General features: G+C 70.9%; 50 protein-coding genes and 1 other RNA gene (2 of these 51 running past the window's edge). 12 read left to right on the top strand and 39 right to left on the bottom strand.

Going from position 1 to position 57,142, the window contains the following annotated elements; translation table 11 throughout:
* The 3 genes from ABIC70_RS22910 to ABIC70_RS22920 form a co-directional block, all read left to right on the top strand.
* A protein-coding gene (locus ABIC70_RS22910) for a GNAT family N-acetyltransferase (RefSeq protein ID WP_053608375.1) crosses the window boundary here: on the top strand, positions 1–1,044 show its 3' portion. It extends 234 nt beyond the left edge of the window; only the last 1,044 of its 1,278 coding nucleotides appear in the window; its start codon lies off the left edge, out of view; it ends in the stop codon at positions 1,042–1,044.
* A 3-nt stretch (positions 1,045–1,047) separates the two neighbouring features.
* Positions 1,048–2,208, top strand: a complete 1,161-nt coding sequence (locus tag ABIC70_RS22915) for a M20 aminoacylase family protein (protein ID WP_043384193.1) — start codon at positions 1,048–1,050, stop codon at positions 2,206–2,208.
* A 465-nt stretch (positions 2,209–2,673) separates the two neighbouring features.
* The gene (locus ABIC70_RS22920; RefSeq protein WP_354441272.1) at positions 2,674–3,264 is read left to right on the top strand and encodes a PAS domain-containing protein; all 591 of its coding nucleotides are present in this window, start codon (positions 2,674–2,676) and stop codon (positions 3,262–3,264) included.
* A gap of 16 nt (positions 3,265–3,280) precedes the next feature.
* Here the strand turns inward: ABIC70_RS22920 and ABIC70_RS22925 are convergent, their stop codons facing one another.
* The 3 genes from ABIC70_RS22925 to modC all read right to left on the bottom strand — a co-directional run bounded on the left by ABIC70_RS22925 (position 3,281) and on the right by modC (position 6,664).
* Positions 3,281–4,924 (bottom strand): TadG family pilus assembly protein, encoded by a 1,644-nt coding sequence (locus ABIC70_RS22925; protein WP_053608377.1) that lies wholly within the window; start codon positions 4,922–4,924, stop codon positions 3,281–3,283.
* On the bottom strand, positions 4,921–5,298 hold the full coding sequence (locus ABIC70_RS22930; protein WP_236961402.1) for a TadE/TadG family type IV pilus assembly protein: 378 nt from the start codon (positions 5,296–5,298) through the stop codon (positions 4,921–4,923). Before ABIC70_RS22930 ends, ABIC70_RS22925 begins: the two co-directional genes overlap by 4 nt.
* Before the next feature lie 262 nt (positions 5,299–5,560).
* Positions 5,561–6,664, bottom strand: a complete 1,104-nt coding sequence (gene modC / locus ABIC70_RS22935) for a molybdenum ABC transporter ATP-binding protein (RefSeq protein WP_354441275.1) — start codon at positions 6,662–6,664, stop codon at positions 5,561–5,563.
* 62 nt (positions 6,665–6,726) lie between these two features.
* Between modC and ABIC70_RS22940 the strand changes: the two genes are divergently transcribed.
* Positions 6,727–7,383 carry a glutathione S-transferase gene (locus ABIC70_RS22940; RefSeq protein WP_354441277.1) on the top strand — a complete coding sequence of 219 codons (657 nt, stop codon included), beginning with the start codon at positions 6,727–6,729 and terminating at the stop codon, positions 7,381–7,383.
* Positions 7,384–7,413: 30 nt separating this feature from the next.
* On the opposite strand, the gene modB is transcribed toward ABIC70_RS22940, so the two are convergent.
* The 4 genes from modB to ABIC70_RS22960 form a co-directional block, all read right to left on the bottom strand.
* Positions 7,414–8,106, bottom strand: coding sequence for a molybdate ABC transporter permease subunit (modB, locus tag ABIC70_RS22945; protein WP_043345507.1), 693 nt, complete (start codon positions 8,104–8,106; stop codon positions 7,414–7,416).
* A 15-nt stretch (positions 8,107–8,121) separates the two neighbouring features.
* Entirely contained in the window at positions 8,122–8,937 is an 816-nt protein-coding gene (modA, locus tag ABIC70_RS22950; protein WP_354441279.1) for a molybdate ABC transporter substrate-binding protein, read from the bottom strand.
* Positions 8,938–9,055: 118 nt separating this feature from the next.
* Positions 9,056–9,253, bottom strand: a complete 198-nt coding sequence (locus ABIC70_RS22955; protein ID WP_043345513.1) for a hypothetical protein — start codon at positions 9,251–9,253, stop codon at positions 9,056–9,058.
* Between the two features lie 156 nt (positions 9,254–9,409).
* Complete coding sequence (locus tag ABIC70_RS22960; RefSeq protein WP_167380412.1) at positions 9,410–9,553, bottom strand: hypothetical protein; 144 nt, start codon at positions 9,551–9,553, stop codon at positions 9,410–9,412.
* Positions 9,554–9,851: 298 nt separating this feature from the next.
* On the opposite strand from ABIC70_RS22960, the gene ABIC70_RS22965 reads away from it, so the two are divergent.
* Together ABIC70_RS22965 and ABIC70_RS22970 are read left to right on the top strand one after the other, a co-directional pair.
* Complete coding sequence (locus tag ABIC70_RS22965; protein ID WP_354441282.1) at positions 9,852–10,772, top strand: 50S ribosomal protein L11 methyltransferase; 921 nt, start codon at positions 9,852–9,854, stop codon at positions 10,770–10,772.
* A gap of 40 nt (positions 10,773–10,812) precedes the next feature.
* Positions 10,813–11,001 carry a ribosome modulation factor gene (locus tag ABIC70_RS22970; RefSeq protein ID WP_043384211.1) on the top strand — a complete coding sequence of 63 codons (189 nt, stop codon included), beginning with the start codon at positions 10,813–10,815 and terminating at the stop codon, positions 10,999–11,001.
* On the opposite strand, the gene ABIC70_RS22975 is transcribed toward ABIC70_RS22970, so the two are convergent.
* Entirely contained in the window at positions 11,002–11,265 is a 264-nt protein-coding gene (locus ABIC70_RS22975; protein ID WP_043345518.1) for a hypothetical protein, read from the bottom strand.
* A 127-nt stretch (positions 11,266–11,392) separates the two neighbouring features.
* Between ABIC70_RS22975 and ABIC70_RS22980 the strand changes: the two genes are divergently transcribed.
* Together ABIC70_RS22980 and ABIC70_RS22985 are read left to right on the top strand one after the other, a co-directional pair.
* On the top strand, positions 11,393–13,231 hold the full coding sequence (locus tag ABIC70_RS22980) for an aminopeptidase P family protein (protein WP_354441284.1): 1,839 nt from the start codon (positions 11,393–11,395) through the stop codon (positions 13,229–13,231).
* A 119-nt stretch (positions 13,232–13,350) separates the two neighbouring features.
* Positions 13,351–15,522 (top strand): protein-disulfide reductase DsbD family protein, encoded by a 2,172-nt coding sequence (locus ABIC70_RS22985; protein WP_354441286.1) that lies wholly within the window; start codon positions 13,351–13,353, stop codon positions 15,520–15,522.
* Between the two features lie 147 nt (positions 15,523–15,669).
* Here the strand turns inward: ABIC70_RS22985 and phoB are convergent, their stop codons facing one another.
* From phoB to pstS, 6 genes are all read right to left on the bottom strand, one after another.
* On the bottom strand, positions 15,670–16,365 hold the full coding sequence (gene phoB, locus ABIC70_RS22990; protein WP_043345521.1) for a phosphate regulon transcriptional regulator PhoB: 696 nt from the start codon (positions 16,363–16,365) through the stop codon (positions 15,670–15,672).
* 188 nt (positions 16,366–16,553) lie between these two features.
* A complete protein-coding gene (phoU, locus tag ABIC70_RS22995) occupies positions 16,554–17,273 on the bottom strand; it encodes a phosphate signaling complex protein PhoU (protein WP_043345524.1) in 720 nt (239 codons plus the stop codon).
* Positions 17,274–17,391: 118 nt separating this feature from the next.
* Positions 17,392–18,207, bottom strand: coding sequence for a phosphate ABC transporter ATP-binding protein PstB (gene pstB / locus ABIC70_RS23000; RefSeq protein ID WP_043345526.1), 816 nt, complete (start codon positions 18,205–18,207; stop codon positions 17,392–17,394).
* A gap of 20 nt (positions 18,208–18,227) precedes the next feature.
* Positions 18,228–19,118, bottom strand: a complete 891-nt coding sequence (gene pstA / locus ABIC70_RS23005; RefSeq protein ID WP_075380270.1) for a phosphate ABC transporter permease PstA — start codon at positions 19,116–19,118, stop codon at positions 18,228–18,230.
* 12 nt (positions 19,119–19,130) lie between these two features.
* Positions 19,131–20,108: a phosphate ABC transporter permease subunit PstC gene (pstC, locus tag ABIC70_RS23010; protein ID WP_043345529.1), complete on the bottom strand. Its 978-nt coding sequence runs from the start codon at positions 20,106–20,108 to the stop codon at positions 19,131–19,133.
* Positions 20,109–20,192: 84 nt separating this feature from the next.
* Positions 20,193–21,233: a phosphate ABC transporter substrate-binding protein PstS gene (gene pstS / locus ABIC70_RS23015; RefSeq protein ID WP_043345532.1), complete on the bottom strand. Its 1,041-nt coding sequence runs from the start codon at positions 21,231–21,233 to the stop codon at positions 20,193–20,195.
* Positions 21,234–21,500: 267 nt separating this feature from the next.
* Between pstS and ABIC70_RS23020 the strand changes: the two genes are divergently transcribed.
* Positions 21,501–21,746 (top strand): hypothetical protein, encoded by a 246-nt coding sequence (locus ABIC70_RS23020; protein ID WP_043345535.1) that lies wholly within the window; start codon positions 21,501–21,503, stop codon positions 21,744–21,746.
* Between the two features lie 15 nt (positions 21,747–21,761).
* On the opposite strand, the gene ABIC70_RS23025 is transcribed toward ABIC70_RS23020, so the two are convergent.
* The 13 genes from ABIC70_RS23025 to ABIC70_RS23085 form a co-directional block, all read right to left on the bottom strand.
* Positions 21,762–21,962 carry a hypothetical protein gene (locus ABIC70_RS23025; RefSeq protein ID WP_043345537.1) on the bottom strand — a complete coding sequence of 67 codons (201 nt, stop codon included), beginning with the start codon at positions 21,960–21,962 and terminating at the stop codon, positions 21,762–21,764.
* A 116-nt stretch (positions 21,963–22,078) separates the two neighbouring features.
* Entirely contained in the window at positions 22,079–23,752 is a 1,674-nt protein-coding gene (gene recN / locus ABIC70_RS23030; protein ID WP_043384223.1) for a DNA repair protein RecN, read from the bottom strand.
* Between the two features lie 172 nt (positions 23,753–23,924).
* Positions 23,925–24,806: an outer membrane protein assembly factor BamD gene (locus tag ABIC70_RS23035; protein ID WP_043345570.1), complete on the bottom strand. Its 882-nt coding sequence runs from the start codon at positions 24,804–24,806 to the stop codon at positions 23,925–23,927.
* Between the two features lie 191 nt (positions 24,807–24,997).
* Positions 24,998–25,945, bottom strand: coding sequence for a UDP-3-O-acyl-N-acetylglucosamine deacetylase (gene lpxC, locus ABIC70_RS23040; RefSeq protein ID WP_043345543.1), 948 nt, complete (start codon positions 25,943–25,945; stop codon positions 24,998–25,000).
* Between the two features lie 438 nt (positions 25,946–26,383).
* Positions 26,384–28,141, bottom strand: coding sequence for a cell division protein FtsZ (ftsZ, locus tag ABIC70_RS23045; protein WP_354441291.1), 1,758 nt, complete (start codon positions 28,139–28,141; stop codon positions 26,384–26,386).
* Between the two features lie 93 nt (positions 28,142–28,234).
* A complete protein-coding gene (ftsA, locus tag ABIC70_RS23050; protein WP_043384227.1) occupies positions 28,235–29,557 on the bottom strand; it encodes a cell division protein FtsA in 1,323 nt (440 codons plus the stop codon).
* Between the two features lie 52 nt (positions 29,558–29,609).
* Positions 29,610–30,563, bottom strand: coding sequence for a cell division protein FtsQ/DivIB (locus ABIC70_RS23055; protein WP_342143847.1), 954 nt, complete (start codon positions 30,561–30,563; stop codon positions 29,610–29,612).
* Positions 30,530–31,453, bottom strand: coding sequence for a D-alanine--D-alanine ligase (locus ABIC70_RS23060; protein ID WP_354441293.1), 924 nt, complete (start codon positions 31,451–31,453; stop codon positions 30,530–30,532). Before ABIC70_RS23060 ends, ABIC70_RS23055 begins: the two co-directional genes overlap by 34 nt.
* A gap of 111 nt (positions 31,454–31,564) precedes the next feature.
* On the bottom strand, positions 31,565–32,491 hold the full coding sequence (murB, locus tag ABIC70_RS23065) for a UDP-N-acetylmuramate dehydrogenase (RefSeq protein ID WP_053608386.1): 927 nt from the start codon (positions 32,489–32,491) through the stop codon (positions 31,565–31,567).
* Positions 32,488–33,021 carry a DUF559 domain-containing protein gene (locus tag ABIC70_RS23070; protein ID WP_354441295.1) on the bottom strand — a complete coding sequence of 178 codons (534 nt, stop codon included), beginning with the start codon at positions 33,019–33,021 and terminating at the stop codon, positions 32,488–32,490. Before ABIC70_RS23070 ends, murB begins: the two co-directional genes overlap by 4 nt.
* A 4-nt stretch (positions 33,022–33,025) precedes the next feature.
* Positions 33,026–34,432 (bottom strand): UDP-N-acetylmuramate--L-alanine ligase, encoded by a 1,407-nt coding sequence (murC, locus tag ABIC70_RS23075; protein ID WP_043356325.1) that lies wholly within the window; start codon positions 34,430–34,432, stop codon positions 33,026–33,028.
* Positions 34,433–34,481: 49 nt separating this feature from the next.
* Positions 34,482–35,591, bottom strand: a complete 1,110-nt coding sequence (gene murG / locus ABIC70_RS23080) for an undecaprenyldiphospho-muramoylpentapeptide beta-N-acetylglucosaminyltransferase (protein ID WP_053608388.1) — start codon at positions 35,589–35,591, stop codon at positions 34,482–34,484.
* The gene (locus ABIC70_RS23085; protein ID WP_043356321.1) at positions 35,588–36,754 is read right to left on the bottom strand and encodes an FtsW/RodA/SpoVE family cell cycle protein; all 1,167 of its coding nucleotides are present in this window, start codon (positions 36,752–36,754) and stop codon (positions 35,588–35,590) included. Before ABIC70_RS23085 ends, murG begins: the two co-directional genes overlap by 4 nt.
* A 263-nt stretch (positions 36,755–37,017) precedes the next feature.
* Between ABIC70_RS23085 and ABIC70_RS23090 the strand changes: the two genes are divergently transcribed.
* Positions 37,018–38,493: a methyl-accepting chemotaxis protein gene (locus ABIC70_RS23090; protein ID WP_043384241.1), complete on the top strand. Its 1,476-nt coding sequence runs from the start codon at positions 37,018–37,020 to the stop codon at positions 38,491–38,493.
* Between the two features lie 13 nt (positions 38,494–38,506).
* Here ABIC70_RS23090 and murD read toward each other — a convergent pair whose 3' ends face one another.
* From murD to ABIC70_RS23135, 9 genes are all read right to left on the bottom strand, one after another.
* Positions 38,507–39,871, bottom strand: a complete 1,365-nt coding sequence (gene murD / locus ABIC70_RS23095; protein WP_043384245.1) for a UDP-N-acetylmuramoyl-L-alanine--D-glutamate ligase — start codon at positions 39,869–39,871, stop codon at positions 38,507–38,509.
* A gap of 201 nt (positions 39,872–40,072) precedes the next feature.
* Entirely contained in the window at positions 40,073–41,158 is a 1,086-nt protein-coding gene (gene mraY / locus ABIC70_RS23100; RefSeq protein ID WP_043356717.1) for a phospho-N-acetylmuramoyl-pentapeptide-transferase, read from the bottom strand.
* 77 nt (positions 41,159–41,235) lie between these two features.
* A complete protein-coding gene (locus tag ABIC70_RS23105) occupies positions 41,236–42,684 on the bottom strand; it encodes a UDP-N-acetylmuramoylalanyl-D-glutamyl-2,6-diaminopimelate--D-alanyl-D-alanine ligase (RefSeq protein WP_274927252.1) in 1,449 nt (482 codons plus the stop codon).
* Positions 42,685–42,704: 20 nt separating this feature from the next.
* Complete coding sequence (locus tag ABIC70_RS23110; protein ID WP_354441299.1) at positions 42,705–44,162, bottom strand: UDP-N-acetylmuramoyl-L-alanyl-D-glutamate--2,6-diaminopimelate ligase; 1,458 nt, start codon at positions 44,160–44,162, stop codon at positions 42,705–42,707.
* A gap of 10 nt (positions 44,163–44,172) precedes the next feature.
* Positions 44,173–46,014, bottom strand: a complete 1,842-nt coding sequence (locus ABIC70_RS23115; RefSeq protein WP_403091639.1) for a peptidoglycan D,D-transpeptidase FtsI family protein — start codon at positions 46,012–46,014, stop codon at positions 44,173–44,175.
* 54 nt (positions 46,015–46,068) lie between these two features.
* The gene (ftsL, locus tag ABIC70_RS23120; RefSeq protein ID WP_043384256.1) at positions 46,069–46,482 is read right to left on the bottom strand and encodes a cell division protein FtsL; all 414 of its coding nucleotides are present in this window, start codon (positions 46,480–46,482) and stop codon (positions 46,069–46,071) included.
* Positions 46,479–47,471 (bottom strand): 16S rRNA (cytosine(1402)-N(4))-methyltransferase RsmH, encoded by a 993-nt coding sequence (rsmH, locus tag ABIC70_RS23125; RefSeq protein ID WP_043757603.1) that lies wholly within the window; start codon positions 47,469–47,471, stop codon positions 46,479–46,481. The genes ftsL and rsmH overlap by 4 nt, the downstream gene beginning before the upstream one ends.
* Before the next feature lie 499 nt (positions 47,472–47,970).
* An RNA gene (rnpB, locus tag ABIC70_RS23130) (RNase P RNA component class A) lies at positions 47,971–48,369 on the bottom strand.
* 53 nt (positions 48,370–48,422) lie between these two features.
* Positions 48,423–48,863: a VOC family protein gene (locus ABIC70_RS23135; protein ID WP_043350719.1), complete on the bottom strand. Its 441-nt coding sequence runs from the start codon at positions 48,861–48,863 to the stop codon at positions 48,423–48,425.
* Positions 48,864–49,262: 399 nt separating this feature from the next.
* On the opposite strand from ABIC70_RS23135, the gene pepN reads away from it, so the two are divergent.
* Both pepN and ABIC70_RS23145 read left to right on the top strand, forming a co-directional pair.
* The gene (gene pepN, locus ABIC70_RS23140; RefSeq protein ID WP_354441302.1) at positions 49,263–51,884 is read left to right on the top strand and encodes an aminopeptidase N; all 2,622 of its coding nucleotides are present in this window, start codon (positions 49,263–49,265) and stop codon (positions 51,882–51,884) included.
* Positions 51,885–52,071: 187 nt separating this feature from the next.
* Positions 52,072–54,441, top strand: a complete 2,370-nt coding sequence (locus tag ABIC70_RS23145; protein WP_043384266.1) for a PAS domain-containing sensor histidine kinase — start codon at positions 52,072–52,074, stop codon at positions 54,439–54,441.
* 10 nt (positions 54,442–54,451) lie between these two features.
* Here the strand turns inward: ABIC70_RS23145 and ABIC70_RS23150 are convergent, their stop codons facing one another.
* The 3 genes from ABIC70_RS23150 to ABIC70_RS23160 form a co-directional block, all read right to left on the bottom strand.
* Positions 54,452–54,706: a hypothetical protein gene (locus ABIC70_RS23150; protein WP_043757611.1), complete on the bottom strand. Its 255-nt coding sequence runs from the start codon at positions 54,704–54,706 to the stop codon at positions 54,452–54,454.
* Positions 54,707–55,046: 340 nt separating this feature from the next.
* Positions 55,047–56,186, bottom strand: coding sequence for a GNAT family N-acetyltransferase (locus ABIC70_RS23155; protein WP_354441305.1), 1,140 nt, complete (start codon positions 56,184–56,186; stop codon positions 55,047–55,049).
* On the bottom strand, positions 56,183–57,142 hold the 3' portion of the coding sequence (locus ABIC70_RS23160) for a lipopolysaccharide biosynthesis protein (protein WP_179696690.1). 381 nt of this gene lie beyond the right edge of the window; only the last 960 of its 1,341 coding nucleotides appear in the window; its start codon lies beyond the right edge, outside the window; it ends in the stop codon at positions 56,183–56,185. The genes ABIC70_RS23155 and ABIC70_RS23160 overlap by 4 nt, the downstream gene beginning before the upstream one ends.

Genomic DNA, 57,142 nt, shown 5'->3' on the forward strand with positions numbered 1-57,142 from the left:
GAGCGCGACGGCGAGCGCCTCGGCGTGGCGCCCTGCTACCTGAAATCCCACAGCCAGGGCGAGTACGTGTTCGATCACGGCTGGGCCGACGCCTATGAGCGGGCCGGCGGCGCCTACTACCCGAAGCTGCAAGTCAGCGTGCCGTTCACGCCGGTGACCGGCCCCCGCTTCCTGATCGCGCCGGGCGCCGATCCCGACGAGGCCACCGCCGGCCTCGTCGCGGGCCTGCGGGCGCTGCGGAGCGAGACCAAGGCCTCCTCGATCCACGTCACCTTCATGCGCGAGGCCGAGTGGGAGCGGGCCGGCGCCGCCGGCTTCCTGCAGCGCACCGACCAGCAGTTCCACTGGCAGAACGACGGCTACGCCACCTTCGACGATTTCCTGGCCGCCCTCGCCTCGCGCAAGCGCAAGACCATCCGCAAGGAGCGCCGCGACGCCCTCGCGCCCGGGATCACCGTGGAGCACCTCACCGGCGCGGACATCACCGAGGCCCATTGGGACGCGTTCTACGCCTTCTACATGGACACGGGCTCCCGGAAATGGGGACGGCCCTACCTCAACCGCCGCTTCTTCTCGCTCCTGTCCGAGCGCATGGCCGACCGGGTGCTCCTCGTGATGGCCAAGCGCGCGGGCACCTACATCGCCGGGGCCATCAACCTCATCGGCGACACGGCGCTCTACGGGCGCAACTGGGGCTGCATCGAGGACCACCCCTTCCTGCATTTCGAGATCTGCTACTATCAGGCGATCGACTTCGCGATTGCCCGAGGCCTGAAGCGGGTCGAGGCGGGCGCCCAGGGCGAGCACAAGCTCGCCCGCGGCTACCGGCCGGTCCTGATGCATTCGGCCCACGACATCGCCGACCCGGCCCTGCGCCGCGCGGTGGCCGATTACTTGCAGCGGGAGCGCGCCCATGTCGCCGAGGCGGTGGACGTCCTCGACACGTTGACGCCGTTCCGGCGCACGGACGAGGGCGGTGCCTGCGACGGCGCTGCGCTTTCCGAAACCTCGCCCTCCAAGACGTCAGCCCCCGAGAGTCCGTAAGACATGAGCCCGATCGACCGTATCCAGACCTATGCCGACGAGCTGACGGCCCTGCGCCGCGACCTGCACGCCCATCCGGAGCTCGGCTTCGAGGAGGTGCGCACCGCCGGCATCGTCGCCGACCTCCTCGAGACCTTCGGCTGCGAGGTGCATCGCGGCGTTGGCGGCACCGGCGTGGTGGGACTGCTCAAGGGCCGCACCGACAACGGCCGCCGGATCGGCCTGCGCGCCGACATGGACGCCCTGCCCATCGAGGAGGAGACCAACCTCCCCTATCGCTCGACCTATGCCGGCAAGATGCACGCCTGCGGCCATGACGGCCACACCACGATGCTGCTGGGCGCGGCGCGCTACCTCGCCGAGACCCGCGACTTCGACGGCACCGCGGTGTTCGTGTTCCAACCGGCCGAGGAGGGCCGCGGCGGCGCCCGGGCCATGCTGAAGGACGGGCTGTTCGAGCGCTTCCCCTGCGACGAGATCTACGGCCTGCACAACCAGCCGGGCGGCGGCCACGGCATGATCAAGCTGCGGCCGGGGCCGATCATGGCGGCGGCGGACTTCTTCGACATCCACATCCGCGGCAAGGGCATCCACGCGGCCCAGCCGCACCGGGGCGTCGACCCGATCATCATCGCCACCGGCCTCGCCCAGGCCTTGCAGTCGATCGTGTCGCGCAACGCCGATCCGCTGAAATCCATCGTGCTGTCGATCACCCGGATCGAGGCGGGCTCCGCCTACAACGTCATCCCGGAGACGGCCCATCTCGCCGGCACGATCCGCACCTTCGACAAGGAGATCCGGGCCCTCGCCGGCGCCCGCATGCGCGAGCTGGCGGCGGGCTTCGGCGCGGCCTACGGCGCCGAGGTCACGGTCGACCTGCAGGACGTGTTCTCCGTGTTGGAGAACGCCCCCGAGCAGGCGGCCGCCGCCACGGAGGTCGCCACCGAGCTGCTGGGCGCCGACAAGGTCGAGGCGAACGTCGTGCCGAAGATGGGCAGCGAGGACTTCGCCGACATGACCATGGCGGTGCCCGGCGCCTATGTCTGGCTCGGCGCCAATCCGGGTCCCGGCCTGCACAATGCCGGCTACAACTTCGACGACTCGATCATCCCGATCGGCAGCGCCTTCCTCGCCCGGATGGTGGAGCGGCGCACCGCCGCCTGACGCCCGGCGGTCCCCGCCGTCCGGAGCTGTCCGGATGGCGGGCGATGATGGGTCTGGGCGCAGGCGACCGTCGACAGACCGACCGATCGGTGCGATTCTCGACGCAACCAGCCCGCGAACCAACACGGGCCGTGATGGGAGGGCGCCATGTCACCGGAGATACGGGAATCCCGCGCGGCGCTGATCCTGCTCGCCGCCTCGGTGGGAGCGGTTCTGATTTTCGGCGCGTTCACGCTGCTCACGCAACTCGGGTGACGTGCTGCCGGGATTGCAACTTGGGCGGGTCGTTAGGCGAGCGCAACGAAGTGGACCCGCTGCCGGAAAAAGAGAATCGTGATGGAGGCTCAGTCGCGTACCGGGATAGATGCCTCGCTATGGGTTGAGTTAACTGCTCATTAATTCTATCAAAGGTTGTATGTCTCCGGCGAATGCGTGCATGCGGCACGCCGGAATCGGAGATCGCCCATGATTGCCGACGCGATCCAAGATCCCCGTCCTCGGCCCGTCGATCTCGCGGCCGCGCTGAACGCGTCCGGGATCATCGGCGCGTGGTCCTGGTCGCCGCGGGACGAGCGGTGCATCCTCGATGCCGGCGCCGCCGACGTTCTGGCCGGGGATTCCGGGCTCGCCGGACGTCCGCTCCCGCTCTCGGTCGCCAAGGCCTGCGTTCATCCCGAGGACCGGCCGGCCGTGGTGCGGCAGTTCAAGGCGGTGCGCGCGCGCGGCGGCCTGTTCGTGGCCGAGTACCGGACGCTGTCGCCCTCCGGCCAGGTCCGCCGGATCCTCGATCGCGGTCGCATTCCGGCGGGCGCGTCGAGCCGGCGCCTCGGACACGGCATCATCATCGACGTGACCGATGCGTCGCCGCCCGCGGCTGCGGCGGCGGAGCCCGCAGATGCGCTCACGCAGGCGGTGGATCGGGCCCTCGAATGCCGCGAAGCCCTGGAAGGGGTGGCGGATACCGAGCTTCAGCTCCTCGTCGACATGCTGCTGCTGCACCTGGGCCGGCACATCGCCAAGGCTTCCACGACCGGTGCGCGCGGTCGCGGCCACTGAACCGGGCCGGCCCGGCTCACTGCACCAGAACGGCCTGGCTGCAGAGGGTGCCGTCGACATCGAGATCGGCGTAGCCGAGGCGCAGTCCGAGGCTGCGCAGCACGTTGTCGAGCACGAGGTCGATCGCGGGCGCCACGGCGCCCAGGGTCGTCGTCAGGGCCGACTGGAGCAGCGGAGCCACGCCGATCCCGTTGATGTTCAGCGTGAGGTTGCGCAGCAGGCTGCCGGTCAGCGACTGAGTCAGGTTGCCCGACGCGACCGAGCGCACGGTGTGGTTGGCGATGTCCGCCTCCGAGAAGGTCAGGGTCTGGGCGCCCGTACCCAGTGTCACCAGCGCGCGGCCGGAGACGGTGATCAGCGGCAGGGCGATCAGGGGGGCCGGTTGCGAGAGGTCCGGACCTGTGCTGCCGCCGTTGATCGCCGTGCGCGGCACGCCGGCGATCGCGAGGGTCGCCAGCCCGGTCTGCGCGTCGAGGGTGACCTGACGTCCGCTGGGCCCCGCGCAGGTGAGCGACCGCAGGGTCGCCTGGGCGGGCGCCACCTCGGCGTAGACCGGCAGGGTGAGGCTCCCGAGTCCGAGGGGCGCCGTGACCGTGGCCTCGATCAGCAGCCGGGTCTGCGCGGTCTGCACGGTGGCGTTCGGGCTGCCCGGGCGGACCCAGCCCGAGCTGCGCTTGCGCTCGCCGATCGCCAGGGTCAGGCGGGTCGCGAGCAGGCCCGGAATGGTCGCCCCGAGATCGACCGCCACCTGGTTCTGGCCGTTCGCCAGCGCGGCCGCGGCACCCAGAAGGTTTAGCACGTTGAGGGAGGGGCCGGCGAAGCCCCGGGGCGGCGCCAGCGCCGCGGCATCGCCCAGCCCGTCCACCTGGCCGATCGCGATGAGGTTGCCGGCATTCGGCAGGGCGTTGAGGATTCCCGAGAGGGCCGAGACGACGCTGCCATTGTCCTGCGCGGCGACCCGGAGCGCCATCAACATCTGCCCGACGCTGGCCTGCGCCTGGACGATGTCGGTGTAGTTCGCCGCCTGCATGTTGAGGCTCGCCCCGAGCGCGTCGAGCACCCGCAGGCCGTCCACGCGGGCGCTCGCCAGGGCGTCGTAGTCGCTGACGCTGAGCGACAGCTTGGCGCCCAGAAGCGCGCCGAGCAGGGCGTTGGCGATGCCGCCCTGGAGTTGCAGGGTGCCGGATCCGATCGTGAAGGCGGCGAACTGCGCGCTCGCCGCGGTGCCCGTGACCCGCAGCGGCACCGCGGCCGGAAGGCCGATCGCCCGGCCGAAGGTCACAGGGACCGAAGTCGAGAGACCGACCCGCACGGCGTTGGCCGGGCTGCCGCCGGCCTTGAACCGGCTGCCGGGCGCGGTTCCCGGCGCGCTGGCGTCGTAGCTGCCCGGGCTGACCGTGGCGGTCGCCGTGGCGTAGCCGTTGTCGCCGAGGGAGCGCCGCGCCGCCGTGTCCGCCTGGGCCGGATCGACGGCCGCCAGCATGGCGGCGATGTCCACCGCCCCCTGTGCCTTGCGCCGCGCCTGGAAGACCATGCCGAGGTCGATCCCGACCGCGCCCGCTCCCATCAGCATCGCGCTGCCGAGGGCGACCAGGATCGCGACGTTGCCGCCCCGGGCCGCCCGGAAGCGCCGTGCCCGGCCTGCGCGCGGCGCGGTCACAGGCCGCCCTTTCGAACGCTGACGGTGCTGCGCAGCACGCTCGGCAGCATCGGCAGCAGACGGGAAAAGACGTTGATGCCCAGCGTCGTGGCGTCGAGGGTGACGGTGACCGTGTACACCGTGGCGTCGCTGGGATCCGGCCCGACCTGCACGACGATGCTGCCCGGCCGGAACATCGCGCCGGCGTTCAGGCTCTGGTTCACCATTTTCTGGGCGAGGCTGGCGCGCTCGGAATCGGTGACGCCCGCCACGGAGGCGCGTGCCGCCTCCGCGGCGATCTGGCGGAGGTTGTGGGCCGCGCCGAGACAGATCCCGAACACCGCGATCCCGGCGAACAGCAGGAGCAGCATGGGCGCCACGAGGGCGAACTCCACCGCGGAGCTGCCCCGCCGGCAGGTCCACCCCTTCGGCGCGCCACGCCGGCGCAAGCGCCGCAAGTCCATCGCATCGCCCTCCACGGGTCGCGCAGCCCGATGACTGCACGACCTATGGTGGCGCCGATCTTCTAACCAATGGTTGTTTTAATCGTCGATTATACAACCTTTGAGCGAAAAAAGCCGCTCCGGTGCGGCGCAGGCAGGAGGGACCGCGCTGCGCCATCGCATGCGGCGCCGACGCCGTCGCGCCGGGGCGGCCTCAGATGGCCGTCGGCGGCCGCAGCAGACCGATGCCGGCAGGATCGAAGGCCGCGCTCTTGATAATGGCATGAACGTCGCGCCCCGGCACCAGCCCGAGTTCGCGGACGGCAGCGGCGGTGACGCGCGCTACGAGGCGCGCGCCGTTGCAATCGATCTCCACCGCCGTCTCGGCTCCCGCCGGGGCGAGCCCGTAGATCCGGCCCGCCAGCACGTTGCGGGCGCTGAGCCCGCGAGGGCGCTCTGTGGCGACGAGCACGTCGCGGGCGGGAATCCGGACGCGCAGCCGCGTTCCGGGCGGGCGCGACAGCCCCGGCACCAGCAGGCGCCCGGCGGCGCCCGTCAGACGCGTGAGCCCGGTGGCGTCATCGACGGCCTCGACGACCATGTCGAGCAGCGCGCCGGCTTCGGCCTCGTGGATCGGGACGAGATCGGCCCGGCGCAGGATCGTTTCCGCGGGGCCGGCGGCGGCCACGCGCCCGGATTCCAGCACGATCACCGTGGTGGCGAGCCGTGCCACCTCGGACACCGCGTGGCTGACATAGATGATCGGGATGCCGGCCTCGTCGCGCAGGCGCTCGATGTAGGGGAGGATCTCGGCCTTGCGGGCCTCGTCCAGGGCCGCGAGGGGCTCGTCCATCAGCAGGAGGCGCGGTCTGGCCAGGAGGGCCCGGCCGATCGCCACCCGCTGGCGCTCACCCCCCGAGAGCCCGGCAGGCCGCCGGTCGAGGAGATGGTCGATCCCGAGCATGCCCGTCACCGCCGCGAAGGCCACCGGGTCGGCACGGTGCCGGGCGAAGACGCGGCCGTAGCCGAGGTTGGTCCGGACGCTGAGATGCGGGAACAGCCGCGCATCCTGGAACACCACGCCGACCTGTCGCCGATGCGGCGGCAGGATCAGTCCCGCCGCGGTATCGACCCATGGGGCCCCCCCGACCGTGATCCGGCCCCGATCCGGGCGGGCGAGGCCGGCGATCAGGTCGATCAACGTGGTCTTCCCCGAGCCCGATCGCCCGAACAGGGCGGTGAGCCCCGGCCCGGCCTCGAAGGCGGCCTCGAGCGCGAAGGCGCCGCGCCGGATCTGGACGTCGACCTGGATGCTCACGCGGCGGGACTCGGGTAACAGGGGCCGCGGCGCGTTCCGGCGCCGGCCCGGACTCGCCCGCGATGATTACGGTCCATCACCTTGAGAACAGCCGGTCGCAGCGCGTGCTCTGGCTGCTGGAGGAACTCGGCCTGCCCTATCGCGTGACGCGTTATGCCCGCGATCCCCGGACCCTGCGCGCGCCCCCCGAGCTCGTGGCCGTGCACCCGCTCGGCAAGGCGCCGGTGATCACCGACGGCGAGACGGTGGTCGCCGAGACCGGCGCCATCGTCGCCTATCTCACGGAGCTGGCCGGCGCGAGGCTCGTGCCCGAACCAGGGACGGAGGCGCGGCGGCGCTACGTCTACTGGTCGCATTACGCCGAAGGGTCGGCGATGCCGCCGCTGCTGCTGAAACTGGTTTTCGGTCGGCTGGCGCCGAGCAGCCCTTGGCTGCTGCGACCCTTCGTGCGCCGGATCGCCGACACGGTGCTGCGGGGCTTCGTCGATCCGGATCTGCGCCGGCATGCGGCCTTCTGGGAGTCGGAGCTCGCGGACCGGCCGTATTTCTGCGGCACCGATTTCTCCGCGGCCGACATCCTGATGAGCTTCCCGCTGGAGGCTTTCGCGGCGCGCGGCACGGGAACGGGCCCGCAGGTCACGGATTGGCTCGCACGCATCCATACCCGCCCGGCCTATCAGAGGGCGCTGCAGCAGGGCGGCCCCTACGCCTATGCCTGAGCGGGTCTCCCCCTTAGAGGCGGCGGCCATTCAGCCCGCCCCCAGCCGTCGACCGGCCCGCGTGGCGAGGACTTCCGAGATCAGAAGGGCCGAGACCGACAGCGCGATCGAGATCAGGGTGAGGCGCAGGGCAGGCCCCTCCCCGCCGGGCACCTGCGTCAGCGTGTAGATCGCCGACGGCAGCGTCTGGGTCTCGCCGGGGATGTTCGACACGAACGTGATGGTCGCGCCGAACTCGCCCATCGCCTTGGCGAAGGCCAGCACGGCCCCGGCGAGGCAGCCGGGCAGGCTGAGCGGCAGCGTGATGGTCAGGAACACCGCGAAGGGATTCGCCCCCAGCGTCCCGGCCGCCTGCTCCAGCCGCCGGTCGACCGCCTCGATCGACAGCCGCATCGCCCGCACCATGAGCGGGAACCCCATCACCGCGCAGGCGAGCGCCGCTCCGGTCCAGCGAAAGGAGAGCACCACGCCGATCTCGGCGAGGGGCGCGCCGAGCAGACCGCGCCGGCCGAAGGCCAGCAGCAGCAGGTAGCCGGTGACCACCGGGGGGAGGATCAGCGGCAGGTGGACCAGCCCGTCGAGCAGGGCGCGGCCGGGAAAGCGGCGCCGCGCCAGCAGCCACGCCACGGCGAGGCCGGGCACGAGGCTCGCAAGCGTCGCCACCGTCGCCACCCGAAGGCTCAGGCCGACGGCGGTCCACTCCTCCGGGGTCAGACCGAACACGGGGCCGGCGCGCCGCTACTGGCTGGCGCCGGGCTGCGCAACCACCGTGAAGCCCTGGCGCTCGAAGAAGCCCCGGGCCTCCGGGCCGCGCAGGTAGCCGAGCAGGGCTCCGGCATCCGGGTTGCGCGAAACCTTTGTCACGGCCGCCGGATAGATGATCGGCGGGTGGCTGTCGGCCGGGAAGGTCGCCAGCACGTGGACGCTCGGGTCCGCGGCGGCGTCGGTGGCATAGACGATGCCGAGGGGCGCCTCGCCCCGCGCGACGAGCAGCAGGGCGGCGCGCACGTTCTCCGCCTGCGCCACCTGCCCCTTCACGGCGTCCCAGGCGCCGAGCTTCTCCAGGGCCGCCTTCCCGTACTTGCCGGCCGGGACGGCGTCGATCGTCGCCATGGCCAGCCGGCCGCCGCCGAGAATCCGCGTCAGCGTGGTGCCGAGGTCCGGCGCCAGGGCGATCTGCGGGTCCGCGGCGCCGTTCTTCGGACCCGGCGCGATCAGCACCAGGGCATTGCGCAGGAAATCGATCCGCGATCCGGTCTTCAGGAGCCCGGCCCGGTCCACGTAGTCCATCCAGGCGAGGTCGGCCGAGATGAACAGGTCCGCAGGCGCCCCCGCCTCGATCTGCTTGGCGAGGGCGTTCGAGCCCGCATAGGAGACCCGCGCGGTCTTGCCCGTCGCCCTGGTCCAGGCGGCCGAAGCGTCGTCGAGGGCGTTCTTGAGGCTGGCGGCCGCGAACACCACGACGGGCTCCTCCGCCCGCGCCGCCCGATCCGCGGGGGCGAGCGCCAGCGTTGCGAGGGCCAGCGTGGCCAGGATCCGTCGGGTCAGGCGCATGGATGGGGTCTCCCCGGTCGCGACCCGCTATATCCGGCGGGGAACGACGGGGATCATAGGGACGCCGTGGCCGCCGGCCAAGGCCGGCGGCCACGCCGGGAAGGACGCCCTCGTCGGATCACCCCAGATTGGCGTCGCGGCGATCCTTGGGCTCGGCCTCGGCGCGGTGCAGGCGGCTCAGCAGAACCAAGAGGTGGCCCGGGAGGGGCCCGTCCGGTGCGGGCCCCCCGAAGATCCGCTCACGCGGTCGGGACTGCACGGCCGTGCCGGTGACGACCACGGGCCCACGGGGGCCGGAACGCCGGGACTTGGTCACGCTGTACGCACCCTGCTCAATCGTGATTCACGTAAAAAGCCGGCAAAAACGCCGCCCGAAGCGGCTGGTTCCACGGCCCCGGTGGATCATGTGATTAACGCGCGACCATCGTGCCGCATTCCTGGGCAGTCGCGCACACGAATCGAAAGGCGGGGCTCACCAGGTCCGGATGTCGCGGCCTTCCACCGGCTGACTCTCCGGCGCGCCGCTCATGCCGTCCGCAACCAGCAGCGCCCACAGCGTGGCCGCGGCCGTGGTCACAACCGCGAAGGCGACGCTGATAAGGAGAGGCGATGTCATGGCAGCACGATCGTCTGTCAAAACCGGCGCGCCGCTCCACGAAGTGCGGCGCGCCTGAGTCGAGGGTCTGGCCTTGGGGAAGCCGAGATTGTTTAAGCACGCGCGATGCCCCTGGACACTGATTTAGATCGCTGAGATCACAAGTATTGACCCTTGTGTCTGTCCGGCAACAAAGGGCGGGACCGCGCGTCGGCCGCGCGTCGGCCGCGTCTCCCGGGCCTCCCTGCGCCGGCGGGGACCGTATTTTTTCGCGCCAGCCCCTGGGCTGCGGCGCGCCCCGGCGTTACAGCCCGGCATCATGCTCGAAGGCCTGCCGCCCCACCGCCCGTCTCACGTCCTGCGCCTGCTGACCGATGAACGGTCGGCCCGGGCGATGACCGACCTCCTGGGTGAGATGTTCGATCCCATGGACACGGCCGTCGCCGCCTTCGAGGACGAGGACGGCCGCACGTGGCGCCTCGAAGCCTATTTCGCCGACGCGCCCGACGAGGATTACGTCCGGGACCTGATCCGGCCCGTCATCGGCGATGCGGCGGATGCGGCCGAGTTTCGCACCATCGCGCAGCAGGATTGGGTGCGCGCGTCGCTCGAGGGGCTGAAGCCGGTCCGGGCGGGACGCTTTCTCGTCCACGGCTCGCATGACCGCGACGCCGTGCGGGGCAACGATCTGCCCATCGAGATCGAGGCGGCCCTCGCCTTCGGTACCGGCCACCATGGGACCACTCTGGGCTGTCTGCGCGCGCTGGTCTCGGAGCTGAAGCGCCGGCGCCCGGCCCATGTCCTCGATGTCGGTACGGGAACCGGGATCCTCGCCTTCGCGGCCGCCAAGGCCCTGCGGCAACCCGTTGTGGCCGGCGACCTCGACGCGGAGGCCGTGCGCACGGCCCGCGAGAACGCCCGGGCCAACGGGCTCGGGCCCTATCTCAAGCTCTACGAGGGGCCGGGGGTGCGCCACCGCCTCGCCGACCGGCCGCGCCATTTCGATCTCGTCTTCGCCAACATCCTGGCCCGGCCCCTGCGGCTCCTCGCGCCGACGCTGACGCGCGTGGTCGCCTCCGGGGGCGTTCTGGTCCTGTCCGGCCTGATCGCGCGCGACGTGCCCGGCGTCCTCTCGGCCTACCGCCTCCAGGGCTTCTCCCTCGTCCGCCGCGGCATGATCGAGGGCTGGGTCGCCCTGGTCCTGATGCGCGGCGGCGCCGCCCGCCGCCCGCGGCGCTGAGGCGCCCCGAACCGGCGGCGCGCCGGCGCGTTGATTGGCCATGAGCCAGACGTCGCTCCATGATCCGCCCGCGGACCCCATCGCCGAGGGCGCCCGCGCCCGGGCTCAGGGCCGTCCCAAGGACGCCTGCCCCTATCCGGCGAATTCGCCCGCACGCGTTGCGTGGTTCGAAGGCTATGACGGCGCGCCCATCGAGCGCATGCCGGACCTGCCGGTCGCGAAGCGCTGATCAGCGCGCAGTGCGAAGCCGGCCCGACGGCGTCGAACCATCCGACGTGGGGGCGGTTTCGGCTGCTGTTTCCGCCCCGTCTGCCCGCGACACGGGAGCGCCGAGCGCCGCCATCAGCACGCGCAGACCGTCCACCCATTCCTCGAGTTCGGCGAGCGAATCGAATCCGTCCCGGCGAACCACCGTGTCGGGTTCGATCGTCACGATGGCGTCGAAGCGGCCATCGGGTCTGTCGCTGATCCGGTAGTAGACGCGGCGTGGCATGTCTGAGGAATAGGCCAAATCCGGCGGCGTGATAAGATTGTTAGCGATCTTTTAGGCACCGCACCCGGGCGCCTCCTCTGAGGACGGGGTGTTGCGGCGTGGGAGCGGCGGGCGCTAGGCTCGCCTCATGACTGAGCCCCGTCCGCCCCAGCCGCGTCAGCGCTTCCAGAGCTTCGACGACCCGAGCCACCGGAAGGGCGCCGAGCGGATCGAGGCCTTGCGGGCCGCCCTCCGCGAGCACGGGATCGACGGTTTCGTCGTGCCCCGGGCGGACGAGCACCAGTCCGAATACGTTCCGGCCGATGCCGAACGGCTGGCTTGGCTCACCGGCTTCACCGGCTCTGCGGGGACGGCCGTGATCCTGATGGAATCCGCGGCGCTGGTCGTCGACGGCCGCTACACCCTGCAGGCGCCCGAACAGGTCGATACCGGCATCCTCACGGTGGTGCCGCTGGTCGAGTCGACGCCGGAAGCCTGGATCGGCGTCAACCTCAAGAGGGATCAGGTTCTGGGCTACGATCCCTGGCTGCATACACCCGACGGTCTCGCACGCCTGGAGCGGGCCGCCACCCGAGCCGGCGGCGCGGTGCGGGCCGTGCCGAACCTCGTCGACGCCGTCTGGGCGGGCCGCCCGAGGCCCCCCGCCGGGCCGGTGGTGCTCCATCCGGATGCCCTGTGCGGCGAGGCCTGCACCGACAAAATCGCCCGGATCCGGGCGGCCCTCGCCGAGGGCGGCTGCGATGCCCTGGTCATCTCGGATCCGCACAATCTCGCCTGGGCCTTCAACCTGCGCGGCTCCGATGTCGGTCACACGCCCCTGGCCCTCGGCTACGCCATCCTGCCGCGCGAGGGGTTGGCGCGGCTGTTCCTGGTCTCGCCCGAGGTCGATCCGGCACTGCGCGCGGTGCTGGCCCCGATCGCCGAGATCTTGCCCCGGGCGGAACTGGACGACGGGCTGGGATCCCTCGCCGGCGTGCGTGTCCGCCTCGACGCGGCGACCGGCGCCGTCGCCCTGAAGGAGAAGATCGAGGCTGCCGGCGGCACCGCCGATGTCGGCAAGGATCCGATCACCGGCATGAAGGCGGTCAAGAACGCCGCCGAGATCGCCGGTGCGCGCGCCGCCCATGTCCGCGACGGGGCGAGTGTCGTGCGGTTTCTTGCCTGGCTCGACGGTGCGGCCGCGGCCGGAGGCCTCACCGAGATCGCCGCCGTCGAGGCCCTTGAGGATTTCCGCGCGGCGGGCGGCGATCTGCGCGAGGTCTCGTTCCCGACGATCTCGGGATCCGGGCCGAACGGCGCGATCGTCCATTACCGGGTGAGCCGCGCCACCGACCGGACGGTCCGGACCGGCGAGTTGTTCCTGATCGATTCCGGTGCGCAGTATCCGGACGGCACCACCGACATCACCCGCACGGTCGCGGTGGGCACGCCGAGCGCCGAGATGCGCGACCGTTACACTCGGGTTCTGAAGGGCCACGTCGCGATTGCCCGGGCGGTGTTTCCTGTCGGCACGACCGGCGCTCAGATCGACGCCTTCGCCCGGGCGCCGCTCTGGCAGGCGGGGCTCGACTTCGATCACGGCACCGGCCACGGCGTCGGCGCCTTCCTGTCGGTGCACGAGGGACCGCAGCGGATCGCCAAGACCGGCACGGTGGCGCTGGAGCCCGGCATGATCCTGTCGAACGAGCCGGGCTATTACGCCCGCGGCGCCTACGGAATCCGGATCGAGAACCTCGTGCTGGTCGAGCCCCGCACGATCGCGGGCGGCGAGCGCCCGATGTTGGGCTTCGAGACCCTGACGCTCGCCCCCTATGATCGGCGGCTGATCCAGCCGGACCTGCTCGAACCGGAGGAGCGCGCCTGGATCGATGCCTATCACGCCCGGGTGCGCGAGACCCTGGCGCCCCGGGTCGATGCCGGGACGCGCGACTGGCTGGAGCGTGCGACCGTGCCGCTCGCGGACTGAGCGATCGGCGTGGGATCCCGGGCGCGGCCCGTGGTAAGACCCACCGCCATCGAAACGCCCGCGCTGGCCCGGATACACCGCGCGTGAAACCGCGCCCGCCCTGCGCGCGAAGGGACAGCATGATCCGCCGCCTCGCCATTCTGATCCTGGCCTTCGCCGCGAGCCTCTCGGCCGCCGCAGCCCAAGGGGTCCCGCAGGGCTTCCGCACGCCGGCCGACCTCGTGCGGGCGAGCCTCGTGGCCGAGCCCGCCGCGGTCGCCGGCGCACAGCCGTTCACGCTGGCGGTGCGGATGCAGATCAAGCCCGGCTGGCACGTCTACTGGCGCAACCCGGGCGATTCCGGACTGCCTCCGGAGGTGACCTGGACCCTGCCGGCCGGCTTCAACGCCAGCGCGATCCGGTGGCCGGCGCCGGAGCGCATCCCGATCGCGACCCTCATGAATTACGGCTACGAGGGTGAGGTCACGCTCCTCGTGCCCGTGACGCCGCCGCCGAGCCTCGACCCGGCCAATCCCGTTCAGATCCAGGCGAAGCTGACCTATCTCGTCTGCGAGACCGAGTGCGTCCCCGGTTCGGCCGATCTCGCCCTCACCCTGCCGGTGGGCAAGGCCGAGCCGGACCCGGCCAACGCCGCGCTTTTCGCGCGCGCCCGGGCTGCCCTGCCCGCGCCGGCGCTCTGGCCCCTGCGCCTGTCGAGCCAGGGCGACACGCTGCAGCTCGATTTCGCCGCGACCGGCCTGAAACCGGAATCCATCCGGAACGCCGCCTATTTCCCCTATGCCGAGACGGCGATCGACAACGCCGCCGCGCAGGTGATGACCGTCGACGAGACCGGTCTGCATCTGACCATCGCGCGCAGCAGCCCGACCGATCCTTTGCCCGCCGCCCTGCCCGGCGTCCTGACGATCGACGAGGTCGGCACGGACGGCACCCGCCGCCTCGCCTTCGCGTATGGTGACGAGCCGGTGCTTCCTGCCGTCGCGGCCGCGTCGAGCGCGCCGAATCCGGCCGGAGCCCCGCCGGCCGTCGCCGAGTTCGACGCGCTGACCCTCGCAACCGCCGCGGCCTTCGCCTTTCTGGGCGGCCTGATCCTCAACCTGATGCCCTGCGTCTTCCCGGTGCTGTCCATCAAGGTGCTGAGCCTCGTGCGGCATGCCGGCGAGGGCCCGGCGCGGCTGCGGCTGCACGGCCTCGCCTACACGGCCGGCGTGCTGGCGAGCTTCCTCGGCCTCGCATCCCTGCTGATCGCCCTGAAGGGTGGCGGGGCCGCGATCGGCTGGGGCTTCCAGCTGCAATCGCCCGCCATGGTCGCAGCCCTCGCCTATCTGCTGTTCGCGATGGGCCTGAGCCTGTCCGGGGTGGTCCATGTCGGCGGCCGGCTCGCCGGCCTCGGAGACGGCCTGACCCGGCGTGCCGGCCTGAGCGGCTCGTTCTTCACGGGCGTGCTGGCGACCCTGGTGGCGACCCCCTGCACGGCGCCGTTCATGGGCTCGGCGGTGGGCTTCGCGCTGACGCAGAGTGCCGGTGTCGCGCTCGCCGTCTTCGCGAGCCTCGGCCTCGGCCTCGCCCTGCCCTTCCTGGTGCTGACCCTCTGGCCGCCGGCCCTGCGGGCGCTGCCGCGGCCGGGCGCCTGGATGGAGACCCTCAAACAGGTCCTGGCCTTCCCGGTCTACGCCACCGTGGCCTGGCTGATCTGGGTTCTGGCCCAGCAGGTCGATCCGCGTGGGCTGCTGGCGGCGCTGATCGGCCTCGTCCTCGTGGGCTTCGCCGCCTGGGCCTGGGAACACGGCCGCGCCGCCGCGCCCGGGGCGGGCCGGGTCGCGCGGGTCGCTGCGGCCCTCGCGCTGGTCGCCGTGGCGGCCCTCGCCGTGACCCTTCCGCGGGACCGCGCCGCGCCGTCGGCGCAGGCCGCCGCCGACGGGGTCGAGCCCTTCACTCAAGCGCGTCTCGACGCCCTGGTGGACGCGCACCGCCCCGTCTTCGTGGACATGACCGCCGCGTGGTGCATCACCTGCGCGGTGAACGAGGCGACCTCCCTCAACACCAAGGCCGTGCGGGCCGCGATGGCCGAGCGCGGCGTGACCTACATGAAGGGCGACTGGACCAACCAGAATCCCGAGATCACCCGTCTGCTGGAGAAGCACGGGCGCAGCGGCGTGCCGCTCTACCTCCTCTATACCGGAACCGGAGCGCCTCAGGTGCTTCCGCAGATCCTCACCGAGGGGACGGTTCTGACGGCGCTCGACGCCGTGCCGGTCGCGTCCGGCCGGAGCGCGGCGCTGACCCGCTGAATCTGCGCGAGGCCCGGGGGCCCGCCGGGCCTCGCAGCATCCGCCGGCCTCGAACGTCCCCGGCTCCCTTCGCTGCACGCGGGCGGGCGGCGCGGCCGACCGGCCTCCGGCCCGAAACGCTTTGTCCCGGAACGCTTCGCGCCCGTCTCAAGCGTCGAGCGAGAACGTCTCGTCGAAGGCGTAGCCCGAGCCGCGGACCGTACGGATCGGGTCGGCTTGACGCGGGCCGTTCAGTGCCTTGCGCAGCCGCCCGACATGGACGTCGACCGTGCGCTCGTCGATGTAGACGTCGTGTCCCCAGACCCCGTCGAGGAGCTGCTCGCGGGAGAAGACCCGGCCCGGCGCCAGCATCAGGAATTCCAGCAGACGGAACTCTGTGGGGCCGAGATGCAGCTCCTCGCCGCCGCGGCGGACGCGATGGCCGGTGCGGTCGAGTTCGAGGTCGCCCGCCGCCAGCCGGTCCGAGACATGGGCGGGCTTGGCCCGGCGGAGCAGCGCGCGGATCCGGGCGAGCAGTTCCGGGACGGAGAACGGCTTGACGATGTAGTCGTCGGCGCCCGTCCCGAGGCCGCGGATCCGGTCGCCCTCCTCGCCCCGGGCGGTGAGCATGATCACGGGCAGCCGCTCGGTCTCCCGGCGCGCCCGGATCCGCCGGCACAGCTCGATGCCCGACAGGCCGGGCAGCATCCAGTCGAGCAGGACGAGATCGGGGATCCGCTCCGCCAGGAGCAGCTCCGCGTCGTCGCCGCGAGCCGCGGAATCCACCAGAAAGCCCTCGGCTTCCAGATTGTAGCGCAGCAGCGTGGTCAGCGCCTCCTCGTCCTCGACGATCAGGACTTGCATGCTCACGTTCGAAGATCCGTTCACGAAGCGGCGCCATACGGCCTGCAGGCGCGCCGACTCTCCTTGGAGCCGGCGGGCAGGCGGAGGGTGCAGGAGGCGCCGCTCAGCCTCAACCCGCACGCTCCGATTCTCCGGCGGCGCCCCACAGGAGCGCGCGCAGGCCGACGCCTGGACCGGGGGCGGCCCGCTTACGGAGCCGGCACCCCGTCCACGGTCGCGTAGTTCGACGCATCGTTCTTCGGCCGATCGCCCGCCAGGGCCTCGCCCGTGGCGAGATAGTGGATCGTCTCGGCGATGTTGGTGGTGTGGTCGCCGATCCGCTCGACGTTCTTGGCGCAGAACAGAAGATGCGTGCAGAACGAGATGTTGCGCGGATCCTCCATCATGTAGGTCAGGAGCTCGCGGAACAGCGAATTGTACAGGGCGTCGATCTCGCCGTCCCGCTCCCAGACATCGTGGGCTGCCTGGACGTCGCGGCTCGCATAGGCGTCGAGAACGTCCTTGAGCTGGCCCTCCGCGAGGTCGCTCATGTGGCGCACGCCGAGAACGATCTTCTGGGCCGGCGCCTGATCGGAGATCGCCACCACCCGTTTGGCGACGTTCTTGGCGAGGTCGCCGATCCGCTCGAGGTCGCCGGAGACGCGGATCGCCGAGATCGTCTCACGCAGATCGATCGCCAGGGGCTGACGCCGGGCGATCAACAGCACGGCGCGCTCCTCGATGTCCCGCTGCAGGGCGTCGAGGCGCTTGTCGGCGACGATCACCGCCTGGGCGAGCGTATCGTCCCGGCGCACGAGGGCGTCCGTCGCCTCCGCGGTCATCTTCTCGGCCACGCCGCCCATCTCCGAGATCGAGCGACGCAGGTTCTCCAGGTCGGTGTCGTAGGAGGTGACGATATGGCCGGGCATGGCGAATCCTTCGATGGGTCCCGGGGGCGGCGCTCCGGGGAGGCCCTCGGGGACCCGCCGGCCCTCCGCGGATGCGGCGACCGGACGGCCTTCCCCGAGACCGGAGCGTTCAGGCAGACTAGCCGAACCGGCCGGTGATGTAGTCCTGGGTGCGGCGTTCCGTCGGGTTCATGAACATCCGGTTGGTCGGACCGAACTCGATCAGCTGGCCCAGATACATGAAGGCGGTGAACTGCGAGATGCGCGCCGCCTGCTGCATGTTGTGGGTGACGATCACGATGGTGAACTCGTCGCGCAACTGCTCGATCAGCTCCTCGATGCGGCCGGTGGAGATCGGGTCGAGGGCCGAGGTCGGCTCGTCGAACAGGATCACCTCCGGGCGCTGCGCCACCGTGCGGGCGATGCACAGGCGCTGCTGCTGGCCGCCCGACAGGCCCGTGCCCTGCTGCTTGAGCTTGTCCTTCACCTCGTCCCAGAGGGCGGCCTTGCGCAGGGAGGCCTCGATCCGGCCGTCGAGTTCGGATTTCGGCAGCTTCTCGTAGAGGCGCAGGCCGAAGGCGACGTTGTCATAGATCGACATCGGGAACGGCGTCGGCTTCTGGAACACCATGCCGATGCGCGAGCGCAGCTCGTTCAGGTCGATGGAGGGGCTGAGGATGTTCTCCCCGTCCAGGAGGATCTCGCCCTCGGCCCGCTGCTCCGGATAGAGGCTGTAGATCCGGTTGAAGCAGCGCAGCAGGGTGGACTTGCCGCAGCCCGAGGGCCCGATCAGCGCCGTGACCTGCCGGTCGTGGAAGTTGAGGTTGACGTCCTTCAACCCGTGGAAGCTGCCGTAGTAGAAGTTCAGGCGCTTCACGGCGATCCGCACGGGACCGCCCTCGTCGGCGCGGTTGCGGTTCAGCTCGACCGTGGGGATCGCGGAGGCGGCGTTCATCGTCGTGTCCTCGAAGGGTCTCAGCGCGAGGTCTGCGGCTTGATCACAAGGCGGGCAATGATCGACAGCACCAGGATGGTGGCGGTGATCAGAAGCGCGCCGGCCCAGGCGAGGCCCTGCCAGTTCGGATAGGGCGAGAGGGCGAACTGGTAGATCATCACCGGCAGGTTCGCGACGCCACCCATCAGGTTGGCCGAGAACCAGGAATTGTTGTTGAGGGCGGTGAACAGCAATGGCGCCGTCTCGCCGGCGATGCGCGCCAGGGCCAGGATGATCCCGGTGACGATGCCGGCCGAGGCCGCCCGCCACGTGACGTTGATGATCACCGTCGAGGGCGGCGCCCCGAGCGCCGCGCCGGCCTCCCGCAGGGTTCCGGGGACGAGCCGCAGCATGTCCTCGGTGGTGCGGACGATCACCGGAACGGCGATGATCGCGAGCGCGACGCCGCCGGCCCAGCCCGAATAGGTGCCCATCGGCCGCACCATCAGGGTGTAGACGAACAGGCCGATCAGGATCGACGGCGCCGAGAGCAGGATGTCGTTGAGGAAGCGGATCAGGGCCGCGAGCTTCGAGCCGCGCCCGTACTCGGCCAGGAAGGTCCCGGCCATGACGCCGACCGGCGTCGCGATCACGATGCCGATCCCGGTCAGGACGAGGCTGCCCAGAATGGCGTTGGCGATGCCGCCGCCCTCGGATCCGGGGCCCGGCGTCGGGTTGGTGAACAGGGTCGGCGTGAAGCCGCGCACGCCCTGGACGATCAGCATCACCAGGATCGAGCCCAGGACCAGGGCGCCCACCAGCGTCGCCCCGGTGCAGGCAACCCGCAGCGTGCGGTCGGCGATGCGCCGGCCCTGACGGACCCGGCCGGAGCGGCGCCGGGGCGCCGCGGTCATCGTGGGGGAGGCGTCCATCGCGCGTGCTCCTCAGGCGGCCTGGACGCGGCGCGTCAGCAGCCGGGCGATGATGAGCACCACGAAGGTGATCACGAACAGGATGCAGCCCAGAGCCATCAGGGCGTTGAGCTGGAGGCCGTCAGCTTCGTTGAACTCGTTGGCGATGCGCGACGCGATGGTCGAGCTCGGATCGAAGATCGAGGCCGAGAGGCGGTTGGCGTTGCCGACCACGAAGGTCACCGCCATCGTCTCGCCCAGCGCCCGGCCGAGGCCGAGCATGATCGCCCCGATGATCGAGACCGAGGCCTGCGGCACCAGCACGTGGCGCACCACCTCCCAGGTGGTGCAGCCGATGCCGTAGGCGCTCTCGCGCAGCACGGTCGGGATCTGGTCGAGCATGTCGCGGGCGATCGAGGCGATGAACGGCACGATCATGATCGCCAGGATGATCCCGGCGGTGAAGACGCCGACGCCCGAGGGCACCCGGGCGTAGAACAGCGTGCCGACGATCGGCATGCCCTCGACGAGGTTCGAGACCGGGATCTGGATGTAGCGCGCGAAGAGCGGCGCGAACACGAACAGGCCCCACATGCCGTAGATGATGCTGGGCACGGCGGCGAGCAGCTCGATCGTCATGGCGACCGGCTTGCGGGCCCAGCCCGGGCAGAGCTGGGTGAGGTAGACCGCGATCCCGAGGGAGACGGGGACGCCGATCAGGAGCGCCAGGAAGGCGGAGGCGACGGTCCCGATCACCGCCACCAGGGCGCCGTACTGCTCGGTCCCGACGTTCCAGGCGCTGGAGGTCAGGAATCCGAAGCCGAATTCGCGGAAGGCGGGCCAACCGCCGTAGAGGATCGAGCCCAGGATGCCGGCGAGGACGAGCAGCACCAGCAGCGCTGCGGCATACGAGGAGGTCCGGAACAGGGTGTCGAGGCTCCGGCTCGGCGCCTTCCGCGCCGTCGCGGAACGGGTTCGGCCGAGGGCGATCGATTCTGTCAAAGCGGGCATCCGCTGTTCTCTGCGAAGAGGGCGTGGTAGCGCGGGGCGTTCCGAGAAGCGAGGGAGGAGGTTCGCACCTCCTCCCGGCCACGCTCACATGTTGAAGACAGGCTTACCGTCCTTGCCCTTCACGTCCTTCCACTCCTGGTGGATCAGCTCGACGACGTTGTCCGGCAGCGGGACATAGTCGAGGTCGACGGCAAGCTTGTCGCCGTTCTTGTAGGCCCAGTTGAAGAACTTGAGCACATCGGCGGACTTGGCCGGATCGACGGCATCCTTGTGGACCAGGATGAAGGTCGCCGCCGTGATCGGCCACGCCGCCTCGCCCGGCTGGTTGGTCAGGGAGATGCCGAAGCCCGGGGTCGCCTTCCAGTCGGCGCTCGCCGCCGCGGCCTGGAACGCCTTGTCGTCGGGCTGCGGATACTTGCCGGCCTTGTTCTGCAGCAGGGCGTAGGAAAGCTTGTTCTGCTTGGCGTAGGCGGACTCGACGTAGCCGATCGCGTTCGGGACCTGCTTCACCGTGGCGGTCACGCCCTCGTTGCCCTTGCCACCCTGCCCCACCGGCCAGGAGATCGTCGTGGCGGCGCCGTATTCCTTCTTCCAGGGCTCGGAGACCTGGGACAGGTACGTGGTGAAGATGTTGGTCGTGCCCGACGCGTCGGAGCGGTAGACCGGGGTGATGTTGGAGTCGGGGAGCTTCAGCCCGTCATTGAGTTTCGCGATCCGCGGATCGCTCCACTTGGCGATCTTGCCGGCATAGATGTCGGCCAGCACGTCGCCGGTGAGCTTGAGCTTGCCCGGCTCGATCCCGGGGATGTTCACCACCGGCACGACGCCGCCCATCACGGTCGGGAACTGGACGAGACCGTCCTTGGCGAGCTGCTCGGGCTTGAGGGGCGCGTCGGTGGCGCCGAAATCGACCGTCTTCGCCTGGATCTGCTTGATGCCGCCCCCGGAGCCGATCGACTGGTAGTTGAGGCCCGAGCCGGTCTCCTTGCGATAGGCCTCGGCCCACTTGGAGTAGACCGGGAAGGGGAACGTAGCCCCGGCGCCGGTGATATCGGCGGCGAGCGCCGCGGACGCCAGCTGAACCGTCGCGAGGCCGACGGCGAGCGCGTAAGCGAAGGGTCTCAAGGGATTCTCCGTTGCCGTCGGGCAAGAGCCTGCGCTGCCCTGCCGGCAAGCCCATGCCCGCGGCAGAGCTCTGCGGCCGATCTTCCGAAGAGACCCAGCGCCGGCCGCCCGATGGAGGGGCGCATACGACAGGCAGATGACACCGGGATGACATCGCGCCGCGGGCCGGACGGCACGGTTCGTGGATCTCGCGCGTTCATAACCCGCATGGGCAGCGGCAATGCCGGAGCAATGCCAGCGGCAGTGACAGCGGGAGGACGTCGGATCGTGGGCGGCGAGGAGGTCGATACGGGGGCGGATGCCGACCCGGTCTGGTCGGCCCTGCATGCGGAGCGGGAAGCCGTGGAGCGTGCCCTTACGCTGGCGCAGGCGCGCCAGAAATTCTCCACCGATCCGGAGCTGGCGGCCGCAGCGCGGCGCGAGGAGGCCGAGCTGCTGGTCAACCTCGACCGGGTGCTGACGTTGATTCGTGCCGCCGAGTATCGTCGACGGCCGGGGGCGCGCCGCTGGTAGCGGCGCGGGGCCGGATCAGATCGCCCGGCGCAGCTCCCGCTCCTTCTGGCGCAGTCGCAGAAGCAGCTCGACGTGCGTGTCGGTGATCGGCTGCGTGTCGACGCTGCCTTCGTAGACCGTGCGAAGGTTGAGGCCGAGCTGGCGCGTGTCGAGCGCCCGCTTCAGCGACTGTCCCGCAGGCAGATGCCCATCGGACTCGACGATAGCCGGCTTCATGGCTCCCTCCCGCCCATCGACCGCCCATGCCTTCCGCGGTACCGGGATGACGGCACTTTCAAGTCGAATAGTTAACGCATCGTTAAGCTCAACCAACGGTTAAGGCTGTCGCCGGGCTACGCCTCGGCGCCCTGAAGCAGGCGCGCGGCTGCCGCCCGGGCTTCGTCGGTGACGGTGGCGCCCGCCAGCATCCGGGCGATCTCCTCCCGGCGCTCGGCGACCGGCAGGCTCGACACGCGGGTGGCGACGCGGCCGGCCCCCTTCACGGGCGCCTTGGCGATCAGGAAATGCGTCTCGGCGCGCGCGGCAACCTGGGGGGCATGGGTCACCGCGACCACCTGCACGGTGGCCGCCAGCCGGGCGAGGCGCAGCCCGATGGCGTCCGCCACCGCGCCGCCGACCCCGGTATCGATCTCGTCGAAGATGAGGGTCGGAGCGGAGCCCTTGTCGGCCAGCACCACCTTGAGCGCCAGCATGAAGCGCGACAGCTCGCCACCCGAGGCGACCTTCATCATCGGACCGGGCTTGGTCCCCGGGTTTGTCTGGGCCCAGAACTCGACGCGGTCGGTGCCGGCGGCATCGCGGGAATCCGGATCCGTGACGATCTCGGTGATGAACCGGGCCCGCTCCAGCTTGAGGGGCGGCAGCTCGGCCTTCACGGCGGCGTCGAGCTGCTTGGCCGCCCGGCGGCGCCCGGCGCTGAGCTTCTCGGCAGCCTCGGCGTAGGCGGCCTCCGCCGTCGCGAGCCCCTCCTCGAGGCCGGACAGCGCCGCCTCGCCGGCATCGATGGCCGCGACGTCGTTGGCGTAGCGCTCCGCCAGGGCGGCGAGGTCGTCGGCGGGCACGTCGTACTTGCGCGACGCGGCGCGCAGGGCGAAGAGCCGCTCCTCCACGCGCTCCAGGTCGCGGGGATCGAACTCCGTCTCGGCCACCGCCGCATCGAGGACCGCCCGGGCTTCGTCGAGGGCGACCATCGCGGCGTCGAGGGCGTTCACGCACGGGTCGACGAGGGCCGGCAGCTGCGCGGCGCGGCGCTCCAGCTTGCGCAGGGCGGCCGAGAGATGCGGCACGCCGGAATGGGGTCCGCCGACCGCCTCCAGCGCCTCGTTGAGTTCGCGCGCCACCTTCTCGGATTGCTGCATGATGGTGCGGCGCTCGGCGAGCTGCGCCTCCTCCCCCGGAAGCGGCGCGAGTTCGGCGAGTTCCTCCACGGAATGGCGCAGGAAATCGGCCTCCTTGCGGGCCGTCTCGACCCGGGCGCGGTGCTCGGCGAGTTCGGTCCGAGCCGTCCGGACGGCCCGAGCGGCGGTGCCGACCTTGGCGAGCTGGGGCTGAAGCCCGCCGAAGGCGTCCAGGATCGCGCGGTGCGAGGCGGGGTCGGCGAGCGCCCGGTCGTCGTGCTGCCCGTGGATCTCCACGAGGGCCGCGCCGATCGCCCGCAGGACCTGCACGCCCACCGGCTGGTCGTTGACGAAGGCGCGGGTCCGGCCGTCCGCCATCTGGGTCCGGCGCAGGATCAGGTCGCCCTCGGTGTCGATCTCGGCCTCCTCCGCGATCCGGCGCGCGGGATGGTCGACGGGCAGGTCGAAGACCGCCGTGACCACGCCCTGCGCCTCGCCGTGACGCACCAGGCGGCCGTCGCCACGACCGCCGAGGGCCAGGGCGAAGGCGTCGAGCAGGATCGATTTGCCCGCGCCCGTCTCTCCGGTCAGGACGCTGAGTCCCGATCGAAAATTCAGTTCGAGCCTGTCGATCAGGACGATGTCGCGAATCGCGAGCTGCGCCAGCATGCGGCGACGGGGATTCCTCAGGACGGGACCGCACACATAAGGCCGCTGCGGCGCGGATTCACCCCAAAAATGCGTCGCACCACGCAAGGGGGCGCCGCAACGGGAAAGGCCCGGAGCGGCGGCTCCGGGCCTCGATCTGTGCGCGGGACGGCCCGGTTGCGGGCTCCGATGCCTACTCGGCCGAGGCGGTCTTGCCGGTGACCGTGCGGTAGATCTTCGAGAGGAACGAGGACTTCTCCTCGCGGGGCTCGAGGCCGCCCTGAGCCAGGAGCGCGTGGGCGTCCTTGTACCAGGGGCTTTCCGGGAAGTTGTGTCCGAGCACCGCGGCGGCATTCTGCGCCTCCTGGGTGATGCCCAGCGCCCAGTAGGCCTCGGTCAGGCGCTCGAGCGCCTCCTCGGCGTGGCGGGTGGTCTGGTACTTGGCGACCACGTCGCGGAAGCGGTTGATCGCCGCCGGGAAATTCCGCTTCTCGAGGTAGAAGCGGCCGATCTCCATCTCCTTGCCGGCGAGCTGATCGCGGGTGATCTGGATCTTCGCCTTCGCGTCGGCAGCGTATTCCGATGTCGGATACTTCTGCACCAGTTCCTGGAGGGCGACGAGCGCCTTCTCGGACCGGTCCTGATCGCGGGTGACGTCCGGGATCTGCTTATAGTTCGACATCGCCATCAGGTACTGCGCGTAGGCGGCGTCCTTGCTGGCCGGATGCCGCTGCAGGTAACGCTTCGAGGCGCTGATGGCGTCGTCGTATTTCTGGCCTTCGTAGTTGGCGTAGGCCGTCATCAGCAGTGCCTTCCGAGACCACTCGGAATACTGATACTGCTTGTCCAGATTGTCGAATTTCTTGACTGCGCCCTCGTAGTCGCTGTCCTCGAGCTTGGCCAAGCCATCGCTGTACAGCTTGTCGGCCGGGACGTCCGGGACAACTTCGGGTTTGTATTTCTCAGCGAAGATGCTGGTCGGGTCGAAGTCGCAGCCGCCGAGGCCCAGGCCGAGGATGGCCACGAGGGGCGCCGCGAAGGCCGCTCCCCGGCGATGACGAATGGTGACAGGCATCTGGCGCTCTTTCCCGGAACCGGCGCCGTCTCGCGCCGTCATGCCATCGCGTGGGTGGATCCGGCCCGCCCCGGGCCGTGCCCGCCGTTCACGGACCGTTAAACCGTGCCGTTCGATTCGGGCACGAAAGCGGCAAGGCTGCGGCAGCCAGGATCGGTTGCCGGCTGTGTCCCACCGGCCACAGGCGCTTTCTAGAGGTCGCCCGCGAAGGCGGCGATGCCGAGGCCGACGCCGAGTTCGGACAAAACGGTCTCGCGGCGCGAGCCCTGCGCCTCGACGATGGCGTAGTTCGCCCGGTCGGCGAAGAGGGCCGAGAGCACGCCGACATTCATCCGGTGGCCGCCGCAATAGGAGCGGTACGCGCCCTGGATCGGCAGCCCGGCCAGCGCCAGGTCGCCGATCGCGTCGAGGATCTTGTGGCGGACGAATTCGTCCTGGAAGCGCAGCCCCTCGGGGTTGACTACCGCGGTCTCGCCGACCGCCACGGTGTTCTCCAGCGAGGCGCCGAGGGCGAAGCCCGCCTTCCAGTAGCGCTCCACGTCCCGCATCATCCCGAAGGTGCGGGCGCCGGCGATCTCGCGGCGATAGGTGGCGGGCGAGAGGTCCATCGCCTTGCGGGAGCGGCCGATCACCGGGCTCTCGAAATCGATCTCGACATCGAGGCGGAAGCCGCGATCGATCGGACGCAGCTCCGCGAAGGACGTGCCGGTCTCGATGCGGACGTGGCGGAGGATCTTGAGCCAGCGCCGGGGGGTGTCGCAGGTGGCGATCCCCACTTGGTCGATCGCCTGGACGAAGGGGAGCGCGGATCCGTCGAGGATCGGCATCTCCGGGCCGTCGATCTCGATCAGGGCGTTGTCGACGCCCAGGCCGAACAGGGCGGACATCAGGTGCTCGACGGTGGCGACTGCGCCCGTCTCGACGTCACCCAGAACGGTGCAGAGTTCCGTGGCGGAGACGAGGGCGTGGTGTGCCTTGATCAGGCGGTCGTTGCCGTGAGTGGTGCCGGTGCGGAGGAAGGCGATGCCATGATTGGCCGGAGCGGGCCGGATCGTGATCTCGGCGGGATTGCCGGAGTGAACTCCGATGCCCGAGAGAGTCGCCGGCCCTTTGAGGGTCGTCTGTTTGTGCGTTCGCATTCCTTAGCCCCCGGGCGCGACCAGATCCCGACACCCCGACCGGGGGTGAAGAGAAAACCGACTGATCCGTCCGCTGCTTGATGCCCTAGCCCACGCGATCAGGTTGTGTCCCGATGCGTGTCGTCTCGATCACATGGTTTCTATAGCTGCACCGCACAGGGCAGCCAAATCACGGATTCTTACGGTCTGTTACAGACACGCTTACCGGCTCGTTGCCGCAAAACGCTGGTCCACCAAAGGCTTAAAGCTTGGTTAACGCATGGCTAACCGGCGGCCGTTCTGTGGCGCGGATGCACCACGGTCCCGGCCTCGCGAGACGCCGCATGCCCACGCGATGAGGCCTGTTTCAGGCCGTAACAACCACGAGTTGCTTTGTTGCAGCGCGAAGGGGCCGGCGGTTTCCCGCCGGCCCCCTGCCGTGTCCGAGATCTCGGCCTGTCAGTTCGCCTGACGACGCAGGAAGGCGGGGATCTCGAGCTGATCGTCGTCCATCATCCGGGGCTGCGCGGAGACCCGGCCCTGCGCGTCGAGGTTGCCCTGGGCCGGGCGGTATTGCGGCACCGCGGGCGCGGCCGGGGCACGGGGGGCCGGCGGCACGTGGGACTGGGCCATGTGCGGCTGGGCCATGTGCGGCTGGGCCAAATGCGGCTGCGGGGCGGCGGGAGAGGCCGGCCGGGCTGCCGGGGCGCCCTCCATGTCCTCGCGGCGGCCGCCGAAGCCCACGGTGGCGAGCCGGCGCAGCAGCGAGGTCCGCTTGGATTCCGGAGCGGCCTCCTCGGCCGCGCGGTTCGCCATGATCTGGGTCTGGGCGATCGGCGGCAGCTCGTGGATCTGCGGCATGCGCGGAGCGCGGGCGAGCGGCGTGCCCGTCGGGGCGGCGGGACGCGGCGGCACGAACGGGCCGGCCTCGATGGCGGTGGCCGGCTCGGCCCGCTGCGGTGCGGGAGCCGGGACGAACGGTGCCGCGGCGCGCGCTTGGGCCGGGGCGAGCACGACGTCGTCGCGGGTCACCGGCGCGGCGCTCTCCATGCGGCTCTCGATCCGCGGCTCGGCCCGCATCTCCGTGCTGGGCTGCGGCGCGGGGGCCGGCGCGGCCGACTCTGTGCGGATGCTCGGCACCGGCGAGGCGGCGCGAGAGCGGGCCTCGGCGCGCAGGCGCTCGGCAACCTCGGCGATGCGCTGCTCGGTCTCGGCGATGGCCGGGTTGTTGGGCGAGTTCGCCGAGATCAGCAGCGGCTCGATGCCGGTGGCGACCACCGACACGCGGATGATGCCGTCGAGGCTCTCGTCGAAGGTGGCGCCCAGGATGATGTTGGCGTCCTGGTCGACTTCCTCGCGGATGCGGGTCGCGGCCTCGTCGAGCTCGTACAGGGTCAGGTCCGAGCCGCCCGTGATCGAGATCAGCAGGCCGCGGGCCCCCTTCATGGAGACGTCGTCGAGGAGCGGATTGGCGATGGCCGCCTCGGCGGCGCGGTTGGCGCGCTTCTCGCCGGACGCCTCGCCGGTGCCCATCATGGCCTTGCCCATGCCGCGCATGATCGCGCGGACGTCGGCGAAGTCGAGGTTGATGAGGCCTTCCTTCACCATCAGGTCGGTGATGCAGGCGACGCCGGAGTAGAGCACCTGGTCGGCCATCGCGAAGGCGTCCGCGAAGGTGGTCTTCTCGTTGGCGACCCGGAACAGGTTCTGGTTCGGGATCACGATCAGGGTGTCGACCGCGGCCTGCAGCTCCTGGATGCCGGATTCGGCGGTGCGCATGCGGCGCATGCCCTCGAACTGGAACGGCTTCGTCACGACGCCGACCGTCAGGATGCCCATGTCGCGGGCCGCACGGGCGATGACCGGAGCGGCGCCGGTGCCGGTGCCGCCGCCCATGCCGGCGGTGATGAAGCACATGTGGGCGCCCGAGAGCTGGTCACGGATCTCGTCGATCACCTCGTCGGCGGCGGCCGAGCCGACCTCCGGGTGCGAGCCGGCCCCGAGGCCCTGCGTCACGCCCAGGCCCATCTGGATCACCCGCTCGGCCTTCGAGGAGGTGAGCGCCTGGGCGTCCGTGTTGGCCACGACGAATTCGCAGCCGAGCAGGCCCGACTCGATCATGTTGTTGACGGCGTTGCCGCCGGCGCCGCCGACGCCGAAGACGGTGATGCGGGGCTTGAGTTCCCGGATGTCCGGCGCCTGGAGGGTGATGGCCATGGTGTCGAGCCTCTCGCTAACTGTGCTTTCCGTGCGACGCCTGGGCGCCGGATACTCTTCGATCCGCCCGTCCGCGGGGGCGGATGCGAAACCCTAGAAGCTGTCCCGGAGCCAGCGGCCGACCCGGTTCAGGTAGTTGTCGGTTCCGGTCGCCGCGAAGGCGCCGTGCCCGCGCGGCTCGAAATGCTCGGCATGCGCCACCTGCGGGTAGACCAGCAGGCCGACCGCCGCCGAGAAGGCCGGGCCCTTTGCGGCTTCCGGCAGACCCCGGATCCCGAGGGGCCGTCCGATTCGCACCTGACCCTGGAGGACGCGGCGGGCGACCTCGGGCAGGCCGACGAGCTGGCTGGCGCCGCCGGTGAGGACCACGCGCCGTCCGGCCTGGGCCGCGAAGCCCGCGTCCCGCAGGCGGTCGCGGACCAGCTCGACCACCTCCTCGACCCGCGGCTTGATGATCCGCACGAGCTGCGAGCGCGGGATGTGGGCCGGGGCCTCGCCCTCGTCCTCGCCGACCCCGTGAACCGCGATCATGTCGCGGTCGTCGGAAGGCGTGGACAGGGCCGAGCCGTAGAGGGTCTTCAGCCGTTCGGCCGCCGCCATCCGGGTGGAGAGGCCGCGGGCGATGTCCATGGTGACGTGGTGGCCGCCGACCGCCAGGGCGTCCACGTGGACGAGGTGCCCGCCGGAGAACACGCCGACGCTGGTGGTGCCGCCGCCCATGTCGACGACGCAGACGCCCATCTCGGCCTCGTCGTCCACGAGCGCGGAGAGTCCGGCCGCGTAGGGCGTGGCGATCACCGCCTCGACGCCGAGGTGGCAATGCTCCACCGCCAGCATGACGTTGCGGGCGGCGGCCAGCTCGCTGGTGACCACGTGCAGGTCGACGCTGAGCGCCTCGCCGATCATGCCCGACGGGTCGATGACGGCGCCCTGCCCGTCCAGGGCGTAGCCGGTGGGCAGGGCGTGCAGCACGGCCCGGCCGGGGCTGACGCCGTGGGCGCTCGCGGTCTCGAGCACCCGCTCGACGTCGCTGCCCGTGACGGTGCCGGAGCGGACGTTCACCCGCGCCTGGAAATGCTGCGAGGCGAGCCGGCCGCCCGACATGTTGACGATGACCGACTGGACCTCGACCTTGGCCATCCGCTCGGCGGCGTGGACCGCCTGACGGATCGCGCCCTCGGCGGCGGCGAGGTCTACGATGGCGCCGCCCTTCAGGCCGAGCGAGCGCTGGTGGCCGATGCCGATGATGCGCGCGAGGTGGGTACGCCCGCGGAGCGTGGTGAGCGCCTCGGCGGGCTGCAGCTCGGCGATGAGGCAGACCACCTTGCTCGTGCCGATATCGAGCACCGAGAGGGTGGTCGAGCGCCGGGCGGAGAGCGGCTTCAAGCGCGGCGTGAGGCCGTGTTGGCTGTGCATTGACGCTACCGGACGCGGGAGGCGGGACGGGCGGAGATCGACAGGAAGGGCATCAGCTGGCCGCGCCCTTCTTCTTCGCCTTCTGGGCTTCCGCACGGGCGGCGGCGGCCTCCTCGGTCAGGCGCACCACGAGGCGGTCCGGCATGCGCAGGTCCACCGCGATGATGTCCTTCTCAAGCAGGCCGGCCTCGCGCTCGAACCGGACGAGGCGGGCGAGCGCCGCGGCCGGGTCGGCCTCGGGCAGGCGCACGTCGATGCCGTCGAACTTGAGGGTCCAGCGCCGACCGGACACGTAGGTGCCGGCCTTGATCCGCTCGGCGAGCGGACCGGCGGCGGCGATGAGGGCGAGATATTCCGGAAGCTTGGTGTTGGCGTCGTCGCCGACCACCAGGGGGAGGCTGGCATAGCGGTCGTCCCGCATGGCGTCGATGACGGTGCCGTCGGCGGCGATCACGCTGATCTCGCCGTTCTTCTGCCAGAGGGCCGCGGGCTCGCGCTCCACCTGGGTGATGGCGATCTCGTTGGGATAGATCTTCCGGACGGAGGCCTGGGCGATCAGCGGCACGCGCAGCAGCCGCTCGCGGACCTCGTTGACGTCGAGGAAGGGAACCGAGGAGCGCCAGTCGATGCCGGCGGCGGCCAGCACCTCGCGCTCGTACATCCGGGAGATGCCCGAGATGGTGACGCGCTCGACGCCGAAGCCCGCGACGCGCGCGGCGATGTCGAGGAGACGGCCCTGCTCCGCCACGAAGGCGTCGTAGCGGCCGCTCGCCACGAAACCGGCGAGCGCCATGGCGGCGGCGGACACGGAGACCGCCACCACGCCGACGCCGCGCGGCAGGCGCTCGCTCAGGCGCTGACCCGAGCGGGCCCGGCGGACCGAGAGCGACCGAGGCGAGACGCGGCCGGCGAGCCGGCCCAGGATCGCGCCAGCGAGGCGCGCGGGACCGGTCCGGCCGGCGGCGTCGCCGCTCAGCGATTCAGGGAAGCGTCCTCCACCATCCATCGGACGAGCTCACCGAAACTCAGGCCCGCATGGGCCGCCATCTCCGGCACAAGGCTCGTCTGGGTCATGCCGGGTTGCGTGTTGACCTCCAGCACGACGAGCAGACCGGTTCCACCCGGTGTGTCGTCGTAGCGAAGGTCGGCACGGCTGACGCCCCGACAGCCCAGTGCTTGATGCGCCGTTAACGACAGTTCTTGGACACGCTGGTAAACATTTGGTTTAAGTTCGGCCGGGAGCACGTGCACCGACCCCCCCGGGGCGTATTTAGCATCGTAGTCGTACCAATCCCCCGTCGCGGCCTTCACCTCGATCACGCCGAGGGCCCTGTCGCCCATCACCCCGCAGGTGAGCTCGCGGCCGGCTATGTAAGGTTCTACAAGGACTTGCTCGCCGAACGTCCACTCCTCGGAGCCGAGGATCTGGGGCGGGTGCGAGCGCCCGTCGCGCACGATGATCACACCCACCGAGGAGCCCTCGGCGATGGGTTTCACCACATAGGGTGGCGGCAGGGGGTGTGTCCTGGCGGCCTCACGACGGTTAACGATCCGGCCTTCCGGCACGTCGACGCCGGCCGCGCGCATGACGGTCTTGGCCTGCTCCTTGTTCATCGCGAGCGCCGAGGCGAGGACGCCGGAATGGGTGTAGGGGATCCTGAGGATCTCCAGGAGACCCTGGATCGTGCCGTCCTCCCCGTCCGGGCCGTGCAGCGCATTGAAGGCCACGTCCGGCTTGAGCGCCGTCAGCACGGAGGCGATATCGGGACCGACATCGACCCGGGTGACCCGGTAGCCCTCGCCTTCGAGGGCGTCGGCGCAGGCCTTGCCGGAACTGAGCGAGACTTCGCGCTCGGCGGAGGTGCCGCCCAGCAGGACGGCGACGTGCTTGGACATCAGGGCACCTCGAATAGGTCGGCTTCAAACAGACTCTGCAGGGACCGGACGGTCACCGGTGGCAGACGAGCACCGTATCCCGGCCGCATCGGCGAGACGGGAACACCGCGCTCACCGGGGGGCGGCCGCCGCGCCGATCCGCCGGATCTCCCAGCGCAGCTCGACGCCGCTCGTCTCGCGCACCCGGCGACGGACTTCCTCGCCGAGTCCCTCGATATCGGCGGCGGTCGCATGGCCGGTGTTGATCAGGAAATTGCAGTGCATCTCGCTGACCTGGGCGCCGCCCCGGGTCAGGCCCCGGCAACCGGCGGCGTCGATGAGCTGCCACGCCTTGCCGCCCTCGGGATTGGCGAAGGTCGAGCCGCCGGTGCGCTCGCGGATCGGCTGGGCGGCCTCACGGGCGGCCGTGACCCGCTCCATCTCCGCCTCGATGGCGGCCCGGTCGCCGGGCTTGCCCCGGAACAGGGCGCTCGTGAAGATGACGTCCTCCGGGGCATCCGAATGCCGGTAGGAGAAGCCCATGTCGGCGTGGCTGAAGGTGCGCAATGCGCCCCGGCGGTCGATTCCGCGCGCCTCCACCAGCACGTCGGTGGTCTCGCCGCCATGCGCGCCGGCATTCATGCGCAGCGCGCCGCCGATCGAGCCCGGGATGCCGCGGTAGAAGGCGAGCCCGTCGAGACCGGCCTCGGCGGCCGCCTTGGCGAGGCGCATGTCGGGAACCGCGGTGCCCACAGCCAGCGTGTCGCCGTCGATCGCGACGCTGCCGAACGCCTTGCCGCCGAGCCGGACCACCACGCCCGGCACCCCGCCGTCGCGGACGATCAGGTTCGAGCCGAGACCGATGACCGTGACCGGCACGTCGGGGTCCAGGGTGGCGAGGAGGCGCGCGAGATCCTCCTCGTCGGCCGGGGTGAACAGGACCTCGGCGGGGCCGCCGACCCGGAACCAGGTGAGGTCGGCCAGCGGCTGGTCGGCGAGCAGACGCCCGCGGAGATCGGGCGCGGCGGCGCGGATACGGTCGTGGAGGGATGCGGTCATCTTTGGATCTCCCCGCTCCCCGCCTGCGGGGAGAGGGATGCGACGACCGTGTCGTCGCATCGGGGCGGCAGCCGAGGGTGAGGGGGCGGCTCCAGCTGTGGCTTGACTGAAGCCGCCCCCTCACCTTCGCCCTTCGGGCGTTCCGTGCCGACGACGGGGTCGTCGCGACCCTCTCGCGGCAGGCGGTGAGTTGAGGGCGGCACGGACAAGATCGTGTCTCGGACGCGGGCGACGGTGTTCACGATCCCGGCATTCCAGAACCCCAGGACGCGAGAGTCCTGTGCGGTCAGCCACGGGGCCCGAACGCCATGGTCGCTGTCCGCGTGGTGGTCGCCATTCCGCTCGCCAATCAGGCGTGACGTTCGGCAGTCGAACTCCGCGACAGAGCGCCTGATCGATTCCTGCCGGACGACCTCGGCCCCGCCGAGACGCCGGTCCCGCAAGCAGCACCGGAGACGGCGCTCGGCCTCGGTCAGTGATCCGCGCAGGCATCGCCGGAAACGGGTCGGTTCCGGATCGGCCCCGCGCATCCCCTCACCGTCCCCGCGCGGCCAATTCGCCCGGCAGCGCGTAGGCCCATTGGGTGATCGTACCGGCCCCGAGGCACACCACGTAGTCGCCCGGCTTGGCGAGCTCCGCGATGATCCCCGAAAGTTCCTCCGGCCGCTCCAGCGCCCGGGCGTCGCGGTGGCCGCGGGAGCGCAGGCCCGCCACGAGGCTGTCGCGGTCGAAGCCCTCGATCGGCGTCTCGCCGGCCGCGTAGACCGGCGCCACGATCACCGTGTCGGCATCGTTGAAGCAGGTGCAGAAATCGTCGAAGAGCGATTGCAGCCGGGTATAGCGGTGTGGCTGCACCACGGCGATCACGCCGTGCTCGGTCGAGGCGCGCGCGGCCTTGAGCACCGCCTTGATCTCCACCGGATGGTGTCCGTAATCGTCGAAGATCGTCGCGCCGTTCCACTCGCCGGTGCGGGTGAAGCGCCGCTTGACGCCGCCGAAGCCGGCGAGCGCCTGGCGGATCGCGTCGGGCTTCACGCCGAGCTCGTGCGCCACGGCGAGCGCCGCGGTGGCGTTGAGCGCGTTGTGCTTGCCCGGCATGGGCAGGACCAGGTCCTCCATCTCCATCCGGTAGCCGGGGCGGCGGTCGCGGATCATCACCCGGAAGCGGCTCTGCCCGCCGCGCAGGTCCACGTCGATCAGGCGCACGTCCGCCTGCGGATTCTCGCCGTAGGTGATGATCCGCCGGTCCTCGATATGGCCGACGAGATCCTGCACCACCGGATGGTCGATGCACATCACCGCGAAGCCGTAGAACGGGATGTTGTCGATGAACCGCCGGAACGCGTCCTTCACGGCATCGAACGAGCCGAAATGATCGAGATGCTCGGGGTCGATGTTGGTGACGATGGCGACGTCCGCCGGCAGCTTCAGGAAGGTGCCGTCGGACTCGTCGGCCTCCACCACCATCCAGTCGCCCTCGCCCATGCGGGCATTGGTGCCGAAGGCGTTGATGATGCCGCCGTTGATCACCGTCGGGTCGAGGTTGCCGGCCAGCAGCAGCGTCGCGACCAGCGACGTGGTCGTGGTCTTGCCGTGCGTGCCCGCGATGGCCACGCAGGACTTGAAGCGCATCAGCTCCGCCAGCATCTCGGCCCGGCGCACCACCGGCAGACGGCGCTCCCGGGCGGCTTGCAGCTCGGGATTGTCGCGCTGGATTGCCGTGGAGACGACGACCAGGGCCGCCTCCTCGACGTTCTGGGCGTCGTGGCCCACGAAGGTGCGCATGCCCTTCTCGGCGAGACGGCGGACATTGGTGTTGTCCGAGGCGTCCGACCCCTGCACCGTGTAGCCGAGGTTGTGCATCACCTCGGCGATGCCGGACATGCCGATACCGCCGATGCCGATGAAGTGGATGGGTCCGAGCTTGTCGGGCAGCTTCATGGGTCGAACCGTCTGGTGTCGGGATCGCCGGTGCGGAATCCCGGGAGGATCAGGTGCGGGCGGCCGTCTCGACGACGACCTCGGCCAGCCTCTCGGCGGCGTCATGGATGCCCGCGCTTCTGGCCGCATCGGCCGCTGCGGTCAATTTTGCCGGCGTCTCGAAGCAGGCCGTGAGGTCTGCGGCGAGGCGCTCGGGCGTGAAATCCGACTGTTTCACCGCCAGCGCCGCGCCGATCGCGTCGAGGGTCGCGGCGTTGGCAGCCTGGTCCTGATCCAGCGAGCCGGGCAGCGGGACCAGGATCGCCGGGCGGCCGATCGCCGCCAGTTCGGAGACCGTCGAGGCGCCCGAGCGCGAGACCACGAGGTGGCTCGCGGCCATGCGGGCCGGCAGGTCCTTGAAGAAGGGCGCCGCCTCGATCCCCGCGAGACCCATGGCGAGGTAGCGGTTCTGCACCGCCGTCAGGTCCTCGGGCCGGACCTGCTGGACGAGGTGCAGCCGGGCGCGCAGCGCTTCGGGCAGACGGGCGATCGCCTCGGGCACGATCTCGCCCATCACGCGGGCGCCCTGGCTGCCGCCGAAGACCAGGAGCCGCAGGGCGTCATCCGGACCGAAGGGGGGATACGGGATCTTCGCCGCCTCGATCACCGCCGGGCGAAGCGGGTTGCCGGTGTGGATCCGCGGGGCTTTGGCCTTCTCGGGCACGCCGCGCACGTCCTTGAAGCCGGTGGCGATGGTGCGGGCGCCCCGCGCCAGGAAGGCGTTGGCCCGGCCCATCACGGCATTCTGCTCGTGCAGGATCGTCGGCACGCGCAGGATCTGGCCGGCCAGCACCGGCGGGACGGTCGGATAGCCCCCGAAGCCCACGATGGCGGCCGGGTTGATCCGTCGGATCTCCTTCGCGGCCACGCCGAAGCCGCGGCCGAGCGTCAGCACGGCGCCGGCCCGCTTCAGCGGCGAGCGGCCGGACGGCGTCGCCGAGGCGATGGTGACGACCTCGGAGGCCGGGAACTCGGACGCGATGGCATCGACCCGGGCGTCGGTGGCGAGGGCCACCCGGATGCCGCGGGCGCGCAGGGCGTGGGCGAGGCTCTCGGCTGGGAACAGGTGTCCGCCGGTGCCGCCCGCGCAGAGCAGGATCGTGGGGGTGAAGACCGTCACCGCATCACTCCGGCGACGGTGGCGGGCGCGGTGCCGGGGGGCTTCTGGCTGAGCATCACGGTGCGGGGACGCTTGCGGGTCAGGGCGACGAGGAAGCCGGTGCCGAGCGCCAGCGAGATCAGCGAGGAGCCGCCGTAGGAGACGAAGGGCAGCGTCATGCCCTTGGCGGGCATCAGCTGGGTGTTCACCGCCATGTTGATGCAGGCCTGGAGGCCGAACAGCGTGGTCAGGCCGGTGATCGCCAGCCGCGAGAAGGTGTCGTCGGTGCGGCGGGCGAGCTTGAGGCCGCGCAGGACGATGAAGGCGAACAGGGCCACGAGGCACAGGCAGACGATCACGCCGAACTCCTCGCCGGTGACCGAGAAGATGAAGTCGGTATGCGCGTCCGGCAGGTGGCGCTTGGCCACGCCCTCCCCCGGCCCGGTCCCGAACCAGCCGCCCGAACGGAAGGATTCCCGCGACCAGAAATCCTGGAAGCCGCCGCCGGAATCCCGGTCGAGGAACTTGTTGAAGCGCTCACGCACGTGATGGAAGAACAGATAGGCAGCGAACACGCCTCCGAGGCCCAGCACGCCGAGGACGGCCACCCAGATCAGGTGGAGGCCGGCCACGAAGAACAGCGCGCACCACACCATGGTAATCAGCATGGTCTGGCCGAAATCGGGCTGGAGCAGCAGCGGCACGATGGTGATCGGCAGCAGCAGCAGGGCGAGGATCCCGCCCGGCATGTCGCGGCGCTGGGCGCCTTCCGAGAAGGCCCAGGCGGCGACGACCACGAAGGCGGGCTTCACGAATTCCGAGGGCTGCAGGCCGAAGGAGCCGAACTGGATCCAGCGGTGCGCGCCCTTGATCTCGGGCCCGAACTTGCCGGCGAGCAGGCACAGGACGACGCCGCAGACCCAAGTGACCAGCGCGAGCCGCCGGATGCCGCGCAGCGACAGGAACGACACCGCGCAGATCAGCAGGATGGTCGGCGCGAGGTACATCGCCTGCCGGTTGAGGAAGTAGAAGGTCGGGAGGCCGATGCGTTCGGCCACCGGGGGGCCGCCGCCCATCAGGAAGACCAGACCCGCGATCATCAGCGCGAACAGGGCCGCGAGCAGACCGCGGTCCACGGTCCACCACCAGTCCGTCAGGGGCGTGCGTTCCGCGCGTGACATCATGCCGGGCAACGACTCCAGGCCGCGCGGATGCCGATCCGCGCGGGTCGGGCCTGATCCTGTGCAGGAATGGTAAACGGAGCCTTATGGTCGCCGCGTGGGCTTTCGGCCGCCGCGAAACCGGCCTGCGGTGGAGTGCTGTATTCGACCGGTTTTATACTGGTATAAAGACACCCTATGTTAATCTTCCCATTGCAACTTTCAGGTGTACCCCCGGCGGGTCGAGGCGCGCCGCGCCTGGCCCGCCCAGAGGAAGCCGACGCGCCATGTTTTCTGCCCTGAACGTCCGTGAAGCGCATGCCAAGCTCGCGGCCCTCGACCGGGTTCAGGGCGTGATCGAGTTCGATCTGGCCGGGCGGATCCTCTCGGCGAACCGCAATTTCCTCGACGTCGTCGGGTACACGCTGCCCGAGATCGTCGGGCAGCACCACAGCCTGTTCATGGATCCGGCCCAGCGGGACGCGCCGGACTACCGGGCCTTCTGGGAACGCCTTCGGTCCGGCGCATTCGAATCCGGTCAATTTCAGCGGGTCGGCCGCGGCGGCCGGCCGATCTGGATCCAGGCCTCGTACAATCCGATGCTCGACGTCCGCGGCCGCCCCTACAAGGTGGTGAAGTTCGCCACCGACATCACGCAGCAGCGGACCGAGGAGGCCGACCGCGCCGGCCAGATCGCCGCGATCGACAAGGTGCAGGCGGTCATCGCCTTCGATCTCGACGGCACGGTGACGGCGGTCAACGACAATTTCCTGACCGCGATGGGCTACACCCGCGACGAGGTGATCGGGCAGCATCACAGCCTGTTCGTGGACCCCGCCCACCGCGAGAGCGAGGGGTACCGGGCCTTCTGGGCGGCCCTGCGGAACGGAACCTATCAGGCCGCCCAGTTCCGGCGGATCGGCAAGGACGGCCGCGAGGTCTGGATCCAGGCCTCCTACAACCCGATCCTCGATGCCGCCGGACGCCCCTACAAGGTGGTGAAGTTCGCCACCGACATCAGCGATCAGGTCCGGCTGCTCGCCAATCTCCGGACGCTCATCGACCAGAATTTCGGCGAGATCGAGCAGGCGGTGACGCATTCGACGAAGGCGGCCGCGCTGGCCTCGTCGGCGGCGGATTCCACCGCCGGCAACGTCCAGACCGTCGCGGCCGCGGCCGAGGAACTCGCGGCGTCGGTGGCGGAGATGTCCCAGAGCATCGTGCGCTCCCAGGGCGCCACCGACACCGCCTATGCCTGCGTCCAGGACGCGGATGGCCACACCAAGCGCCTCGCCGAGACCGCCACCGCGATGACCGGCATCGTCGGCCTGATCCGGGATATCGCCGGCCAGATCAACCTGCTGGCGCTGAACGCCACCATCGAGGCCGCCCGGGCGGGGGCGGCGGGCCGCGGCTTCGCGGTCGTGGCCTCGGAGGTGAAGGCGCTGGCCGATCAGGCGGCGCGCGCCACCGGCCAGATCAACGGCGAGATCGCCAGCGTGCAGCGCGTCTCGCAGGAGGTCGTGCAGGCGCTCAGTTCGATCGGATCCTCGGTCTCGGTGATGCGCGAGACCGTGGTGGCCACCGCGGCCGCCATCGAGGAGCAGAGCACCGTGACCCGGGACCTCGCCGAGAACATGCAGAGCGCCGCGGGCGCCGTCACGGCCATCACCGGCAATATCGGGGCGATCGTCCAGTCGGTGGCCAACGTCTCGCAGGCGGTCGGCACCACCCGCGACGCCGCCAAGGTTCTCGCGCGCTGAGAGCGGCGCACCCTCAGGGCAGCGCCTGGACCAGCTCGCGGAAGCGGTTGCCGCGGATCTCGAAGTTCCGGAACTGGTCGTAGGACGCGCAGGCCGGCGACAGCAGCACCACCGGCTCCGGCGCGCCCGAGGCGGCGGCGTTCTCGGCAGCCTTCGGGACGGCGTTCTCGAGGGTCTCGCAGCGGGTGTAGGGCACTGCGCCCTCCAGGGTCGCCGCGAAGGCATCCGAGGCGGCGCCAATCAGGTAGGCGTGGGCGACCCGCTCGAAATACGGCACCAGCGGGAAGATGCCGCCCTCCTTGGCCTTGCCGCCGAGGATCCAGTGGATGTCCCGGAAGGCGGTGAGCGCCTTCTCGGTGGAATCGGCGTTGGTCGCCTTGGAATCGTTGACGAACAGGACGTGGCCGCGCCGTCCCACCTCCTCCATCCGGTGCGGCAGGCCCGGAAAGGACGTCAGACCCGCCTGGATCTGCTCCGGCGACAGGCCGAGGGCCCGCGCCACCGCCACCGCAACGCCTGCATTCTGCCAGTTATGTGCCCCCCGGAGGGAGCCGATCCCATTGACGTCCGCGAGCGCCGTGCCGTCGACGTCGCGGACGATCCCCTCGCGCACCGTCAGCGCGTCGGTGCACAGCACGTCGCCGTGGGGCACGTGGACGCGCACGAGGTCGGCGCCGCGCCGGTCGGCGATCGCCCGGCTCGGCGCGTCGTCGATGCCGACCACCGCGAGGCCGGCGCCCTGGATCAGGCGCTCCTTGATGGCCGCGTACTGCTCCATGGTGCCGTGGCGGTCGAGATGGTCGGGGGTGATATTCATCAGCACGCCGACGCTCGGGTCGAGGCTCGGCGTCAGGTCGATCTGGAACGACGACATCTCGATCACGTGGACGCGGTCTGCCGCGGGGGGCTCCAGCGACAGGATCGCGGTGCCGATATTGCCGCCCATCTGAACGTCGCGGCCCGCCTGGGCGAGGACATGGGCGATCAGCGCCGTGGTGGTCGACTTGCCGTTGGTCCCGGTGATCGCCACGAACGGCGCCCCCGCCGCCTGGGCCCGCCGCTCCCGGCAGAACAGCTCGATGTCGCCGATGATCGCGACGCCCGCGTCCCGGGCGAGCCTGACGCTCCAGTGCGGCTCGGGATGGGTCAGCGGCACGCCCGGGCTGAGCACGAGGGCGGCGAAGCCGGACCAGTCGGCCTCGCGCAGGTCCCGCGTCTCGATCCCGGCCTCCCGCGCCCGCGCGAGGCTGTCGGCATTGTCGTCCCAGGCCTGCACCCCCGCGCCGCCGGCCTTCAACGCCAGGGCCGTGGCAAGTCCGGAGCCGCCGAGTCCGAACAGGGCGACGGTCTTTTCCTGGAAGACGGTGACGGGGGTCATGCGGAACTCTGGATGCGGCAGCCGAACCCGGCCGATCCCGCCCGCCGTCTCATCCCGTCGTGCCGGCGCGCGGCGGAGGTCTCGAAGGGCTCCAGGGATCGCGTGGCCGGCTGGAGGGCTCCTTCGAGGCTGCTGCGCAGCACCTCAGGATGAGGGCGAGCGTGGGATCGCCCACTTTCATCGCCCCTCTAGCACAGTTTTTCAGCGCAGCTTCAGCGTCGCCAGACCGGCCATCGCCAGGATCACCGCGATGATCCAGAAGCGGATCACCACCTGCGGCTCCTTCCAGCCCTTCTGCTCGAAATGGTGGTGGATCGGCGCCATGCGGAAGACGCGCTTGCCCGTGAGCTTGAACGAGGCGACCTGGATGATCACCGACATCATCTCCAAGACGAACAGCCCGCCGACGATGGCCAGGACGATCTCGTGCTTCGTCGCCACCGCGATGGAGCCCAGCAGGCCACCCAGCGCCAGGGAGCCGGTGTCACCCATGAAGATCTGGGCCGGCGGCGCGTTGAACCAGAGGAAGCCGAGACCGGCGCCGATCACCGCGCCGCAGACCACGGCCAGTTCGCCCGTGTCGCGGACGTAGTTCACCTGCAGATAGCTGGCGGTGAACGAGTTGCCGACGAGATAGGCGATGAACCCGAAGGTGCCGCAGGCGATCATCACCGGCACGATCGCCAGGCCATCGAGGCCGTCGGTCATGTTCACGGAATTGCCCGCTCCGACGATCACGAAGGCGCCGAACAACGGGTAGAACCAGCCGAGATTGAGGAGGGCGTCCTTGAACACCGGGAAGGCGAGCTGGTTCTGGAGGGCGGCGGGGGAATAGACCGCGACGGTGAAGCAGGCCGCCATGGCGATCACGGCCTCGAGGGCGAGGCGGAACTTGCCCGAGAACCCCTTGTGCGACTGCTTCGTGACCTTGAGGTAATCGTCGTAGAAGCCGATCGCACCGAAGCCGAGCGTGACGGTCAGCGTCACCCAGACATAGTGGTTGCGCGGGTTGGCCCAGAGCAGGATCGCCACCACGGCGCCGGCCAGGATCATCAGGCCGCCCATGGTCGGCGTGCCGCGCTTGGTCAGCAGATGGGTCTGCGGCCCGTCCTCGCGGATCGGCTGACCCTTGCCCTGGCGGATCCGCAGCAGCGAGATGATCCAGGGGCCGAACCAGAACACGAACAGGCCCGCGGTGAACAGCGCGCCGCCGGTGCGGAAGGTGATGTAGCGGAACACGTTGAGCGGCGTGAAGGCGCTGCTCAGGTCCGAGAGAAGGTACAGCATCCGGGCGCTCGGCCCCCTTGTTCAGGCTCAGGTTTCGGGGAGCGGCGCCGGCTGCGCCGAACGCGCGGACGTGCCGGTCACGGGACGGCCTGGGTCCGCCGGGTTGGATCGACCGCGTAGCGGGCTTTCAGCGCCTCGACAATCCGGCCCATGCGGCTGCCGTTCGATCCCTTTACCATGACGACGTCGCCGGATCTGAGATTCCGGGCGAGCGGCTCGAGCAGGTCGGCGGCGGTGTCGGTCACGGCGCCGCGGCGGCTCACCGGCAGGGCCTCGAACAGGTGGCGCATCAGCGGACCGGCCGTGAAGACGAGGTCGATCCGTGCCGCCTCGATCGCCTCTGCGAGGCCGCGGTGCAGGTCGGCCGCGGCGGCGCCGAGTTCCAGCATGTCGCCCAGCACCGCGATCCGGCGTCCGCGGGGTCCGGTCTCGATCCCGGCGAGCGTCGCCAACGCCGCGCGGACCGCGACGGGGTTGGCATTGTAGCTCTCGTCCACGAGGTAGGCGGTGCCGCCACCGATCTCGAGGGCGGTGCGCTCGCCGCGGCCCGCCGGCGGCGTCAGGCTGCCCAGAGACAGGGCGGCGCGGGCGAGGTCGGCCCCGAGGCTGTGGACCACCGCCATGACGCCGAGCGAATTCAGCGCCGCGTGCCGTCCGGCCGTGCCGAGCTTGTAGGTGACGGGCTGGCCCATCACCGCCGCGTCGATCACCGACAGGTCGGGGCGGAGCACGATCTTCAGGGCGCGCACGTCGGAATCCGGGTGCTCGCCGAAGGTGACGACCCGTCCCGCCCGGGAGGCCTGCGCGTGGGCCGCGAGCCGGTCGAAATGCGGAACGTCGCGGTTGACGATCGCCACGCCGCCGGGCTGGAGCCCGGAGAAGATCTCGCCCTTGGCGTCCGCGATGGCGGCGAGCGAGGCGAAATGTTCGATATGGGCGGGCGCGATGGTGGTGATGAGCGCGATGTCGGGGCGGACCTGGGCGGTCAGCGGCACGATCTCGCCGCCGTGGTTCATGCCGATCTCGAACACGCCGTAGCGCGTGGAGCGCGGCATCCGCGCCAGGGTCAGGGGCACGCCCCAATGATTGTTGTAGGAGGCCGCCGAGGCGTGGGTCTCCCCCTGCTCGGCCAGGACGTGGCGCAGCGCCTCCTTGGTCCCGGTCTTGCCGACCGAGCCGGTGACGGCCACGACCTGCGCGCCTGTCCGGGCGCGGGCGGCGGCGCCGAGACGCACCATCGCGGTGAGTACCGGGTCGGCGCCCGCTTCGGGCACCGTCAGGACGGGACCGTGGGACGCGAGGTCCCCGAGGCGGGACGCGCTCACCACCGCGGCGCCGGCCCCGCGGTCCAGGGCGTCGGGAACGAAGTCGTGGCCGTCGCGTGCATCGCCGCGGATCGCGAAGAACAGGTCGCCGGGCTGGAGCGTGCGGGTGTCGATCGAGGCGCCGCCGATGGCGCGCTCGGGGCCGATCAGTCGGCCGCCCGTCGCGGATTCCAGCTCCTCCCGCGTCCAGAGTGCGGTCATCGTCGATTCCCCCGTCGTCCTCAGGCCGCCGCGGCAATCGCGGCACGCAGGACCGCATGGTCCGAGAACGGCAGCGTGCGATCCCCCACGATCTGGCCGGTTTCATGGCCCTTGCCGGCCACGACCAGGACATCGCCCGGTCCGAGCCGGCCGACGGCGCTGTGAATCGCCTCGGAGCGGTCGCCGATCTCCTCTGCGCCCGGAGCGGCGTCCAGGATCGCCCGGCGGATGGTGGCGGGATCCTCGGTGCGCGGGTTGTCGTCCGTGACGATGACGACGTCGGCGAGCCGCTTCGCGATGGCGCCCATCAGCGGCCGCTTGCCCCGGTCGCGGTCGCCGCCGCAGCCGAAGACCACGATCAGCCGGCCTGACGCGAACGGGCGGAGCGCGGCGAGCACGCTCTCCAGGGCCTCCGGCTTGTGGGCGTAGTCGACGAGGCAGAGCCCGCCCCGCGCCTCGCCGATCCGCTCCATGCGGCCGGGGACGCCGGTGAGATGGTCGAGCGCGGCGAAGACGCCGTCGGGATCGGCGGCGCCCGCCGGTGTGGCGAGGGCGAGGCCGGCCGCCACCAGGGCGTTCTCCACCTGGAATTCGCCGACGAGCGGCAGGCGCAGATCCCGGGCCCGGCCGGCGAACAGGACCCGGGCGGCCTGCGCGAACCCCTCGGTCCGGACGGATTCGACGTGCAGATCCCGGCCGCCCCGCCCGACCGTGCGGACCGGACGTCCTGCGCCTTCGGCCGCGGCGATCACCCGGTCGGCATAGGCGCCGTCGGCATTGACGATGGCCGGGCAGCCCGGCGGCAGCAGGTCTGTGAACAGGCGCAGCTTGGCCGCGAGGTACTCCTCGATGCTCGCGTGGTAGTCGAGATGGTCCCGCCCGAGATTGGTGAAGCCCGCCGCGTCGAGGCGCACGCCGTCGAGCCGGCGCTGCTCGATCCCGTGGGAGGAGGCCTCCATGGCGAGGTCGGTGACGCCCTCGGCGGCGAGACGCGCCAGCGTCCGGTGCAGCGTCACCGGGTCCGGGGTGGTCAGGGAGCCGTACTGCGCGCCGCGGTTCGTGACGATTCCGACGGTGCCGAGGCTCGCGGCGTCGCGGCCGAGGCGGGCCAGGATCTGGCGCACGAAGTCGGTCACCGAACTCTTGCCGGCGGTGCCGGTGACGGCCACCACGGTCCCGGGCTGCGCGCCGGCGAGGCGGGCCGCGGCGAGAGCGAGCGACCGGCGCGCGTCGGCGACCGGGATCCAGGCGACCGCGTCCGGCAGGTCGGCGGGGCGGGCCCCCTCCCCGGCCACCGCGGCGGCGCCGCGCTGGGCGGCCTGCGCGGCGAAGCGCCGGCCATCGGCCTTCGTGCCCGGCACCGCCACGAACACCGTGCCGGTGGCGACCTGCCGGCTGTCGGCCGTGAGGTCCGATACGGTCAGGTCCGCGGCCGGGCCGGTGGCCTCGGGGAAGAGGTCGGCGAGCCGCGCACTCATGAATCCACCCTCATGGGCCGCCGAGCTGGTTGACGTGGTAGGCGTTGAGCTTGACCATCTGCGGGAACGGCCTCACCGGCGGCTCGAATTGCGGCGGCAGGCCGAGGATCGGCGCCACGCGCTCGATCACCTTGCCGGTGACCACGCCGGAATTCCAGGCCGCGGTGGCATAGCCGCCGGATTCCGGCAGGCCCTGCGGCTCGTCCATAATCGTGACGAACAGGTACTTCGGGTCGTTCATCGGCGCCGCCGCCATGAAGGTCGTGAACAGGCGGTTGTGAATGTAGCGACCGCCGATCACCTTCTCGGCCGTGCCGGTCTTGCCGCCGACGAAGTAGTACGGGATCGCGGCCTTCTTGGCCGAGCCCTCGGAGGCGTTGAGCCGCATGATGTAGCGCATCGCCTCGGAGGTCTGGCCCGACAGGACGTGGGTGGATCGCGCCTTGTCGTCGGGGTTCGCCTTGAGGAAGGTCGGGGTGATCAGGTCGCCGCCATTGGCGATGGCCGCCACCGCCGCCGCCGCCTGGATCGGCGCCACCGCGATGCCGTGGCCGAACGCGATGGTGATGGTGTTGATCTCGGTCCAGCGGGACGGAACGATCGGCGCCGCGCTCTCGGGCAGCTCGGTCCGCAGCCGGTCGAGCAGGCCCATCTTCTTCAGGAAGGCCTTGTGACCGGGCACGCCGACGCCGAGCGCCATCTTGGCGGATCCGATGTTGGAGGAGTGGGTGAACACCTCCGGCATGGTGATGACGCGGTTGGTGCCGTGGTACTCGTGGATCTTCTGCCGGCCCCAGTTCAGCACGCCGCCCCGGGTGTCGAAGGTCGAGTTGACGTTGTACTTTCCGGAATCGAGCGCCATGGCGAGCGTCATCGCCTTGAAGGTCGAGCCCATCTCGTAGACGCCGACATTCATGCGGTTGATGCGATCCGGCGAGAGCGCATCCTTGGGATCGTTCGGGTCGAAATCGGGCATGGACACGAGCGCGATGACCTCGCCGGTCTTCACGTCGAGGATCATGGAGGCGCCGGCCTTGGCCTTGAAGTGGTCGATGCCCCAGGCCAGCTCGTCGCGGACGGCGAACTGCGCGCGCAGGTCGATCGACAGCTGCACCGGCTTCAGGTCGGCCTGCTTGTTGATCAGCCCGAAGCTGTTGAGGGCCTGCAGGCCGGTGGAGTCGATGTACTTCTCCATGCCGGCGATGCCGATGCCGTCGAGGTTCGTCGCGCCCAGGATGTGGGCGGCCGCGACGCCGTTCGGGTAGACGCGCTTGTGGTCGGGCAGGAAGCCGATGCCCGGGATGCCGAGCCGGTGGACCTCGGCCTGCTGCTTCGGGGTCAGCTCGCGCTTCACCCAGACGAAGCCGGCGCCCTTCTTGTCCTTGCGCTGGGTGAGCTTGGCGCGCAGCTCGGAGGCGTTGAGTTCCGGCAGGACCGCGGTGAGGAGTTCCACCGCCTCGTCCTTGTCGTAGATGTTCCCGGGTTCGGCGAAGACCGAGACCGTGCGGATGTCGGTGGCCAGGATCTCGCCGTTCCGGTCGATGATGTCGGGCCGGAAGGCGGTCGAGGATGCGGCCGCGACCCGGTGCTCCTGGCTGGGCGGATCCCCGAAGATCGCCATCATCAGGAGCTTGGCGGAGATCGTCCCGAACACGCCCACGAAGACCAGGCCGACCAGGGCGACGCGCATGTGCGAGCGCTCGATGGCCAGCCGGAACATGCTCCGCAGGAGCAGCTTTGCGCGCTCCGACGGCGGCACCGGCTCGCGCGCCTCCTCCTCGACAGGGCGCGGCGCGCCCGCGGCATGCGCCAGCGCGGCAGCCTCGAGAAGCGCGGCCTCGTGGTCCGACACGGCGGGCTCGACCGTCGGCTCTAGGGTCTGGGCGGCGTCATCGGACACGGGGGATTACCTCGAAGCCGTCGGCGGGGTGCGGGTCGTGGTGACGGTGCGGGTGATCGCGCCGGTCGTTCGCGGCTCGATCGTGCCCTTGTCTTTGGGGGTCGCCGTGGCGGCGAGCAGGCGGCCGATCTCGTCTCCGCGCTCCTGTCGGGCGGGCAGGTCCGAGAGGCGCGCCAAGTGGCTGGTGCCGATCGGCTCCAGAGCCAGATGTTTGTCGACGGCCGCCTGGAGGCGGTCGGGCCGGGTCAGAAGCTGCCACTCGGCGCGCAGCACGGCGATCGCCTGCCGTTCCTTGTGCAGGGCCGTCTGGAGCTTGGAGACCTGACCGCCCTGGTAGAGCGTGTCGTACTTGATCGAGTAGGCGTAGATCGCCGAGGCGACGAGGCCGGCCACCGCCAGCAGGTTCAGCAGGCGGATCATCGGCGATGGCCTCCGCGGGCCGCATCCGGCAGGCTCGCCAGGGCGGTCAGGGCCGCCAGCGGTTCGGGAATGTCGGATTCGGTACGCTCCGCAGCCCGCAGCTTGGCGGAGCGGGCGCGCGGGTTGCGGGCGGTCTCGGCCTCGCCCGGCAGGACCGGGCCCTTGGTGACGAGACGGAAGCTGCGGACGGTCTCGACCGGGGCTCCCGGGAGATGGCGAGAGCCCTGCGCGGAGCGGCCGCTCCGCGCGGCGAAGAACTGCTTGACGATCCGGTCCTCGAGCGAATGGAACGTCACGACGGCGAGCCGGCCGCCCGGCCTGAGCACGCGCTCGGCGGCGTGCAGCGCCCGCACCAATTCGCCGAGTTCGTCGTTCACGGCGATGCGCAGGCCCTGGAACGTCCGCGTCGCCGGGTGAATGTGGCTGCCGGGCTCGACGCGTACGACGCTGGCGACCAGCTCCGCGAGCTGCGCCGTGGTCTCGATCCGTCCGCGGCGGCGCGCCTCGAAGATGGTCCGTGCCACCGCGCGCGAGCGACGCTCCTCGCCGTAATGATAGAGGATGTCGGCGAGCACGGTCTCGTCGGCCTCGTTCACGAGGTCGGCGGCGCTCGGCCCGTCGCAGCCCATGCGCATGTCGAGGGGCCCGTCGCTCCGGAACGAGAAGCCCCGTTCCGGCACGTCGAGCTGCATCGAGGAGACGCCGATATCGAGGACCACCCGGTCGACCTGCGCGAGACCTGTCTCCGCCAGGAGGGTGTCGAGCGCGCCGAAGCGGCCGGGCAGGAGGCGCAGGCGCCCCCCGGATTCCGCGACGAGCGCCTGCCCGGCTGCGATCGCCGTGGGGTCCCGATCGATCGCGACGACCTGCAGGTCCGGATCCGCCGCCAGGAGGGCGCGGGTATAGCCGCCGGCACCGAACGTGCCGTCGACCGCGATCCCGCCCGCGGTGCCGAGCGCCTCGACGACTTCATCGAGGAGGACCGGCACGTGCGGTTCCGACGGTGCGACGGCGCCGCTGTGGCGGGGCGAGCTCTCTGGAGAAGGACGGCGCCGGCTCACGGGCGCCTCGCCGACGGGGCGCGACGCGGGTTGCGAGAACCGGCGGAGGATCGGCGCGGTCCGGAGATCCGGACGCGGAAGCGGCTCGTGCGTCTCATGGTGCCCTGTGCCGGGCCGCGCGAGCGCGGCGCGCGTGACGGGAACGGCACCGGATGCGGAGCGCGCAAAACGCCGCGCACGGACGGGACCTGCAGGAAGGCAGGTTGCGCCCGGCGATCCGATACACGCCGTTGACGGGAGGATGCCGGGTATCATGGGCCTCGGAGGATCGTCAACGCACAAGCTTGGCGCTGCCGCGCCGAACGATCTGAACCCGGCAAGGTTAACCGAAGGTTTTTGCCGCACCGGAATCTTCGGCGCGGCGTGCGGCGGCGCGGGCGCGGCGCCGGGCCGATAAGGCGTTGAGGACGCAGGGCTTATCGGGATGTGGATCAGCCGGCCTATAAGCCGGGTTCTGTAGGGCCGGAGCGCTCGCGCGCGCCGACGTGGCGGCCATTCCTCTGGGACGGTCGTTGCCGACCGCCTCGAGCAACCAACCCGGGCGACTGGCCTGGAGAGCCGGCCTGCCCTTCTCGCGAAGGGCGCGCCGCCCCTATTCGGTCTTGCTCCCGGTGGGGTTTGCCGTGCCGTCCGCGTTGCCGCGTCCGCGGTGCGCTCTTACCGCACCCTTTCACCCTGACCCCGGACGGATCCGGGGCGGTCTGCTTTCTGTGGCACTGTCCCTGGGGTCGCCCCCGCCGGATGTTATCCGGCACCGTCTCTCCATGGAGCCCGGACTTTCCTCCCCGGACGCTCGCGCGTCTGGAGCGGCCGCCCGGCCGGCTGATCCGCGGGCAGATGCGCCCGCGGGGCCGTCCGGGTCAAGGGAGTCGACCCGCGCTACCAGGTGCCGGTGTTCTCCATGGACGTCCACGGCTCCTGCGGCGCCTTGGCGCCGCCCTTCTGTAGGATCTCGATGGAGATGCCGTCCGGCGACTTCACGAAGGCCATGTAGCCGTCGCGCGGCGGGCGGTTGATGGTCACGCCCTTCTCCTGCAGCCGCGCGCAGAAGGCGTAGATGTCGTCCACCTGATAGGCGAGATGGCCGAAGTTGCGCCCGCCTGAGTAGGTTTCCGGATCCCAATTGTAGGTCAGCTCGATGAGCGGGGATCGTGTGGCCGTGGCCCGCTCGACGTCGCCGGGGGCGGCCAGGAACACGAGGGTGAAGCGCCCCTTCTCGTTCTCGACGCGGCGGACCTCCTTCAGGCCGAACGTGTCGACGTAGAAGGCGAGGGCTCGGTCGAGGTCGGCGACCCGGACCATGGTGTGCAGATATTCCATCGGACCTATCCTGTGGCTGGTCGGAGGTGGATCGTGCGTCCTGTTCGGGACGCGCGTCCCGCCTCCGGCTGATCGCCACCGCTAGCTAGCGGCCGGCCCGGCGGTGAGAAGGCCGCGCGCGCCGGACGGGCCATAAATCGACCCTGGCGCTCCTGCGTCCCGTGCCGATCCGGCGGCCGGCGCGAAACGGGCTCCCGTCGAAAGACGACGGCGGACGCGTCCGTTGCCGCGGCCGGCCGCCAGCGCCGGGCGCTGCGGCGCGGTGATCGGATCGGTTTGACGCGCGAAGGCTGTCCCGACGGCGCGCCGTCTCTCCGGGGCCGTTTCGGCGGCTCCGATCGTTGCGCCGCGCGCGCCGAGGGACCAGAACGGGCCCATCCCGCACCCGGAGTGAGCCGAATGCGCACCGAGACGCCGCCGCTGATCCGCCTAGAGGAATACCGGCCCAGCGACTACCTGATCGATCGGGTCGACCTCGACATCCGTCTCGACCCGCACGCGACCCGCATCGACGCGATCTTGACGCTGCGGCCGAACCCGGCCGGTGTGCCGGCGGCTCCGCTCACCCTCGACGGCGACGATCTCCGGCTGGTCTCGGCCGAACTCGACGGGGCGCCGCTGGCGCCCGACGTCTACGCGGCGACGCCGTCCGGCTTCATCCTCCGCGATCCGCCTCCGCGGCCCTTCGCGCTGCGCCTCGTTACGGAGGTGGATCCGACCGCCAACACCAAGCTGATGGGGCTCTACCGCTCGAACGGGGTCTACTGCACCCAGTGCGAGGCGGACGGCTTCCGGCGGATCACCTACTTCCTCGATCGTCCCGACGTGCTGGCAGTCTACACCACGCGCATCGAGGCCGACCGGACCGAGGCGCCCGTCCTGCTCGGCAACGGCAATCCCGTCGAGGCCGGCGACGCCGGGCCCGGCCGCCATTACGCCCTCTGGCACGATCCGCACCCCAAGCCCGCCTACCTGTTCGCCCTCGTGGGTGGCCGGCTCGGGAAGGTCGAGGCCCCCTTCACCACGATGGAGGGCCGCACCGTCAGCTGCGCGGTCTACGTCGAGCCCGGCAAGGAGGACCGGGCGGGCTACGCCCTGGACGCCGTCATCCGCTCCATGGCCTGGGACGAGACGGCCTTCGGCCGCGCCTACGACCTCGACGTGTTCAACGTCGTCGCGGTGTCCGACTTCAACATGGGCGCCATGGAGAACAAGGGCCTCAACATCTTCAACGACAAGTACGTGCTGGCCAGCCCCGAGACCGCCACCGATGGCGATTACGCCGCCATCGAGGCGATCATTGCCCACGAGTACTTCCACAACTGGTCCGGCAACCGCGTCACCTGCCGGGACTGGTTCCAGCTCTGCCTGAAGGAGGGTCTCACGGTCTTCCGCGACCAGGAATTCTCCTCCGACATGCGCTCCAGGCCGGTGCATCGCATCGCCGAGGTGCGCTCGCTGCGGGCGCGTCAGTTCCCCGAGGATGCCGGGCCGCTGCGGCATCCGGTGCGGCCGCGGGCCTATGCCGAGATCAACAACTTCTACACGGCGACCGTCTACGACAAGGGCGCCGAGATCGTCCGGATGCTGCGGACCCTGATCGGTCCCGAGGCCTTCCGGGCCGGCATGGACCGCTACTTCGACGACAACGACGGGCGCGCCGCCACCGTGGAGGATTTCCTCGCGGCCTTCGCGGCCGTGACGGGGCGCGACCTCGATGCGTTCGCCCGCTGGTACGAGCGCCCCGGTACGCCCCGCCTCGCCGTCACGGCCGCCTACGATCCGGCCGCCGCGCGTTACACCCTCCAATTCGCTCAGAGCCTGCCCGGCACGGCCGACTCCGACGGGCCACCCTTGGTCATTCCCGTGGCCCTCGGCCTGGTGGGGGCCACGGGGCCACTGACCGGCGCCAACTGCCCGGATGTGCGGGACGGCGTCTACGTGCTCGACCGCCCGGAGGCCGCGATCGTGTTCGACGCCGTCGACGAGGAGCCGGTCCCGTCGCTCCTGCGCGACTTCTCCGCGCCGGTGAAGCTCGATCTCGGCCTGACGGATGCGCAGCGGATGCGGCTCCTGGCACAGGACAGCGACCCCTTCAATCGCTGGCAGGCCGCGCAGGACGTGGCGCTGCGGCTGATCCTCGACCCGGACGCCGACCGGACCGAGGCCTTCGCGGCGGCGCTCGGCCGTTTCCTCGACGGCGAGGCCCTGGCCGACCCGGCCTTCGCGGCGCTGGTCCTGGCACTGCCGAGCGAAGGCGAGGCCGCCGACGCCGTCCCGGCCGAGGTCGATCCCGACGCCATCCACCGGGGGCGTTCCGATCTGCGGACCCGTCTCGGCCAGGTCCTGCGGCCGCGGCTCGAAGCGATCGACGCGGCGCTCGTGCCGGACGCGGGTGTCCCTTACAGCCCCGACGCCGCCTCGGCGGGGCGCCGGTCGCTCCGCAACGCTGCCCTCGACCTGATCGCCGCCGGGGATCCCCGGACCGGCGCGGCCCGCGCCGCCGAGCGCCTGGCCGAGGCGACCAACATGACCGACCGGCTCGCCGCCCTCGGCACCCTGGCGCTGGTTCCGGGCGAGACCCGCGAGGTTGCCCTCGCGGAGTTCGCAACGCGCTACGCCGACGAACCCCTCGTTCTCGACAAGTGGTTTGCCATCCAGGCCCAGATCCCGGAACCCGGCACGCTCGACCGGATCGCCCGGCTTCAGGAACACCCTGCCTTCACCATGACCAATCCGAACCGCGTCCGGGCGCTGATCGGAAGCTTCGCGTTCGGCAACCCGACCCAGTTCGCCCGGCCGGACGGGTCGGGCTTCGCCCGCGTGGCCGATACGGTCGCGGCGCTTGATTCGACCAACCCACAGGTTGCCGCGCGGCTCCTCACGGCCTTCGGATCATGGCGTCGGCTGGAAAAATCACGCGGCGCCAAAGCGGTCGAAATGCTGAATGGGATCAAGGCGATCCCCGGCCTTTCCCGGGACACGGCCGACATCCTCGCCCGCACCCTTGGAGACGGCTAAGCGTCTGAACCTGCGGTAGAAATTGATTCCCGGGCGGCCGCGCAACACCCGACGGGCGTCAAGTCGTTATGGTAAAAAACCCGTGGACAAACGGCCCCCCGAGGTGATTGTATTCACTCAGATTCGGGGGGCCTTCGGGGGCCGGGCGCCCGTACCGGATCACTGTTCCCACGGGTGAGGTTCGGCCATGCCGGAGGCGGCTTCCGCTTCCTTCTCCGCGCGTGCGGATTCGAATCTCACGATCTCCTGGCCGATGCGGACCCGGGATCCGCGGCTCGGCCAAGCCGAACGCTGGCTGCGCTACGCCGTGCCGGGGACGCTGGCGGTGTTCCTGGCCTGCCTCGTCGGGCTCGCGGCGCTTCACATCCAGGGCCAGCGGGCCGAGATCCTGGCCGGTGCCCGGGCCGAGGTCGAAGGCTTCGCCCGTCTGGCCGCCCGGGCGGTGGACCCGACCGGTACCGTGGCGGAGGACCTGCGGGCGCTGATGCCGGAGAGCGAACGGCATCCCGGCCGCCGCCTGCTGGTGGTCCGCCCCGACACCCGCATTCTCGCCGCCCATCCGCCGCTGCCCGCCGACCGGACGACGCTCGCCGCCGTCCTCGGCGACAGCGAGCCGCTCTCCGGCCTCGGCGAGCGCGCAGGCGCCATGGCCCTCGAACTCCCCGGGGGCGAGAGCGTGCTCGCTGCCATGCACAGCCTCCCGGGCGGCGCGGGCCAGGTGGCGGTGCTGCAGCCCATCGAGCCGCTGCTGCGTGGCTGGAGCGCCCGCACCCGCGACCAGATCGTCCTGATCGCCGCCGCCGCCCTCGTGATCGTCGGCGTCGGACTGGCCTACGGGCTGCAGACCCGTCAGGCGGCCCGGGCCGACCGCGCCCGCGAGCAGATCCGCGGTCGCCTCGAGACCGCCCTGCGCCGGGGTGCCTGTGGGCTGTGGGACTGGGACATCGCCCGGGGCCGGATCTACTGGTCCGACTCGATGTACACGCTGCTCGGCTACCGGCGACAAAACGAGTATCTCTCGTTCGGCGACGTCAACGGCTTGGTCCATCCCGATGATGGCGACCTGTACAGCCTCGCCCGGGGGCTCGCCGCCAATCAGACGCATATCGACCACGCCTTCCGGATGCGCGGCGCCGACGGGGCCTATGTCTGGCTGCGTGCCCGGGCCGAGGTCGTGGCCGACGCCGCCGATGGTGGCCGCCACCTCGTCGGCATCGCCACCGACATCAGCGAACAGCGGGCCCTCGAAGAGACCAACGCGGCGGCCGACATGCGCCTGCGCGACGCCGTCGAGGCGATCTCGGAGGCGTTCGTGCTCTGGGATACCGGCAATCGGCTGGTCCTGTGCAATTCCAAGTTCCGCCACCTCCACGCCTTGAGCCCGGAGGATGCGCAGGCCGGGCGAAGCTACACGGACGTGATGGGTCGCGGCGTGCTGCCTCAGGTCCGTCGGGAATCACCCGAGGCGGGCATGGCGTTGACCAGCATGGCGGCCCGGACCTTCGAGGCCGAACTCACCGATGGCCGCTGGCTGCAGATCAGCGAACGGCGCACCAAGGATGGGGGCTACGTCTCGGTTGGGACCGATATCACCAGCCTGAAGCGCAATCAGGAGCAGCTCCTCGCGTCCGAGCGCGAACTGATCGAGACCGTGAAGGACCTCAAACGGTCCCGCCGGACCCTCGAGCTTCAGACCCAGCAGCTCGCCGACCTCGCCGAGCGCTATCTCGACCAGAAGGCAGTCGCCGAGGCCGCGAACCAGGCCAAGGCCGAATTCCTGGCCAATATGAGCCACGAACTGCGCACGCCGCTCAACGCCATCATCGGCTTTGCCGACGTGATGGAGAATGCCGTGCTCGGCCCGCTCGGCACCCCGCGCTACACCGAATATTGCCGCGACATCCGCGAGAGCGGCTCGCATCTGCTGTCCATGATCGACGACATCCTCGACATGGCCCGCCTCGAGGCCCGGCGGGTGCGGCTGATCCCGAAGGCGATCTCGGCGGAGGCCGCCATCACGGCTGCGCTCGCCCCGGTCGAGCCGGCCGCCCGCGAGAAGGCGATCACCGTCAGCGTCGACGTGACGTCCGGGCTGGACCTGCTAGCCGATCCGCAGGCGATCCGGCAGATCCTCGCCAACCTCCTGCAGAACGCCGTGAAGTTCACGCCCGCCGGCGGGCGCGTCGCGGTGCGCGCGCGCCGTGCCGGGGCGTGCACGCATCTGTACATCGAGGACAACGGCATCGGCATTCCGCGCTCCGATCTCGACCGGCTCGGCCGGCCCTTCACCCAGGTCGAGACGCAGATGACCCGCAGCCACAAGGGATCGGGTTTGGGCCTCGCCATCACCCGCTCGATGGTCGAGCTGCATGGCGGTTCGCTTCGGATCCGTTCCGAGGAAACGGTGGGCACGATCGTCCTCGTGCGCCTGCCGGCCGTGCCGGCCGACCGTTTGGATCCGCCGGTCCCCCTCGCGGCGGCAGGCCCCGGGTTAAAGACCCTGAGTGAGACGCCGCGGTCGGGTCGCGGCGCGGCCGGCCGATCCGCCGCGGCCTGACCGCACCCTCTCACGACCGCGGATCGAGACCGCCGAGGCGCGCGCGGCGCCCCTGTTCCACGTGCCAGCGCGCGTCCGCCACGGCCCGCGCCAGGCTCCGGATGCGCCATTGGCGATAGAGGGACAGGACAGGGTTGCGACCCAGCCCGGCTTGATGTCGGCTCAGGCGTCGCAGCAGGTCCGGCAGCTGCGCCGAAGCCGCGTCGCCGGTGGCGATGTCGATCGCCCGCAGTTCCGCCCGGAGCCCCGCTTTCCAGTCGTCCATGATGCCTCCTCCGCGCTGATCGCCCGACGCGACCGGGCCGCGGTTCCGAGCGGCCCGGCTGCCGGTCCTCCCGCGGCATGGCCACCCGGCGCCAAACCCCAGGGCCGGTCCGGTGGTCGCCCGGCAGGTGATCCGTGCGGCGGACCGGAAATGGAGAATACGACCGATGCGGTCGCGGGCAACGCGCAGTTCGCCCTGGCGCCCTGGCTCGGACACGCCGCCGGGCCGGCCTGCGCGCGGAGCACGGGCGCCGTCACCGGCCTTCCCGGGGCGGATGACCGGAGATCGCGCTCGCAAATCTCCGCAGGGCGCCTGTGGGTGCGACCTGCGCCGCGCCGATCTAGCGCCGCCGCAGCGCCCGCTTGGCGGCGGCGCGCGCGTCCCGCTCGAAACGGGCGAGCCGGAGTCGCCGCTCCAGGGAGATCACCTGCCGACCGGGCGGAACGGCGATGATCTCGGCGATCGGGGTCCGGTCGCGGTAGAGGCTTTCCAGAGCCGAACCGTCCAACGTCGCCGAGTCGAGGCGTTCGGCGAAGCCGGTCTCGTGGCAGGCCCGCACGATCTCGGCTTCCAGCAGCAGGCCCGGGGCGTGGCTGCGCAGGCCTTCGTCGTAGGCGGTCTTCAGCAGGGTCGCGGTGCCGCCGGTGACGAGGGCCAGGCTGACGGCAATCGGCCGCCCGTCGAGGGTCAGCGCATCGGCCCGGACGCCGACCGGGCCCGGGGTCGCCGTGAACAGGGCGCGGGCGAGCGCGGCGCTCTCCGGGCGGCAGGCCATGGCGGTGCCGGCCTTTCCCTTCCAGCCGACGCGCTCCAGGTCGAGAAATGCCGCAACGAGGTGGGCGAGGTCCGGTCCGCTCGCGGCGCTCACATGGGCGACGGCGCCGGTCTCTGCCAGACGGCGCGCCCGGCGACGCAGATCCTTGAAGCGCGCCCGGTTGGGATGATCGGCGAGGAACGCCGCTTGGTCGGCGCGCCGGTCCATGACCGGCCGGTCGAAGGCCGCCACCGTGCCGATCGCCCAGCCGCGCCGGCGCATTTCCGCCAGCATGTCCGGCACGGCGCCTTCTCCGGTCGGCAGCAGAGGCCAGCGCCACGCCCGGCCGCCGGAAGCCGCCTCGAGGCCGGCCACCAGCGCCCGCGCATAGGCCGTCCGGTCCGGGCCGTCGGCGATCAGCGGCGCGGTGGCGGTCACGTAGGGGGAGAGGAACGGCCGCAGGATCCGGCTGCCGAGGCCGCACAGGTCGCGGGTCGGCGCATACGGCAGCAGCGCCACGAGCCGGTCTCCCTGGCGGACCGTGACATAGCGCAGAGCGGCCGACAGGAGTCCTGCGGCCCGATGGGCATCGATCACGTGCCGCGCGAAATGCGGATGCGGGGCGGTGCTCGCTGCGACCAGCGCATCCCAGGCGACGGGATCCGGTGCGTCGGTCAGCGCGAACGCGACGTCGGAGGGCGCGCGGAGGGGGTTCGCCGCGGTCATCGGGCCATCCCGGCGGCCCAGACCGGGGTCGGCAGCCCGTGAATCCGCCCGGCGGCCCGGGCCAGAAGGGCGGCCCGGCCCATGGTCGCGAGCGCCACCGCCATGGCGGCGCCGAGCGTCCCGAAGGCCGGAACCAGGGCGAGGCACAGACCTGCGGCGGCGACGAGGCTCCCCACGGTGATGCCGGCACAGAGCCGCTCGCCACCCAGCATGGTGAGGAGGTCCTCTCCCGGCCCGAACAGGCTCGCTCCGACGCTGCCGGCGATCAGGATGCACAGGATCGGCACGCTGGCGCCGAGTCCCGGGCCGAACATGGCGAGCAGCAGGGGGCTGACGGCCAGGATCGCGCCGCCGACCACGAGCGTCGCGGCTGCCGTCATGCGGCCCTGGCGGCGGACCAGCTCGGCGAGCAGGAAGCGGTTGGCCTGTGCCTGGGCGGCGCTGTAGCGCTGGAGCGTCGCCGCGCTGACGGCGTAGTGGACGAACACGACGAATTGCTGGATCCGCGTCGCCGCGAAGTAGACCCCGACCTCCGCCGGGCTCACCAGGGCACCGAGCACGATGACGTCGACGAAGGTGAAGCCGGCATTGGCGAGGTCGATGGCGGCGATCGGCAGGCTCGTCCCCAGCCAAGCCCGCCACCGGTAGCGGTGCGGCCCGGCCGGCAGACTCCGCCGAAGCCGCGCGGCGAGCAGGGCAGCCTGCAGGCCCGTGGCGCCGGCGGCGGCGATCAGCATGCAGGCCATCGCCACCTCGGCGCGGGGCGGCGCGCCGAGCAGGATCGCCGCGATCATGCAGCCCATCATCAGGGTCTGGCGCAGGAGGTAGGGCGGCGCGATGGCGAGCCCGACCCAGTTCTGGCTGCGGGCCACGCCCTCGAGGTAATCCTGGAGCGCGAAGAGCGGCATCACGCCGAGCGCGACCGCGATCGGGGCCCAGTAGGCCGGGGCGAACAG

This window comes from Methylobacterium sp. 1973 (genome assembly GCF_040545035.1).
Lineage (GTDB): Bacteria > Pseudomonadota > Alphaproteobacteria > Rhizobiales > Beijerinckiaceae > Methylobacterium > Methylobacterium fujisawaense.

Coding starts and splice junctions, on each gene's coding strand:
- ABIC70_RS23155 (WP_354441305.1), bottom strand. CDS start 56,186: ATGACCGCGGCGAACCCCCTCCGCGCGCCCTCCGACGTCGCGTTCGCG.
- recN (WP_043384223.1), bottom strand. CDS start 23,752: ATGCTGGCGCAGCTCGCGATTCGCGACATCGTCCTGATCGACAGGCTC.
- ABIC70_RS23105 (WP_274927252.1), bottom strand. CDS start 42,684: ATGACCGCACTCTGGACGCGGGAGGAGCTGGAATCCGCGACGGGCGGC.
- ABIC70_RS22975 (WP_043345518.1), bottom strand. CDS start 11,265: ATGCCACGCCGCGTCTACTACCGGATCAGCGACAGACCCGATGGCCGC.
- phoB (WP_043345521.1), bottom strand. CDS start 16,365: ATGCAAGTCCTGATCGTCGAGGACGAGGAGGCGCTGACCACGCTGCTG.
- murC (WP_043356325.1), bottom strand. CDS start 34,432: ATGAAGCTGCCCGACAAGCTCGGACCCATCCACTTCATCGGCATCGGC.
- ABIC70_RS22980 (WP_354441284.1), top strand. CDS start 11,393: ATGACTGAGCCCCGTCCGCCCCAGCCGCGTCAGCGCTTCCAGAGCTTC.
- pepN (WP_354441302.1), top strand. CDS start 49,263: ATGCGCACCGAGACGCCGCCGCTGATCCGCCTAGAGGAATACCGGCCC.
- ftsL (WP_043384256.1), bottom strand. CDS start 46,482: ATGATCCGCCTGCTGAACCTGCTGGCGGTGGCCGGCCTCGTCGCCTCG.
- ABIC70_RS22940 (WP_354441277.1), top strand. CDS start 6,727: ATGATTACGGTCCATCACCTTGAGAACAGCCGGTCGCAGCGCGTGCTC.
- ABIC70_RS23035 (WP_043345570.1), bottom strand. CDS start 24,806: ATGCCTGTCACCATTCGTCATCGCCGGGGAGCGGCCTTCGCGGCGCCC.
- ABIC70_RS23085 (WP_043356321.1), bottom strand. CDS start 36,754: ATGATGTCACGCGCGGAACGCACGCCCCTGACGGACTGGTGGTGGACC.
- modA (WP_354441279.1), bottom strand. CDS start 8,937: ATGCGCCTGACCCGACGGATCCTGGCCACGCTGGCCCTCGCAACGCTG.
- ABIC70_RS23150 (WP_043757611.1), bottom strand. CDS start 54,706: ATGGACGACTGGAAAGCGGGGCTCCGGGCGGAACTGCGGGCGATCGAC.
- phoU (WP_043345524.1), bottom strand. CDS start 17,273: ATGCCCGGCCATATCGTCACCTCCTACGACACCGACCTGGAGAACCTG.
- ABIC70_RS23070 (WP_354441295.1), bottom strand. CDS start 33,021: ATGCGCGGGGCCGATCCGGAACCGACCCGTTTCCGGCGATGCCTGCGC.
- ABIC70_RS22915 (WP_043384193.1), top strand. CDS start 1,048: ATGAGCCCGATCGACCGTATCCAGACCTATGCCGACGAGCTGACGGCC.
- ABIC70_RS23135 (WP_043350719.1), bottom strand. CDS start 48,863: ATGGAATATCTGCACACCATGGTCCGGGTCGCCGACCTCGACCGAGCC.
- ABIC70_RS23090 (WP_043384241.1), top strand. CDS start 37,018: ATGTTTTCTGCCCTGAACGTCCGTGAAGCGCATGCCAAGCTCGCGGCC.
- lpxC (WP_043345543.1), bottom strand. CDS start 25,945: ATGCGAACGCACAAACAGACGACCCTCAAAGGGCCGGCGACTCTCTCG.
- ftsZ (WP_354441291.1), bottom strand. CDS start 28,141: ATGGCCATCACCCTCCAGGCGCCGGACATCCGGGAACTCAAGCCCCGC.
- ABIC70_RS23110 (WP_354441299.1), bottom strand. CDS start 44,162: ATGAGTGCGCGGCTCGCCGACCTCTTCCCCGAGGCCACCGGCCCGGCC.
- ABIC70_RS23025 (WP_043345537.1), bottom strand. CDS start 21,962: ATGAAGCCGGCTATCGTCGAGTCCGATGGGCATCTGCCTGCGGGACAG.
- pstA (WP_075380270.1), bottom strand. CDS start 19,118: ATGGACGCCTCCCCCACGATGACCGCGGCGCCCCGGCGCCGCTCCGGC.
- murB (WP_053608386.1), bottom strand. CDS start 32,491: ATGACCGCATCCCTCCACGACCGTATCCGCGCCGCCGCGCCCGATCTC.
- murD (WP_043384245.1), bottom strand. CDS start 39,871: ATGACCCCCGTCACCGTCTTCCAGGAAAAGACCGTCGCCCTGTTCGGA.
- ABIC70_RS23145 (WP_043384266.1), top strand. CDS start 52,072: ATGCCGGAGGCGGCTTCCGCTTCCTTCTCCGCGCGTGCGGATTCGAAT.
- ABIC70_RS22920 (WP_354441272.1), top strand. CDS start 2,674: ATGATTGCCGACGCGATCCAAGATCCCCGTCCTCGGCCCGTCGATCTC.
- mraY (WP_043356717.1), bottom strand. CDS start 41,158: ATGCTGTACCTTCTCTCGGACCTGAGCAGCGCCTTCACGCCGCTCAAC.
- ABIC70_RS23060 (WP_354441293.1), bottom strand. CDS start 31,453: ATGTCCAAGCACGTCGCCGTCCTGCTGGGCGGCACCTCCGCCGAGCGC.
- pstB (WP_043345526.1), bottom strand. CDS start 18,207: ATGAACGCCGCCTCCGCGATCCCCACGGTCGAGCTGAACCGCAACCGC.
- ABIC70_RS22960 (WP_167380412.1), bottom strand. CDS start 9,553: ATGACATCGCCTCTCCTTATCAGCGTCGCCTTCGCGGTTGTGACCACG.
- ABIC70_RS22970 (WP_043384211.1), top strand. CDS start 10,813: ATGAGCCAGACGTCGCTCCATGATCCGCCCGCGGACCCCATCGCCGAG.
- ABIC70_RS22985 (WP_354441286.1), top strand. CDS start 13,351: ATGATCCGCCGCCTCGCCATTCTGATCCTGGCCTTCGCCGCGAGCCTC.
- ABIC70_RS22965 (WP_354441282.1), top strand. CDS start 9,852: ATGCTCGAAGGCCTGCCGCCCCACCGCCCGTCTCACGTCCTGCGCCTG.
- pstC (WP_043345529.1), bottom strand. CDS start 20,108: ATGCCCGCTTTGACAGAATCGATCGCCCTCGGCCGAACCCGTTCCGCG.
- ABIC70_RS23055 (WP_342143847.1), bottom strand. CDS start 30,563: ATGGATGGTGGAGGACGCTTCCCTGAATCGCTGAGCGGCGACGCCGCC.
- ftsA (WP_043384227.1), bottom strand. CDS start 29,557: ATGCACAGCCAACACGGCCTCACGCCGCGCTTGAAGCCGCTCTCCGCC.